Source organism: Leclercia pneumoniae (assembly GCF_017348915.1).
GTDB classification, from domain to species: Bacteria; Pseudomonadota; Gammaproteobacteria; order Enterobacterales; family Enterobacteriaceae; genus Enterobacter; species Enterobacter pneumoniae.
Window position 1 is genome coordinate 631,190 of record NZ_CP071383.1, and the last position, 57,671, is coordinate 688,860.

At 55.4% G+C, this 57,671-nt stretch carries 49 protein-coding genes, 1 pseudogene and 1 riboswitch (2 of these 51 running past the window's edge); of the genes and pseudogenes, 27 read left to right on the top strand and 23 right to left on the bottom strand.

Annotated elements, in window-relative coordinates; translation table 11 throughout:
• Positions 1–191, top strand: the 3' portion of a protein-coding gene (locus JZ655_RS02985; protein ID WP_207292967.1) for a DUF2502 domain-containing protein. 103 nt of this gene lie to the left of the window's left edge; 191 of the gene's 294 nt are visible here — the last part of the coding sequence; its start codon lies off the left edge, out of view; the stop codon is at positions 189–191.
• A gap of 31 nt (positions 192–222) precedes the next feature.
• On the opposite strand, the gene yaaA is transcribed toward JZ655_RS02985, so the two are convergent.
• Complete coding sequence (yaaA, locus tag JZ655_RS02990; RefSeq protein ID WP_046885061.1) at positions 223–996, bottom strand: peroxide stress protein YaaA; 774 nt, start codon at positions 994–996, stop codon at positions 223–225.
• Positions 997–1,062: 66 nt separating this feature from the next.
• Positions 1,063–2,493 carry an alanine/glycine:cation symporter family protein gene (locus JZ655_RS02995; RefSeq protein ID WP_207292968.1) on the bottom strand — a complete coding sequence of 477 codons (1,431 nt, stop codon included), beginning with the start codon at positions 2,491–2,493 and terminating at the stop codon, positions 1,063–1,065.
• A 260-nt stretch (positions 2,494–2,753) separates the two neighbouring features.
• Between JZ655_RS02995 and tal the strand changes: the two genes are divergently transcribed.
• From tal to JZ655_RS03010, 3 genes are all read left to right on the top strand, one after another.
• Complete coding sequence (tal, locus tag JZ655_RS03000; protein WP_040077242.1) at positions 2,754–3,707, top strand: transaldolase; 954 nt, start codon at positions 2,754–2,756, stop codon at positions 3,705–3,707.
• A 110-nt stretch (positions 3,708–3,817) separates the two neighbouring features.
• Positions 3,818–4,405 carry a molybdopterin adenylyltransferase gene (mog, locus tag JZ655_RS03005; protein ID WP_040077241.1) on the top strand — a complete coding sequence of 196 codons (588 nt, stop codon included), beginning with the start codon at positions 3,818–3,820 and terminating at the stop codon, positions 4,403–4,405.
• A gap of 122 nt (positions 4,406–4,527) precedes the next feature.
• Positions 4,528–5,841 carry an MFS transporter gene (locus JZ655_RS03010; RefSeq protein WP_207292969.1) on the top strand — a complete coding sequence of 438 codons (1,314 nt, stop codon included), beginning with the start codon at positions 4,528–4,530 and terminating at the stop codon, positions 5,839–5,841.
• Here the strand turns inward: JZ655_RS03010 and JZ655_RS03015 are convergent.
• From JZ655_RS03015 to satP, 4 genes are all read right to left on the bottom strand, one after another.
• Complete coding sequence (locus JZ655_RS03015) at positions 5,816–6,940, bottom strand: ABC transporter substrate-binding protein (RefSeq protein ID WP_207292970.1); 1,125 nt, start codon at positions 6,938–6,940, stop codon at positions 5,816–5,818. The genes JZ655_RS03010 and JZ655_RS03015 overlap by 26 nt on opposite strands.
• A 25-nt stretch (positions 6,941–6,965) precedes the next feature.
• Entirely contained in the window at positions 6,966–7,739 is a 774-nt protein-coding gene (locus JZ655_RS03020) for an ABC transporter ATP-binding protein (RefSeq protein ID WP_425352462.1), read from the bottom strand.
• Positions 7,736–8,809: a FecCD family ABC transporter permease gene (locus JZ655_RS03025; protein ID WP_207292971.1), complete on the bottom strand. Its 1,074-nt coding sequence runs from the start codon at positions 8,807–8,809 to the stop codon at positions 7,736–7,738. Before JZ655_RS03025 ends, JZ655_RS03020 begins: the two co-directional genes overlap by 4 nt.
• 230 nt (positions 8,810–9,039) lie before the next feature.
• Positions 9,040–9,606, bottom strand: coding sequence for an acetate uptake transporter (gene satP, locus JZ655_RS03030; RefSeq protein WP_207292972.1), 567 nt, complete (start codon positions 9,604–9,606; stop codon positions 9,040–9,042).
• A gap of 295 nt (positions 9,607–9,901) precedes the next feature.
• Between satP and dnaK the strand changes: the two genes are divergently transcribed.
• The 4 genes from dnaK to nhaR all read left to right on the top strand — a co-directional run bounded on the left by dnaK (position 9,902) and on the right by nhaR (position 15,354).
• Complete coding sequence (dnaK, locus tag JZ655_RS03035; RefSeq protein WP_040077235.1) at positions 9,902–11,821, top strand: molecular chaperone DnaK; 1,920 nt, start codon at positions 9,902–9,904, stop codon at positions 11,819–11,821.
• 87 nt (positions 11,822–11,908) lie between these two features.
• Complete coding sequence (gene dnaJ, locus JZ655_RS03040; RefSeq protein ID WP_046885021.1) at positions 11,909–13,048, top strand: molecular chaperone DnaJ; 1,140 nt, start codon at positions 11,909–11,911, stop codon at positions 13,046–13,048.
• 170 nt (positions 13,049–13,218) lie between these two features.
• The gene (gene nhaA, locus JZ655_RS03045) at positions 13,219–14,394 is read left to right on the top strand and encodes a Na+/H+ antiporter NhaA (protein WP_046885020.1); all 1,176 of its coding nucleotides are present in this window, start codon (positions 13,219–13,221) and stop codon (positions 14,392–14,394) included.
• Between the two features lie 60 nt (positions 14,395–14,454).
• Positions 14,455–15,354, top strand: a complete 900-nt coding sequence (gene nhaR, locus JZ655_RS03050) for a transcriptional activator NhaR (protein ID WP_040077230.1) — start codon at positions 14,455–14,457, stop codon at positions 15,352–15,354.
• 59 nt (positions 15,355–15,413) lie between these two features.
• Here nhaR and rpsT read toward each other — a convergent pair whose 3' ends face one another.
• Positions 15,414–15,677, bottom strand: a complete 264-nt coding sequence (gene rpsT, locus JZ655_RS03055) for a 30S ribosomal protein S20 (RefSeq protein ID WP_001518655.1) — start codon at positions 15,675–15,677, stop codon at positions 15,414–15,416.
• Positions 15,678–15,827: 150 nt separating this feature from the next.
• Between rpsT and JZ655_RS21325 the strand changes: the two are divergent.
• The 14 genes and pseudogenes from JZ655_RS21325 to folA all read left to right on the top strand — a co-directional run bounded on the left by JZ655_RS21325 (position 15,828) and on the right by folA (position 31,628).
• Positions 15,828–15,998: pseudogene (locus JZ655_RS21325) on the top strand (DUF2575 domain-containing protein).
• Positions 15,999–16,005: 7 nt separating this feature from the next.
• Complete coding sequence (ribF, locus tag JZ655_RS03060) at positions 16,006–16,944, top strand: bifunctional riboflavin kinase/FAD synthetase (RefSeq protein WP_046885018.1); 939 nt, start codon at positions 16,006–16,008, stop codon at positions 16,942–16,944.
• A 33-nt stretch (positions 16,945–16,977) separates the two neighbouring features.
• Positions 16,978–19,794, top strand: a complete 2,817-nt coding sequence (gene ileS, locus JZ655_RS03065) for an isoleucine--tRNA ligase (protein ID WP_207292973.1) — start codon at positions 16,978–16,980, stop codon at positions 19,792–19,794.
• Positions 19,794–20,294, top strand: coding sequence for a signal peptidase II (gene lspA / locus JZ655_RS03070; protein ID WP_207292974.1), 501 nt, complete (start codon positions 19,794–19,796; stop codon positions 20,292–20,294). Before ileS ends, lspA begins: the two co-directional genes overlap by 1 nt.
• 52 nt (positions 20,295–20,346) lie before the next feature.
• Complete coding sequence (gene fkpB, locus JZ655_RS03075; protein ID WP_040077225.1) at positions 20,347–20,796, top strand: FKBP-type peptidyl-prolyl cis-trans isomerase; 450 nt, start codon at positions 20,347–20,349, stop codon at positions 20,794–20,796.
• A 1-nt stretch (position 20,797) separates the two neighbouring features.
• Complete coding sequence (gene ispH, locus JZ655_RS03080) at positions 20,798–21,748, top strand: 4-hydroxy-3-methylbut-2-enyl diphosphate reductase (protein ID WP_207292975.1); 951 nt, start codon at positions 20,798–20,800, stop codon at positions 21,746–21,748.
• A gap of 189 nt (positions 21,749–21,937) precedes the next feature.
• A complete protein-coding gene (dapB, locus tag JZ655_RS03085) occupies positions 21,938–22,759 on the top strand; it encodes a 4-hydroxy-tetrahydrodipicolinate reductase (protein ID WP_040077223.1) in 822 nt (273 codons plus the stop codon).
• Positions 22,760–23,213: 454 nt separating this feature from the next.
• Complete coding sequence (carA, locus tag JZ655_RS03090; protein WP_046885014.1) at positions 23,214–24,362, top strand: glutamine-hydrolyzing carbamoyl-phosphate synthase small subunit; 1,149 nt, start codon at positions 23,214–23,216, stop codon at positions 24,360–24,362.
• An 18-nt stretch (positions 24,363–24,380) separates the two neighbouring features.
• Positions 24,381–27,605: a carbamoyl-phosphate synthase large subunit gene (carB, locus tag JZ655_RS03095; protein ID WP_040077219.1), complete on the top strand. Its 3,225-nt coding sequence runs from the start codon at positions 24,381–24,383 to the stop codon at positions 27,603–27,605.
• A 124-nt stretch (positions 27,606–27,729) separates the two neighbouring features.
• Entirely contained in the window at positions 27,730–28,218 is a 489-nt protein-coding gene (locus tag JZ655_RS03100) for a toxin-antitoxin system YwqK family antitoxin (protein WP_242637299.1), read from the top strand.
• Positions 28,219–28,306: 88 nt separating this feature from the next.
• Positions 28,307–28,540, top strand: coding sequence for a YgdI/YgdR family lipoprotein (locus tag JZ655_RS03105; RefSeq protein ID WP_046885013.1), 234 nt, complete (start codon positions 28,307–28,309; stop codon positions 28,538–28,540).
• Positions 28,541–28,645: 105 nt separating this feature from the next.
• Positions 28,646–29,176 carry a glutathione-regulated potassium-efflux system oxidoreductase KefF gene (kefF, locus tag JZ655_RS03110; protein ID WP_207292976.1) on the top strand — a complete coding sequence of 177 codons (531 nt, stop codon included), beginning with the start codon at positions 28,646–28,648 and terminating at the stop codon, positions 29,174–29,176.
• On the top strand, positions 29,169–31,034 hold the full coding sequence (gene kefC, locus JZ655_RS03115; RefSeq protein WP_207292977.1) for a glutathione-regulated potassium-efflux system protein KefC: 1,866 nt from the start codon (positions 29,169–29,171) through the stop codon (positions 31,032–31,034). Before kefF ends, kefC begins: the two co-directional genes overlap by 8 nt.
• Positions 31,035–31,148: 114 nt before the next feature.
• Positions 31,149–31,628: a type 3 dihydrofolate reductase gene (folA, locus tag JZ655_RS03120; RefSeq protein WP_006173915.1), complete on the top strand. Its 480-nt coding sequence runs from the start codon at positions 31,149–31,151 to the stop codon at positions 31,626–31,628.
• A 42-nt stretch (positions 31,629–31,670) separates the two neighbouring features.
• Here the strand turns inward: folA and apaH are convergent, their stop codons facing one another.
• Genes apaH through lptD form a run of 6 tightly spaced genes read right to left on the bottom strand, consistent with a single transcriptional unit; the run spans position 31,671 to position 38,409 of the window.
• The gene (apaH, locus tag JZ655_RS03125) at positions 31,671–32,519 is read right to left on the bottom strand and encodes a bis(5'-nucleosyl)-tetraphosphatase (symmetrical) ApaH (RefSeq protein WP_046885010.1); all 849 of its coding nucleotides are present in this window, start codon (positions 32,517–32,519) and stop codon (positions 31,671–31,673) included.
• Between the two features lie 3 nt (positions 32,520–32,522).
• On the bottom strand, positions 32,523–32,900 hold the full coding sequence (apaG, locus tag JZ655_RS03130) for a Co2+/Mg2+ efflux protein ApaG (RefSeq protein ID WP_040077213.1): 378 nt from the start codon (positions 32,898–32,900) through the stop codon (positions 32,523–32,525).
• A gap of 3 nt (positions 32,901–32,903) precedes the next feature.
• A complete protein-coding gene (gene rsmA / locus JZ655_RS03135) occupies positions 32,904–33,725 on the bottom strand; it encodes a 16S rRNA (adenine(1518)-N(6)/adenine(1519)-N(6))-dimethyltransferase RsmA (protein WP_046885009.1) in 822 nt (273 codons plus the stop codon).
• Positions 33,722–34,708, bottom strand: a complete 987-nt coding sequence (gene pdxA / locus JZ655_RS03140; protein ID WP_207292978.1) for a 4-hydroxythreonine-4-phosphate dehydrogenase PdxA — start codon at positions 34,706–34,708, stop codon at positions 33,722–33,724. Before pdxA ends, rsmA begins: the two co-directional genes overlap by 4 nt.
• On the bottom strand, positions 34,708–35,994 hold the full coding sequence (gene surA, locus JZ655_RS03145; protein ID WP_040077208.1) for a peptidylprolyl isomerase SurA: 1,287 nt from the start codon (positions 35,992–35,994) through the stop codon (positions 34,708–34,710). The genes pdxA and surA overlap by 1 nt, the downstream gene beginning before the upstream one ends.
• A 54-nt stretch (positions 35,995–36,048) precedes the next feature.
• Positions 36,049–38,409, bottom strand: a complete 2,361-nt coding sequence (gene lptD / locus JZ655_RS03150; protein WP_207292979.1) for an LPS assembly protein LptD — start codon at positions 38,407–38,409, stop codon at positions 36,049–36,051.
• 240 nt (positions 38,410–38,649) lie between these two features.
• Here lptD and djlA point away from each other — a divergent pair, with 240 nt between their 5' ends.
• Positions 38,650–39,468, top strand: coding sequence for a co-chaperone DjlA (gene djlA, locus JZ655_RS03155; RefSeq protein ID WP_040077205.1), 819 nt, complete (start codon positions 38,650–38,652; stop codon positions 39,466–39,468).
• Positions 39,469–39,496: 28 nt separating this feature from the next.
• Here the strand turns inward: djlA and rluA are convergent, their stop codons facing one another.
• From rluA to araB, 6 genes are all read right to left on the bottom strand, one after another.
• Positions 39,497–40,156 (bottom strand): bifunctional tRNA pseudouridine(32) synthase/23S rRNA pseudouridine(746) synthase RluA, encoded by a 660-nt coding sequence (rluA, locus tag JZ655_RS03160; protein ID WP_040077204.1) that lies wholly within the window; start codon positions 40,154–40,156, stop codon positions 39,497–39,499.
• A gap of 12 nt (positions 40,157–40,168) precedes the next feature.
• On the bottom strand, positions 40,169–43,075 hold the full coding sequence (gene rapA / locus JZ655_RS03165; RefSeq protein WP_040077203.1) for an RNA polymerase-associated protein RapA: 2,907 nt from the start codon (positions 43,073–43,075) through the stop codon (positions 40,169–40,171).
• Between the two features lie 130 nt (positions 43,076–43,205).
• On the bottom strand, positions 43,206–45,563 hold the full coding sequence (gene polB / locus JZ655_RS03170; RefSeq protein ID WP_207292980.1) for a DNA polymerase II: 2,358 nt from the start codon (positions 45,561–45,563) through the stop codon (positions 43,206–43,208).
• A gap of 130 nt (positions 45,564–45,693) precedes the next feature.
• Positions 45,694–46,389, bottom strand: coding sequence for an L-ribulose-5-phosphate 4-epimerase (gene araD / locus JZ655_RS03175; protein ID WP_046885004.1), 696 nt, complete (start codon positions 46,387–46,389; stop codon positions 45,694–45,696).
• A 53-nt stretch (positions 46,390–46,442) separates the two neighbouring features.
• Positions 46,443–47,945 carry an L-arabinose isomerase gene (gene araA / locus JZ655_RS03180; RefSeq protein WP_046885003.1) on the bottom strand — a complete coding sequence of 501 codons (1,503 nt, stop codon included), beginning with the start codon at positions 47,943–47,945 and terminating at the stop codon, positions 46,443–46,445.
• A 10-nt stretch (positions 47,946–47,955) separates the two neighbouring features.
• Entirely contained in the window at positions 47,956–49,665 is a 1,710-nt protein-coding gene (gene araB, locus JZ655_RS03185; protein WP_207292981.1) for a ribulokinase, read from the bottom strand.
• A 335-nt stretch (positions 49,666–50,000) separates the two neighbouring features.
• On the opposite strand from araB, the gene araC reads away from it, so the two are divergent.
• Both araC and JZ655_RS03195 read left to right on the top strand, forming a co-directional pair.
• Entirely contained in the window at positions 50,001–50,846 is an 846-nt protein-coding gene (gene araC, locus JZ655_RS03190; RefSeq protein ID WP_207292982.1) for an arabinose operon transcriptional regulator AraC, read from the top strand.
• A 129-nt stretch (positions 50,847–50,975) separates the two neighbouring features.
• Positions 50,976–51,743, top strand: coding sequence for a DedA family protein (locus JZ655_RS03195; RefSeq protein WP_046885000.1), 768 nt, complete (start codon positions 50,976–50,978; stop codon positions 51,741–51,743).
• On the opposite strand, the gene thiQ is transcribed toward JZ655_RS03195, so the two are convergent.
• From thiQ to sgrR, 4 genes are all read right to left on the bottom strand, one after another.
• Positions 51,740–52,441 (bottom strand): thiamine ABC transporter ATP-binding protein ThiQ, encoded by a 702-nt coding sequence (gene thiQ, locus JZ655_RS03200; protein WP_207292983.1) that lies wholly within the window; start codon positions 52,439–52,441, stop codon positions 51,740–51,742. The genes JZ655_RS03195 and thiQ overlap by 4 nt on opposite strands.
• A complete protein-coding gene (thiP, locus tag JZ655_RS03205) occupies positions 52,425–54,035 on the bottom strand; it encodes a thiamine/thiamine pyrophosphate ABC transporter permease ThiP (protein WP_207292984.1) in 1,611 nt (536 codons plus the stop codon). The genes thiQ and thiP overlap by 17 nt, the downstream gene beginning before the upstream one ends.
• A complete protein-coding gene (gene thiB / locus JZ655_RS03210; RefSeq protein ID WP_207292985.1) occupies positions 54,011–54,994 on the bottom strand; it encodes a thiamine ABC transporter substrate binding subunit in 984 nt (327 codons plus the stop codon). The genes thiP and thiB overlap by 25 nt, the downstream gene beginning before the upstream one ends.
• Positions 54,995–55,025: 31 nt before the next feature.
• A riboswitch (TPP riboswitch) is annotated at positions 55,026–55,125 on the bottom strand.
• A 36-nt stretch (positions 55,126–55,161) separates the two neighbouring features.
• On the bottom strand, positions 55,162–56,817 hold the full coding sequence (sgrR, locus tag JZ655_RS03215; protein WP_207292986.1) for an HTH-type transcriptional regulator SgrR: 1,656 nt from the start codon (positions 56,815–56,817) through the stop codon (positions 55,162–55,164).
• Between the two features lie 87 nt (positions 56,818–56,904).
• Here sgrR and sgrT point away from each other — a divergent pair, with 87 nt between their 5' ends.
• Together sgrT and JZ655_RS03225 are read left to right on the top strand one after the other, a co-directional pair.
• Positions 56,905–57,057: a glucose uptake inhibitor SgrT gene (gene sgrT / locus JZ655_RS03220; protein ID WP_046884995.1), complete on the top strand. Its 153-nt coding sequence runs from the start codon at positions 56,905–56,907 to the stop codon at positions 57,055–57,057.
• A gap of 101 nt (positions 57,058–57,158) precedes the next feature.
• Positions 57,159–57,671, top strand: the start of a protein-coding gene (locus tag JZ655_RS03225) for a sugar efflux transporter (RefSeq protein ID WP_207292987.1). It continues 666 nt past the right edge of the window; 513 of the gene's 1,179 nt are visible here — the first part of the coding sequence; it begins with the start codon at positions 57,159–57,161; its stop codon lies off the right edge, out of view.

Sequence of the window (57,671 nt, forward strand, 5' to 3'; positions counted from 1 at the left end):
AGATTGGCGATCGGGATAATCACGGACACTACTGGGATGGCGGCCACTGGCGCGACCATAGCTGGTGGAAGTCACATTACGAATGGCGTGATAACCGCTGGCGCGCCCATGACTCGCATCGTGGCCATCATGACCACCACCACGATCGCCGGGACGATCGCCGTCCGGGACCGGGCTGGAAGCACCACTAACAAGAACCCCGCCTGATGGCGGGGTTTGTTATTACTGTTCGTGGCGCTTAAAGACTAACTCACCGTTTTCTGAAGCCTCTTCATCGAAGAAGTACCCTTCGCTATTAAACGCGGTCAGCTGTTCCGGTTGTGTCAGACGATTTTCAATGATGTAACGGGTCATCAGCCCACGGGCTTTTTTGGCGTAGAAGCTAATGACTTTAAACTTGCCGTTCTTCTCATCAAGGAAGACCGGTTTGATGATCCCGGCATTCAGTAGTTTTGGCTTCACAGATTTATAGTATTCGTCAGAGGCCAGGTTAATGACGACGTTATCGCCTTGCTCTTTAAGCGCGTCATTCAGCGTCTGGGTAATGGTCTCGCCCCAGAAATGGTAAAGATCTTTGCCTTTCGCATTCTCCAGACGAATACCCATCTCCAGACGGTAGGGCTGCATCAGATCCAACGGGCGCAGCACGCCATACAGACCCGAGAGCATGCGCAGGTGCTTCTGTGCAAAATCGAAGTCAGCTTCGCTAAATGTTTCCGCCTGCAGACCGGTGTAAACGTCACCTTTAAAGGCGAGAATCGCCTGGCGGGCGTTAGCCGGTGTAAAATCGGGATGCCAGTCGTGGAAGCGGGTAGCATTTAAATCTGCCAGTTTATCGCTGATACTCATCAGCTTCGCGATTTGCGGGGCACTGAGTTTGCGCGCTTCGCGAATCAGTTGTTGTGAGTAATCCAACAGCTCAGGCTGGGTATAGCGCTCGGTGGCAAGCGGGCTCTGGTAATCGAGCGTTTTGGCAGGTGAAATCAGAATCAGCATATCCAGTCCTTGCGGGAAATTTGGTGCGATTTTATCAAATAAACCGTTACGGTTGATCAATAGCTGTTATTGACGCGGCAAATCATCCCAGGCACCGGGGGCGATTTGCGCCTCAATGTCCGGGTAGCGGGCTGCATCAAAGACGGGCTGGATGCCAAGCTTTCGCTGGCGCAGATAATCCCGGGCGATGAGCAACACCACCGGCGAGAGCAGGAGGATAGCGGTCAGGTTGGTAATCGCCATCAGCGCCATGATCACGTCAGCCAGCTGCCAGACCAGTGGCAGGCTCAGTAACGATCCCATCACCACCATGGCGACTACACTGCCGCGCAGCAGCCAGCGCGATTTGCCGGCCGTGGGGTGGAGAAAGATTAAGTTATTCTCCGCATAGATATAATTCACCACGATGGAGCTAAAGGCGAAGAGGATGACAATCAGCGCCACGAAACCGGCGCCCCAGCCGCCGGCGAGGTTCATGAGCGCCTGCTGTACCAGCTGGATGCCAGCCACGTTCTGCTCATCATCAACAGGCCCGGCCAACAACACAATCATTGCGCTGGCGGTACAGATAACCAGGGTATCCACAACAACGCCAATCATCTGCACGATCCCTTGCGCAGCCGGATGCGGTGGCCAGGAGGCGGCAGCCGCAGCGGCATTGGGGGTAGATCCCATCCCGGCCTCGTTTGAAAACATGCCGCGCTGGAAACCCGCAGCCAGCGCCTGGCTCAGGGTATAGCCCATTACTCCGGCGCTCGCTTCGCGCCAGCCGAAGGCGCTGTTCATGATAAGCGTGAAGATATCGGGTAGTTGCTCAATATTGAGCGCGCTCACCACCAGGCTGGCCGCTACCCACAGCAGCGCCATGACCGGCACCATCCACTGCATTATGCGGCCAACCCCTTTAATACCGGTGACAATCACCAGCAACGTCGCCATTGCCATCACGCTGCCGGTAAGAATTTCCGGGCAATTAAAGGCAAAACGCAGGGCGTGAGAGACCGAGTTAGCCTGAACGGTGTTAAAAATTAGCCCATAAGCGATGAGAAGCAAGATGGAGAACAGTACGCCCATCCAGCGCATGCCCAGGCCGCGAGCCATATACCAGGCCGGGCCGCCGCGAAACTGTCCCTGCTTGTCCGGCTCTTTATACAACTGAGCCAGCGAGCATTCGGCAAAGGCGGTGGCCATCCCGAAGAGCGCGGTGACCCACATCCAGAAAACGGCGCCAGGGCCACCGATGCTGATGGCCAGCGCCACGCCGGTAAGATTACCGCTGCCGACGCGCGCCGCCAGGCTCGTACAGAGCGCCTGAAATGAGGTTAATCCCCCCGGCTGCGGGGAGAGGCTGTTTTTCAGACTTTTTCCGAGGTAGCGAAAGGCGCGAAATTGAATAAAACCGCATCGAAAGGTGAACCAGATACCTGCCGCAGAAAGCAGGTAGATCATCACCGAACCCCAGAGAATTTCATTAATAAAGGATAAGAAATCAGGCATTAACGTCCCTCTTGTTGATGCCGAAGTGCATAGATAAGGGCTATGACTGATTGAACAACCAGGCCATTGGCGAGCAGATAATCTCTTGAGTTTATCATACTCTCCGTAAGCGCATTGTCTGCGGTTGCGCTGTCATTCCGTCGTGTTATCATCAGGGCAGACCGGTTACATCCCCCTAACAAGTAAACCTGTCATTTTTCCGTTTCTGGCATCCTGCCGGTTACGTGAATTATCCAGGGCAAGTAAAGAGAAACACTATCATGACGGATAAATTGACCTCCCTTCGTCAGTTCACCACTGTCGTAGCTGACACCGGAGATATCGCGGCAATGAAGTTGTATCAGCCGCAGGATGCCACCACCAACCCTTCTCTGATCCTTAACGCCGCCCAGATCCCTGAATACCGCAAGCTGATCGACGACGCTGTTACCTGGGCGAAAGCGCAGAGCAACGACCGTGCGCAGCAGGTTGTGGATGCCACTGATAAACTGGCTGTTAACATCGGTCTGGAAATCCTGAAACTGGTTCCAGGTCGTATCTCTACTGAAGTTGATGCCCGTCTGTCCTACGACACCGAAGCGTCAATTACCAAAGCAAAACGTCTGATCAAACTGTACAACGATGCGGGTATCAGCAATGACCGTATCCTGATCAAACTGGCTTCTACCTGGCAGGGTATCCGTGCTGCCGAGCAGCTGGAAAAAGACGGTATCAACTGTAACCTGACTCTGCTGTTCTCCTTCGCGCAGGCGCGTGCATGTGCGGAAGCAGGCGTGTACCTGATCTCTCCGTTCGTGGGCCGTATTCTGGACTGGTACAAAGCCAACACCGACAAGAAAGAGTATGCCGCTGCTGAAGATCCGGGCGTGGTTTCTGTTTCTGAGATCTACGAATACTACAAACAGCACGGTTACGAGACCGTCGTTATGGGCGCAAGCTTCCGTAACGTTGGTGAGATCATCGAACTGGCTGGCTGTGACCGCCTGACCATCGCCCCTGCGCTGCTGAAAGAGCTGGCAGAGAGCGAAGGTGCCATTGAGCGTAAGCTCTCTTACACCGGCGAAGTGAAAGCGCGTCCAGAGCGCATTACCGAGTCTGAGTTCCTGTGGCAGCACAACCAGGATCCAATGGCTGTAGACAAGCTGGCGGATGGTATCCGTAAGTTTGCTATCGACCAAGAAAAACTGGAAAAAATGATCGGCGATCTGCTGTAATCACTCTGCGTGACCGGGCTCCCGGTCACGCGTCTTCTTTTGTCTCCTGTCTGAATTCCTCCTCTGCGTGTATCATTCACTTCAATCAGTATTGTTTGAATGGAATGAATATGAATACCTTACGCATCGGCTTAGTCTCGATTTCTGACCGCGCCTCCAGCGGTGTTTATCAGGATAAAGGCCTGCCTGCGCTAGAAGCGTGGCTGGGCAGCGCACTGACAACCCCATTTGAAATAGAGACCCGGCTGATCCCCGACGAACAGGCCATCATCGAACAGACACTGTGCGAGCTGGTGGATGAGATGAGCTGCCACCTGGTATTAACCACCGGCGGCACCGGCCCTGCACGGCGCGACGTGACACCGGATGCCACCCTCGCCATCGCCGATCGCGAAATGCCGGGCTTCGGCGAGCAGATGAGACAAATTAGCCTGCACTTTGTGCCGACGGCTATTCTCTCTCGACAGGTTGGAGTGATTCGTAAGCAAGCACTGATCCTTAACCTGCCAGGCCAGCCAAAGTCGATTAAAGAGACGCTGGAAGGGGTAAAAGAGGAAGATGGAAAAGTGGTCGTCGCCGGTATTTTTGCAAGTGTACCGTATTGTATACAGCTGCTGGATGGTCCTTACGTCGAAACCGATCCGCAGGTGATAGCAGCTTTTCGTCCTAAAAGCGCGCGACGCGAAACAATCTCCTGAAATTAGTACTTTTGTGACATAAGCTGCAGCGCTGATAGCGTGCGGTTGGTTTTTCGGTATAGTAATTTTTTCTTTACGATCGCTGTAAAAATAAATCAACAACACAGATAAACAGGTTCGCTATGTCACATTACACCCGGCCTCTGAATCGTCAGGATTATAAAACGCTTACGCTCGCTGCGTTAGGTGGCGCGCTGGAGTTTTACGACTTCATCATCTTCGTCTTTTTTGCGGCCGTGGTAGGAGAGCTCTTCTTCCCGGCTGATATCCCGGAATGGCTGCGTCAGGTTCAGACCTTCGGCATTTTTGCTGCAGGCTATCTGGCGCGTCCGTTGGGCGGCATTATCATGGCGCATTTTGGCGATCTGGTGGGGCGTAAGAAGATGTTTACGCTCAGTATTCTGTTGATGGCAGTACCGACGCTGGCGATCGGTCTGCTGCCAACCTATGCCTCAATGGGTATCGTTGCTCCGCTGTTGCTGCTGCTGATGCGCCTGCTGCAGGGTGCAGCCATCGGTGGCGAAGTCCCCGGCGCCTGGGTGTTTGTGGCGGAACACGTTCCGGCACGCCGCATTGGTATCGCCTGCGGAACCTTAACCGCCGGGTTAACCATAGGGATCCTGCTCGGCTCAGTGGTCGCTACCCTTATCAATACCAGCATGACGCAACAGGCTGTGCATGACTGGGGCTGGCGTATCCCGTTCCTGCTGGGCGGCGCATTTGGCCTGGTGGCGATGTATCTTCGCCGCTGGCTGCAAGAAACCCCCATCTTCCTGGAGATGCAGCAGCGTAAAGCGCTGGCGCAAGAGTTGCCGGTGAAGGCGGTAGTGGTACGTCATAAACGAGCCGTCGTGGTCTCCATGCTGCTGACCTGGCTGCTCTCCGCCGGTATCGTGGTCGTGATCCTGATGTCGCCCGTCTGGCTGCAAAAACAGTATGGCTTCGCGCCGGCGGTAACCCTGCAGGCCAACAGCATCGCCACCATTATGCTCTGCTTCGGTTGCCTGATTGCCGGCCTGGTGGTGGATCGTTTTGGCTCCAGCGTGACCTTTATTATCGGAAGCCTTTTGCTGGCCGGCGCCAGTTGGACTTTCTATCATCTGGCGGGAGCTCATCCTGAACAGCTGTTCCTGTTGTATGGCACGGTGGGGCTTTGCGTGGGTGTCGTGGGGGCAGTGCCCTACGTAATGGTTCGCGCCTTCCCGGCAGAGGTACGTTTCACCGGCATCTCATTCTCTTATAACGTCTCGTACGCTATCTTCGGTGGGTTAACCCCCATCGCCGTTACGCTGCTAATGGGCGTATCGCCGATGGCACCCGCCTGGTACGTGCTGGCGCTCTCATTGATGGGATTGGGAATCGGTCTCTGGTTACGCGGTGAGCGCCATCAGTTGATGGCGCCTGCGCCGGTTAATGAGGGGTATAGCTCAAAATAATGCTGTCATCCGGAATCTGAGTGAAGCGCGTGATAAGCAGATGATAATCCGCCAGCGGATCCACGTCGGCAAACAGCGTTGGGTAGAAAATTTTACTCAACGCTTCGATGGCAATGATGTTGTAGGGGTTGTTGTAGAAGTGATGATACAGCGCCCCGGTATGGCCTTTTTCTACCGCCGGGATACTGCTAACGCCCTGTCGCGCCAGTAACGCCGTGAAGGCCGATTGCACCGCATTCGCCTGTACGTTGTAGCCAAACGGAATGATGGCGGTGCCTTTGCCCGGGCGTTTGGAGCCGGTCATCAGGTAATAGTCAGGGTTCATTGAAATGATCTTTTCTACCGAGACTGTCCCCGTCGCGCCCGGCAGCAGGGCAGAACCGATATTTTCCCCACCCGCAGCCTCTACCAGACCGCCCCAGCCGTTTCGCGCATGGGTAAAGCAGCAGCCGTTGTCGAGCCCCGCAACACCGGCTATGGGCTCAATAAATACCTGCGGTTTTTTCCCGGCTTTGGCCAGGCGTTGATGGATCTGGTCCAGGCGCTGTTGATAGAAGTCGACATAAGCCTGCGCCCGCTCGGGCTGGCCCAGCACCTTGCCTAACAGAGAAATGCTGGCGCGGGTGTTTTCAACGGGATGTAACTCGTAATCCACAAACACCACGGGCACATGCAGAGCCTCAAGCTGTGTTAAGACTCCACTCTGGGTCAGAGCGGGTTTGGCCCGCAGTTGAGCAATCATCAGATCCGGCTTACGCGATATGACAGTTTCCAGATCCACATTGCCCTGGTCGGAGAATTTCATGTCGAGGATGCGCTCAGCTTCCGGCCATTTGCGCTTCAAAACGTTCCAGGTTTCGGTGTCCTGTTTTTTGGGCAGATTGTTCCAGGCCACAACTTTGGCGAAGGGGTCTTTAGGTTCCAGCATTGCCAGGGTGAGGATATCCCGACCATCCTGCAATATGATGCGCTGCGGCTCCTGTGGAATGGTCACCGTGCGGTTATCAATATCTTTTACGGTAACGGGCCAGGTTTGTGCCAGCGCCAGTAGTGGCGAGAGCAGTAGCGCTACGCCAAGAAGTGCTTTCTTTATTGCCATGATTTCCCCTGTCTGCAGATTCTAGTTATATCGTTAAACCATCCACTACCACGTGTGGCAGCCCTTGCGAACAATTTTCCACCCGGCCTTCTACGCCATATACCGTCGCCAGATTGGCGGGCGTAACGACCTCGTCGGGCCTGCCGCTGGCAATGAGCGCGCCGTTTTTTAACATCGTGGCGTACTCGGCGTGGCGCAGCGCGATGTTGATGTCATGGATAACCACCAGGGTGACGATATTTCGCAGGCGCGTTTCCCGTGCGACGATATCCATGACGTGGAACTGATAATTGAGATCGAGAGCGCTTAAGGGTTCATCCAGCAGCAGATCGGGCTGGCGGATCAGCGACTGCGCCAGACCAATCAGCTGTTTCTGTCCGCCGGAGAGTTGGTCGAGGAAGCTCATGGCCAGGTGAGCAACCCCCAGCTTGTCGAGGATCGCAAAGGCCTCTTGCTCGGCATTACCCTGCTGCTGATATCCGCTGGCGCGGCGCGCCACCATCACCGACTCCAGCGCGTGCAGATGCACTCCTGCAGGCAGCGACTGGGGCAGATAAACGACTTTTTGCGCGCGCTCAGCGCCCGACAAGTGCATCAGGTTTTCGCCGTTGAGTTCAATGCTGCCTTCGGCCGGATTAAGATCGGCCAGCGCGCGCAACAACGTGGATTTGCCTGAGCCATTGGGCCCCAGCAGGGCAGTGATTTTGCCGCGCGGCAGAAGTGGGGTAGTGAGCCCCTCGATAATGTTCTTTTTACGGTAGCCCGTATGAAGATCGCGAATCAGCAGGCCGTCCATCACAGCGTACCCCGGTGGCGAATGATAATGCTCAGGAAGAAGGGTACGCCGACCAGCGAGGTGACAATGCCCACAGGAATGATGACGCCAGGGACGATATTTTTAGACATCACCGACGCCAGCGACAACACCAGCGCGCCAATAAACATGCTGCCCGGCAGATAGAAACGGTGATCCTCGCCAAACATCATGCGTGAAATATGAGGGGCCACCAGGCCGATAAAGCCCACCGGACCGACGAAGGCCACGGTCAACGCTGAAATGATGCTGATGCGCAGCAAGGTTGCCAGGCGTAGCTGACGAACATTAATGCCAAAGCTCACGGCACGATCTTCACCAAGGCGCAGGGCGGTGAGCTTCCAGGCGTTTTTCAATGACAGCGGCGCGACGACAAGCAGGACCAGTGTCATGATGCCAAGCTTATCCCATGAAGCGCGGGCGAGGCTGCCCATGGTCCAGAAAACCAGCCCTTGTAACGTGTCTTCGCTGGCAACAAATTGCAAAATTGAGATCAGCGCATTAAAGGTAAAGACGAGGGCGATGCCGAAGAGCACCACCCCGGAGGTCGCCACGCGCGTCCAACGGCTAATACCATCGAGAATAAAACAGGCCATCAGGGCAAAGACGAAGGCGTTGACTGAGATAAACCATTGATCCGGTACGCCGGGGATGCCAAGACCAAGCACGATTGCCAGCGCGGCGCCAAACGAGGCGGCCGACGAAACGCCCAGCGTAAAGGGGCTGGCAAGGGGGTTATTCAGGATGGTTTGCATCTCTGCGCCCGCCAGTCCCAGCGCCATCCCGACGACGATCGCCATCAGGGCGAAAGGAAGACGGATATCCCAGACGATAACGCGCGTACCTGCATCGGCGGCCTCGGCATGGAATAGCGTATGCCAGAGCGTTGATACCGACATGCCCGAAGGGCCAAGGGTGAAATCAAGCAGCAGCGAGCAGAGTATAAATAGCAGAAGCACGCCCGCGAGTGCGTAGCGGCGTAGTACCACCCGGCGATAGTGGGCGGCAACGGTCGTTTCGTCAGGCTTTACGGCGGCGGCAAGGCTGGAATTCATTGGATAACCTTAAGCAACACAACAAAATCGTCTGTCTCCCACCTTCCTGTTGGTCGTGCTGCCTGATATCCATTATCCGGGAGATACCGGGGGAGGGTATGCAAAGTGATAATGCTTATCAATTCAATGATGGAGTTATTGCTCTTTCATTGATTAATTGTTTGGGTTTTGCTGGAAAAGTAAGCGGGAGAGGAGACGTGCCTGCGAGGGCAGGCACGTTAAAGAGCGGATTAGTGTTTTTCACCAATAGGCAGCACGGTACGACCAAACTGCTCATTCAGCACTTCACCCATTGCCAGGTAGATAGCGCTTGCGCCGCAAACCAGGCCAATCCAGCCCGCGAAATGAACGATGCCTTCGTTACCCACGAGATGGCCGATTGCCAGCAGGGCAAACAGGACGGTCAGGCTCAGGAACACAAATTGCAACGCGCGGTTGCCGGTCAGCGTACCGAAGAACATGAACAGGGTGAAGACGCCCCACAGGCCCAGGTAGACACCCAGGAAGTGGCCGTTCGCCGCTTCTGTCAGACCCATTTTAGGCATCAGCAGAATTGCGACCAGCGTCAGCCAGAACGAACCGTAGGAGGTAAATGCCGTTAAACCGAAGGTATTGCCTTTCTTATATTCCAGCAGGCCCGCGAAGATTTGCGCGATACCGCCGTAAAAAATGCCCATCGCCAGGATAATGCCATCCATCGGGAAGAGCCCGATGTTATGCAGGTTCAGCAGGATGGTGGTCATGCCAAAACCCATCAGGCCCAGCGGAGCCGGATTAGCCAACTTAGTGTTGCCCATAAGTCCTCAAAAAATCATCATTAATATGGTGAAATGGTGAATCCCGCGTCAATTCTCCCTGACGGGGCGCGGCATCATAATGGGCGCTATCGATGCCGTCTATGATCTGATCAGGGTGAAATTAAAATATTTTTTATCCTTCCCCCTTGATGGATGCCGTGGCGACCCCATCTTGTAGTCAACCGCAGTGAGTGGACCTGAAAAAAAACAGATCTGGGCAGTTGAAAAAGCACCTTCTGCCCTTATTACAGGTACACAACCACATGTTGATCGAATTTTTAGTGGAGACGTTTAGATGGGTAAAATTATTGGTATCGACCTGGGTACTACCAACTCTTGTGTAGCGATTATGGACGGCACTACTGCACGTGTGCTGGAGAACGCCGAGGGCGATCGCACCACGCCTTCTATCATTGCTTATACCCAGGATGGTGAAACTCTGGTTGGTCAGCCGGCTAAACGTCAGGCAGTGACAAACCCGCAAAACACCCTGTTTGCGATCAAACGCCTGATTGGCCGCCGCTTCCAGGACGAAGAAGTGCAGCGTGACGTTTCCATCATGCCGTACAAAATCATTGCTGCCGATAACGGCGACGCATGGCTTGATGTGAAAGGCACCAAAACCGCACCACCGCAGATCTCTGCAGAAGTGCTGAAGAAAATGAAGAAAACGGCGGAAGATTACCTGGGCGAACCGGTAACTGAAGCAGTTATTACCGTTCCTGCATACTTCAACGATGCTCAGCGTCAGGCAACCAAAGATGCTGGCCGTATCGCAGGTCTGGAAGTTAAGCGTATCATCAACGAACCAACCGCGGCCGCACTGGCTTACGGTCTGGATAAAGAAGTTGGCAACCGTACTATCGCGGTTTACGACCTGGGTGGTGGTACCTTCGATATCTCTGTTATCGAAATCGACGAAGTTGATGGCGAAAAAACCTTCGAAGTTCTGGCAACCAACGGTGATACCCACCTGGGTGGTGAAGACTTCGATACCCGTCTGATCAACTACCTCGTTGACGAATTCAAGAAAGATCAGGGCATTGACCTGCGTAACGATCCGCTGGCGATGCAGCGCCTGAAAGAAGCCGCTGAGAAAGCGAAGATTGAACTCTCTTCCGCTCAGCAGACCGACGTGAACCTGCCGTACATCACTGCAGACGCGACCGGTCCTAAACACATGAACATCAAAGTGACCCGTGCGAAACTGGAAAGCCTGGTAGAAGACCTGGTTAACCGTTCTATCGAGCCGCTGAAAGTTGCACTGCAGGACGCTGGCCTGTCCGTGTCTGACATCCAGGACGTTATCCTGGTCGGTGGTCAGACTCGTATGCCAATGGTTCAGAAGAAAGTCGCTGAATTCTTTGGTAAAGAGCCGCGTAAAGACGTTAACCCGGACGAAGCCGTTGCTATCGGTGCTGCCGTTCAGGGTGGTGTATTGACTGGTGAAGTGAAAGACGTACTGCTGCTGGACGTTACCCCGCTCTCTCTGGGTATCGAAACCATGGGCGGCGTGATGACTGCGCTGATCAACAAAAACACCACCATCCCGACCAAGCACAGCCAGGTGTTCTCTACCGCTGAAGACAACCAGTCTGCGGTAACCATCCATGTGCTGCAGGGTGAGCGTAAACGTGCCGGCGATAACAAATCTCTGGGTCAGTTTAACCTCGATGGTATCAACCCAGCACCGCGCGGCATGCCGCAGATCGAAGTGACCTTCGATATCGATGCTGATGGTATCCTGCACGTTTCCGCGAAAGACAAAAACAGCGGTAAAGAGCAGAAGATCACCATCAAGGCCTCTTCAGGTCTGAATGAAGAAGAGATCCAGAAAATGGTTCAGGAAGCGGAAGCAAACGCCGAATCCGACCGTAAGTTTGAAGAGCTGGTACAGACCCGTAACCAGGGCGACCATCTGCTGCACAGCACCCGTAAGCAGGTTGAAGAAGCAGGCGAACAGCTGCCAGCTGACGACAAAACTGCAATCGAAGCGGCGCTGACTGCACTGCAAACGTCTCTGAAAGGCGAAGATAAAGCAGATATCGAAGCGAAGATGCAGGAGCTGGCGCAGGTTTCCCAGAAACTGATGGAAATCGCTCAGCAGCAACACGCTCAGCAGCAGGCTGGCGCGGGTGCTGACGCTTCCCAGAACAACGCAAAAGACGACGACGTTGTCGACGCTGAGTTCGAAGAAGTTAAAGACAAAAAATAATCGCCCTGATGCAGGGTAACTAACCGGCACGGGCGAAGAGGTTTCCTCTCCGCCCGTGCTTGCATGTTAAGGGGCTTAAAAAAAACAATGGCAAAGCAAGACTATTACGAGATTTTAGGCGTTCCGAAAAGTGCGGAAGAGCGTGAAATCAAAAAGGCCTACAAGCGCCTGGCCATGAAGTTTCACCCGGACCGTAACCAGGGTGACAAAGAGGCCGAAGCGAAATTTAAAGAGATTAAAGAAGCGTATGAGATCCTGACCGACGCCCAAAAACGTGCTGCCTACGATCAGTATGGCCACGCCGCGTTTGAACAAGGCGGTGGGGGCGGATACGGCGGTGGCTTCGGCGGCGGCGGTGCGGACTTCAGCGATATCTTTGGCGACGTGTTTGGCGATATCTTTGGCGGCGGCCGTGGTCGTCAGCGCGCGGCGCGCGGTGCCGATCTGCGCTACAACATGGAGCTGTCTCTTGAAGAAGCCGTTCGCGGTGTGACTAAAGAGATCCGCATTCCGACTCTGGAAGAGTGCGACATCTGCCACGGTAGCGGTGCCAAAGCGGGTACGCAGCCGCAAACCTGTCCGACCTGTCACGGTTCCGGCCAGGTACAGATGCGTCAGGGCTTCTTCGCGGTACAGCAGGCGTGTCCACACTGTCATGGTCGCGGTACGCTGATTAAAGACCCTTGCAACAAGTGTCATGGCCACGGTCGCGTCGAGAAAACCAAAACGCTGTCGGTTAAAATCCCGGCAGGTGTGGATACGGGCGATCGTATCCGTCTGGCTGGCGAAGGCGAAGCGGGCGAGCACGGTGCACCGGCAGGCGATCTGTACGTTCAGGTTCAGGTGAAGCAGCACGCTATCTTTGAGCGTGAAGGCAATAACCTTTACTGCGAAGTGCCGATCAACTTCGCCATGGCTGCGCTGGGTGGTGAAATCGAAGTGCCGACGCTGGATGGGCGCGTGAACCTGAAAGTGCCAGGTGAAACTCAGACCGGCAAGCTGTTCCGTATGCGCGGTAAAGGCGTGAAATCTGTCCGCGGTGGTGCGCAGGGTGACCTGCTGTGCCGCGTGGTGGTAGAGACCCCGGTCGGCCTTAATGATAAGCAGAAACAGCTGCTGAAAGAGTTGCAGGAGAGCTTCGGCGGTCCGACGGGTGAAAAGAATAGCCCGCGTTCTAAAAGCTTCTTCGATGGCGTCAAAAAATTCTTTGATGACCTGACTCGCTAATCACTTAGCAGAAGCCTGTCTCTGAAAGCCCGGAAGCGATTCCGGGCTTTTTGTTTTTGTAGGGATTGCTCGGTAAAACTGAATGTATTGGCAATATATATCTGTTTTTACCGATATGTGTGGCTTGGTATTATGGTTTTATCGAGGTATTGTGGTAAGAGAGAACTTAAATGAAATTATTACAGCGTTTCTTTAATAGCGAAGCGTCCAGCGGCATCATTCTGATTATTGCCGCGGCGCTGGCAATGATGCTGGCGAACCTGAATGTCACTCAGAGCATGTATCACGCTTTTCTGGAAACCCCCGTCGAGTTAAAAGTCGGGGTTCTGGAGATCAATAAAAACATGCTGCTGTGGATTAACGACGCATTGATGGCGGTGTTCTTCCTGCTGGTGGGCCTGGAGGTGAAGCGCGAACTGGTACTGGGATCGTTGGCCAGCCGGCAGCGTGCAGCCTTTCCGGTGATTGCCGCCCTTGGCGGTATGGTGGTGCCAGCGTTGATTTACCTGGCGTTTAACTACCAGGATCCTGTTGCGCGTCACGGCTGGGCGATACCGGCTGCGACCGATATTGCGTTTGCCCTTGGGGTGCTGGCACTGCTCGGCAATCGCGTGCCCATGGCGCTTAAAATCTTCCTGATGGCGCTGGCGATCATCGATGATCTGGGCGCGATTATAATCATCGCACTGTTCTACACCAGCGATCTGTCGATGCTCTCTCTGGGCGTCGCGGCGGCCGCGATTGCGGTACTGGCACTATTGAATATCTGTAACGTGCGCCGGGTGGGCATCTATGTGCTGGTGGGCATGGTCTTATGGACGGCGGTACTGAAATCGGGGGTCCATGCGACCCTGGCCGGGGTCATCGTCGGTTTCTTCGTCCCCCTGAAGCAGCAGGAGGGTAAATCTCCGGCGAAACAGCTCGAGCATGTTTTACACCCGTGGGTCGCCTTTTTGATCCTGCCGCTGTTTGCTTTTGCGAACGCGGGGGTATCGCTGGACGGTGTGACGCTGGCGGGCCTGACCTCCATGCTGCCGCTTGGGATTATCGCCGGGCTGTTTATTGGTAAGCCGCTGGGGATTAGCCTGTTCTGCTGGCTGGCGCTGAAACTGAAGCTGGCATCGCTGCCGCACGGCACCACCGGTCGACAAATTATGGCGGTCGGCGTGCTATGTGGTATCGGCTTTACGATGTCGATTTTCATTTCGACGCTGGCGTTTGGCTCGCATGCCCCGGAGCTTATCGTCTGGGCTAAGCTGGGCATTTTAACAGGCTCGTTGTTGGCCGCGTTTGTGGGCTACACCTTACTGAAGATGAAACTACCGGAGCAGCAGCATCCGGCCTAAAGAGAATCGGGGGAGGGCAAGGGTGCCCTCCCGTCAAAATTAGCAGGGAGAGAAGCACGCATGTCTCATATTAATTACAACCATCTGTACTACTTCTGGCACGTCTATAAAGAGGGCTCGGTGGTAGGGGCTGCTGAGGCGCTCTATCTCACGCCCCAGACCATTACCGGGCAAATAAAAGCGCTTGAAGAACGCCTGCAGGGCAAACTCTTTAAGCGTAAAGGGCGGGGCATTGAACCAAGCGAACTGGGCGAGCTGGTGTTCCGCTACGCCGATAAAATGTTCACCCTGAGCCAGGAGATGCTGGATATCGTTAACTACCGCAAAGAGTCGAACTTGCTCTTCGATGTGGGGGTGGCGGATGCGCTCTCAAAACGGTTAGTGAGCGGCGTGCTGGATGCGGCGGTGGTGGCAGACGAGCAAATTCACTTGCGCTGTTTTGAATCGACACACGAGATGCTGCTGGAGCAACTGAGCCAGCATAAGCTGGATATTATTATCTCTGACTGCCCCATTGATTCCACGCAGCAGGAGGGGCTGTTCTCGGTAAAAATCGGCGAATGCGGTGTCAGTTTCTGGTGCATCAACCCTCCGCCGGAAAAACCCTTCCCCGCCTGTCTTGAAGAGCGTCGCCTGCTGGTGCCAGGCCGCCGTTCTATGTTAGGACGCAAGCTGCTGAACTGGTTTACCTCACAGGGACTTAACGTTGAGATTCTGGGTGAGTTTGATGATGCCGCACTAATGAAAGCCTTCGGCGAGGCGCACAACGCTATCTTCGTGGCACCGACGCTTTATGCGCACGATCTCTATACCGACGACAGAGTGACCGAGATTGGCAGAGTGGATAATGTGATGGAAGAGTATCACGCCATTTTTGCTGAACGGATGATCCAGCACCCGGCGGTGCAGCGCATCTGTAATCAGAACTACGCGTCGCTGTTTACGCCACCCGTGCGCTAAGGGCATAAAAAAACCCGCATTAAGCGGGTTCTTTTAAAACAAGCAACAACAAGCGGCGATTAAGCCAGTTTGTTGATCTGCGCGGTCAGGTTTGCTTTATGACGCGCTGCTTTGTTTTTGTGGATCAGACCTTTAGCAGCCTGACGATCCACGATTGGTTGCATTTCGTTAAATGCTTTCAGTGCAGCAGCTTTGTCGCCTGCTTCGATAGCTGCGTATACTTTCTTGATGAAAGTACGCATCATAGAGCGACGGCTTGCATTGTGCTTACGAGCCTTTTCAGACTGAACGGCACGTTTCTTAGCTGATTTGATATTAGCCAAGGTCCAACTCCCAAATATGATCTATGTGGACAATTCAAAGGCCGAGGAATATGACCTCTTAGCCTTCTTTTGTCAATGGATTTGTGCAAATAAGCGCCGTTAGTGTGACAACGCTCGTTACGTAGTGATGGCGCAGGATTCTACCAGCTTGTGAGGGCTGAATACAGCTTTTCGGCACAAAAAACGTCTAACGCAGGCAGATTTTTTCGCTTTGAAAGGCAAGCGTGATGAAATCATTACGGCTTTCTCTTTTACGGCGACAATCGCCGGTTAACCTTAATCGCTGTACAAGGTATACTCGGGCGATTTTCACTGTTTTGAGCCAGTCATGAAGCTGATACGCGGCATACATAATCTCAGTCAGGCCCCGCACGGGTGTGTGCTGACTATTGGTAATTTCGACGGCGTGCATCGTGGGCATCAGGCGCTGTTGCAAGGATTACGCGAAGAGGGGCGGGCGCGTGGCCTGCCGGTAGTGGTCATGATATTTGAACCACAACCGCTGGAGCTGTTTGCCAGCGAAAAAGCCCCTGCGCGTCTGACTCGCCTGCGCGAGAAATTGCGCTATCTGGCGCAATGCGGCGTCGACTACGTGCTGTGCGTGCGTTTTGACAGACGTTTTGCCGCACTGACGGCGCAAAATTTTGTTGGCGACCTGTTGGTGAAGCGACTTGGCGTACAGTTTCTCGCCGTGGGTGATGATTTCCGCTTTGGCGCTGGTCGTCAGGGGGATTTCTTGCTATTACAGAAGGCTGGCCTCGAGTACGGCTTTGACGTGACCAGCACGCAAACTTTCTGTGAAGGCGGAGTGCGCGTCAGCAGCACGGCTGTGCGGCAAGCGCTGGCGGAAGATAAACTCGACGCGGCAGAGAATCTGCTAGGGCGTCCGTTTACTATTTCCGGACGCGTCGTGCATGGTGATGAGCTGGGCCGCACCATTGGTTTTCCGACGGCGAACTTACCGCTGCGTCGTCAGGTCTCCCCGGTAAAAGGGGTCTATGCGGTAGAAGTGACAGGACTGGGCGATAAGCCCTTGCCGGGCGTGGCCAATATTGGCACCCGTCCGACAGTTGCTGGCGTACGTCAGCAACTGGAAGTGCATCTGCTGGACGTTGTAATGGACCTCTACGGTCGCCATATAGATGTAATCCTGCGTAAAAAAATACGCAATGAGCAGCGATTTGCTTCGCTTGATGAGTTGAAAGCGCAAATCGCGAGAGATGAGTTAACGGCCCGGGAATTTTTTGGGCTTTCAAACCCGGCGTAACGCCTGAGTGATAAATACGGAACCGAGAATCTGATGAGTGACTATAAATCAACCCTGAATTTGCCGGAAACAGGGTTCCCAATGCGCGGCGATCTCGCCAAGCGCGAACCGGGAATGCTGGCGCGTTGGACCGATGATGACCTGTACGGCATCATCCGTGCAGCCAAGAAAGGCAAAAAAACCTTCATTCTGCATGATGGCCCTCCATATGCGAATGGCAGCATTCATATTGGTCACTCTGTAAACAAGATTCTGAAAGACATTATCGTGAAGTCCAAAGGACTTGCGGGATATGACTCGCCTTATGTTCCGGGCTGGGACTGCCATGGTCTGCCAATCGAGCTGAAAGTAGAGCAGGAATACGGCAAACCGGGTGAGAAGTTCACCGCAGCCGAGTTCCGTGCAAAATGCCGCGAATACGCAGCACAGCAGGTTGATGGTCAGCGTAAAGACTTTATCCGTCTGGGCGTGCTGGGCGACTGGTCGCACCCGTATCTGACCATGGATTTCAAAACCGAAGCCAACATCATTCGTGCGCTGGGCAAAATCATCGGTAACGGCCACCTGCATAAAGGCGCGAAGCCGGTGCACTGGTGCGTGGATTGTCGTTCTGCGCTGGCAGAAGCGGAAGTTGAGTATTACGACAAAACCTCGCCATCTATCGACGTTGCTTTCGAAGCGGTCGATCAGGATGCAGTCAAAGGTAAATTTGGTCTGCCTGGCGTAAATGGCCCGATCTCTCTGGTGATCTGGACCACCACCCCGTGGACCCTGCCAGCCAACCGTGCAATCTCCCTCTCCAGCGAGTTTGAATACGCGCTGGTGCAGATTGAAGGCCGCGCGGTTATCCTGGCGAAAGATCTGGTCGAGAGCGTACTGAAACGCGCGAACATCACCGACTACAGCATTCTGGGCACCGTCAAAGGTGACGCCCTGGAGCTGATGCGCTTTAAACACCCGTTCCTGGACTTCGACGTTCCGGCCATCCTGGGTGACCACGTGACGCTGGACGCGGGTACCGGTGCGGTTCACACCGCCGGTGGCCACGGTCCTGACGACTACAACATCAGCCTGAAATACGGTCTGGAAATCGCGAACCCAGTGGGTCCGGACGGCTCTTACCTGCCAGGCACTTACCCGGCGCTGGACGGTATCAACGTCTTTAAAGCGAATGACATTATCGTCAACATGCTGCGCGACAGCGGCGCGCTGCTGCACGTTGAGAAAATGCAGCACAGCTATCCGTGCTGCTGGCGTCACAAATCACCGATCATTTTCCGTGCGACCCCGCAGTGGTTCATCAGCATGGATCAGAAAGGTCTGCGCGCGCAGTCGCTGAAAGAGATCAAAGGCGTGCAGTGGATCCCGGACTGGGGCCAGGCGCGTATCGAATCCATGGTGGCTAACCGTCCTGACTGGTGTATCTCCCGTCAGCGTACCTGGGGCGTGCCGATGTCTCTGTTCGTCCATAAAGAGACGCAAGAGCTGCATCCGAACTCGCTGGAGCTGATGGAAGAAGTGGCGAAGCGCGTGGAAGTTGATGGCATTCAGGCGTGGTGGGATCTCGACGCCCGCGACATCCTGGGCGCGGACGCAGACAACTACGAGAAAGTGCCCGACACCCTGGACGTGTGGTTTGACTCCGGTTCTACCCACTCTTCCGTCGTGGATGTGCGCCCTGAGTTTGCCGGTCACGCCGCCGATATGTATCTGGAAGGGTCTGACCAACACCGCGGCTGGTTCATGTCATCGCTGATGATCTCCACCGCCATGAAAGGTAAAGCGCCATACCGCCAGGTACTGACCCACGGTTTCACCGTCGATGGTCAGGGCCGTAAGATGTCCAAATCTATCGGCAACACCGTCTCTCCGCAGGACGTGATGAACAAACTGGGCGCGGACATTCTGCGTCTGTGGGTTGCCTCTACCGACTACACCGGCGAAATGGCCGTTTCTGATGAAATCCTGAAGCGTGCCGCCGACAGCTATCGTCGTATCCGTAACACCGCGCGCTTCCTGCTGGCGAACCTTAACGGGTTTGATCCGGCAAAAGACATGGTGAAACCGGAAGAGATGGTTGTGCTAGACCGCTGGGCGGTAGGCTGCGCCAAAGCGGCGCAGGAAGACATCGTAAAAGCTTACGAGTCTTACGACTTCCACGAAGTGGTGCAGCGCCTGATGCGCTTCTGCTCCATCGAAATGGGCTCGTTCTACCTCGACATCATCAAAGACCGTCAGTACACCGCGAAAGCGGACAGCGTGGCGCGTCGTAGCTGCCAGACCGCGCTTTATCACATTGCAGAAGCGCTGGTACGCTGGATGGCACCGATCATGTCCTTCACCGCAGATGAAATCTGGGGCTACCTGCCGGGCGATCGCGAGAAGTATGTCTTCACCGGTGAGTGGTATGAAGGTCTGTTTGATCTCTCCAGCACTGAAGCGATGAACCATACTTACTGGGACGCGCTGCTGAAAGTCCGTGGCGAAGTGAACAAGGTGATTGAGCAGGCGCGTGCTGATAAGAAAGTCGGCGGTTCACTGGAAGCGGCAGTCACCCTGTACGCGGAACCTGAGCTGTCGGCAAAACTGACGGCGCTGGGCGATGAATTGCGATTTGTCCTGTTGACCTCCGGTGCGGAAGTTGCGGATTATGCTGACGCTTCTGCTGATGCTCAGCAGAGTGAACTGCTCAAAGGACTGAAAGTCGCGCTGAGCAAAGCCGACGGTGAGAAGTGCCCGCGCTGCTGGCACTACACCACCGATGTTGGCCAGGTGGCGGAACACGCAGATATCTGCGGACGCTGTGTCAGCAACGTCGCCGGTGATGGCGAAAAACGTAAGTTTGCCTGATGAGTAAATCTCTGAGTTCAACGGGACTGCGCTGGCTGTGGCTGGTCGTGGTTGTGCTGATTATCGATTTGGGTAGCAAGTTCCTGATCCTCCAGAATTTCGCTCTGGGGGATACGGTCCCGCTGTTCCCGTCGCTTAATCTGCATTATGCGCGCAACTACGGTGCGGCTTTTAGCTTCCTCGCCGACAGCGGCGGCTGGCAGCGCTGGTTCTTTGCGGGTATCGCTTTCGGTATCTGTGTGATGCTGGCAGTGCTGATGTACCGCGCTAAAGCGACGCAGAAGCTTAACAATATCGCTTACGCACTGATCATTGGCGGCGCGCTGGGCAACCTGTTTGATCGTCTTTGGCACGGCTTTGTGGTCGATATGATCGACTTCTATGTCGGCAACTGGCACTTCGCCACCTTTAACCTGGCCGATAGCGCAATTTGCGTAGGCGCGGTGTTAATCGTGCTGGAAGGCTTCTTGCCGAAACCGGCCGCAAAAGAGCAGGCGTAACATACTCGCCCGGTGGCGTAGCGTCACCGGGCAAAATCAGCGAGCAACTTGCATGTCTAAATCCGTACAGAGCAACAGCGCGATCCTCGTTCACTTCACCCTGAAACTTGATGACGGTTCCACGGCTGAGTCTACCCGCAATAATGGTAAGCCTGCGCTGTTTCGTCTTGGTGATACCTCGCTTTCTGAAGGCCTGGAGCAGCAGCTTCTGGGGTTGAAAGAGGGTGAGACAAAAGCCTTTTCTCTGGAGCCGGACGCGGCATTTGGCGTGCCGACCCCGGACCTGATCCAGTATTTCTCGCGCCGTGAATTTATGGATGCGGGTGAACCTGAGATTGGGGCAATTATGCTCTTTACCGCAATGGATGGCAGCGAAATGCCTGGCGTGATCCGCGAAATTAACGGTGACTCTATTACCGTCGATTTCAACCATCCCCTTGCCGGGCGTACGGTCCATTTTGATATCGAAGTGCTGGAGATCGATCCGGCACTGGAGGCCTGAAATGCAGATCCTGTTGGCTAACCCGCGCGGCTTCTGCGCCGGTGTAGACCGCGCTATCAGCATTGTTGAAAATGCGCTGGAAATTTACGGCGCCCCCATTTACGTGCGTCATGAAGTGGTGCATAACCGCTACGTGGTCGACAGCCTGCGCGAGCGCGGCGCCATTTTCATTGAACAGCTCAGTGAAGTGCCGGACGGGGCGATCCTCATCTTCTCCGCCCACGGCGTCTCCCAGGCGGTACGTAACGAGGCGAAAAGCCGCGATCTGACTGTGTTTGATGCCACCTGTCCGCTGGTGACAAAAGTACATATGGAAGTCGCGCGTGCCAGCCGTCGTGGTGAAGAATCTATTCTGATTGGTCACGCAGGCCACCCGGAAGTCGAAGGCACGATGGGCCAGTACAGTAACCCGGAAGGGGGGATGTATCTGGTTGAGTCGCCGGAAGATGTAATAACGCTGAACGTGAAAAACGAAGCGAAGCTGTCGTTTATGACCCAGACCACGCTCTCCGTTGATGACACCTCTGATGTAATCGACGCATTGCGCCAGCGCTTCCCGAAAATCGTCGGGCCGCGTAAAGACGACATCTGCTACGCCACCACCAACCGTCAGGAAGCCGTGCGTGCGCTGGCTGAACAGGCGGATGTGGTGCTGGTGGTCGGATCGAAAAACTCCTCAAACTCCAATCGCCTGGCCGAGCTGGCCCAGCGTATGGGGAAAGCGGCGTTTCTGATCGACGACGCTACGGATATTCAGGAAGCATGGGTGAAAAACGCAGCCTACGTTGGCGTAACGGCCGGAGCTTCCGCGCCGGATATCCTGGTGCAGAACGTTATTTCCCGTCTGCAGGAACTGGGCGGCGGCGAGGCGGTACCGCTGGAAGGGCGCGAAGAGAATATTGTCTTCGAAGTCCCTAAAGAGCTGCGAATCGACGCACGAGAAGTGGAGTAATCCTTCCAAAGCCAGCAATTCATTGCTGGCTTTTTTGTTTTACCGCCCAGTGCGGTAAATCATGTCTTTTACTGATAGTTCCTGCTGTTTATCATTAAATTCTAATTATCGACGTTTTCAGATGGCGGCTTCGGCGGAGGCTGGTTAATCTGAAAACGATTTACATCATTTTAACGTAAGAGAATAACTATGCATGATGCACAGGTCCGTGTCGCAATCGCGGGCGCAGGCGGCCGTATGGGCCGTCAGTTGATTCAGGCTACGCTCCAGATGGATGGCGTTGCGCTGGGTGCCGCACTGGAGCGCGAAGGCTCTTCTCTGCTGGGGGTTGATGCCGGTGAACTGGCAGGAACCGCGAAAACTGGCGTCACCGTTCAGAGCAGCCTTGAGGCGGTAAAAGAGGATTTCGATGTCTTCATCGACTTCACGCGTCCAGAGGGCACCCTGCATCACCTGGCGTTTTGCCGTCAGCACGGCAAGGGAATGGTCATTGGGACTACCGGGTTTGATGACGCGGGTAAGCAGGCCATTCAGGACGCGTCTGGGGAGATCGCTATCGTTTTTGCGGCCAACTTCAGCGTCGGCGTCAATGTGATGCTCAAGCTGCTGGAAAAGGCGGCAAAAGTCATGGGTGATTACACCGATATCGAAATTATCGAAGCGCATCACCGTTACAAAGTGGATGCCCCATCCGGGACAGCGCTGGCAATGGGCGAAGCCATTGCTCAGGCCATGGATAAAGATCTGAAGTCCTGCGCGGTGTACTCCCGTGAAGGACATACCGGCGAACGTGTGCCGGGCACTATCGGTTTTGCTACCGTTCGCGCAGGCGACATCGTAGGCGAGCATACTGCTATGTTTGCCGATATCGGCGAGCGCGTAGAGATCACCCATAAGGCTTCGAGTCGTATGACATTCGCCAACGGGGCGATTCGTTCGGGTTTGTGGTTAAAAGGTAAGGATAAAGGTCTTTTTGATATGCGAGATGTACTTGATCTCAACAATTTATGATGATTATTACCCTTCGTGATGTGGTTATGGCAGTCATAAGCACTTGATTGCACGGGGCAATATTTTATTGCCCCTTTATTTTAGGTATAATATCCAGCTATTGCTTTGAAACTGTATTTATTAACAATAATCTGCGTTTTTATCGTTGCGTTTTTGTAAAATTTGACCATCTGGTCCACTTTTAGACCCTCCTCATTGAGAATTGTTGGTTAAACCGCTCCGCAAGCGATTTCCTGTGTGATTTATTTGATCTTTTCAGCGCTTAAAACCTCTCTTTGTCACCAGTGACGCAAAATAACAAATAAAATACGCGTTTTAAGTTGACTTTCCCCCCCGAAATCTCCAGAATGCCGCCGTTTGCCGAAAATCCACAGGCAACAAATTTGCATTGATCCGCAACATAGTTGTGCATTAATATGCAGATAAAGTGAGTGAATATTCTCTGGAGGGTGTTTTGATTAAGTCAGCGCTATTGGTTCTGGAAGACGGAACCCAGTTTATCGGTCGGGCCATAGGGGCAACAGGTTCGGCGGTTGGGGAAGTCGTTTTCAATACTTCAATGACCGGTTATCAAGAAATCCTCACTGATCCTTCCTATTCCCGCCAAATCGTCACCCTTACTTATCCCCATATCGGCAATGTCGGCACCAATGCCGCCGATGAAGAATCTTCCCAGGTACATGCACAAGGCCTCGTCATTCGTGACCTGCCGCTGATTGCCAGCAACTACCGCAATACTGAAGACCTCTCTTCATACCTGAAGCGCCATAACATTGTGGCAATCGCCGATATCGATACCCGTAAGCTGACCCGGATTCTGCGCGAAAAAGGCGCACAGAACGGCTGCATTATCGCAGGGGACAACCTCGATGCGGCGCTGGCGCTGGAAAAAGCAAAAGCCTTCCCCGGCCTCAATGGCATGGACCTGGCGAAAGAAGTCACTACCGCAGAAGCTTATAGCTGGACGCAGGGTAGCTGGACGCTGGCTGGCGACCTGCCAGAAGCCAAAAAAGAGAGTGAACTGCCTTTTCACGTAGTGGCCTACGATTACGGCGCCAAGCGCAATATCCTGCGCATGCTGGTGGATCGCGGCTGTCGCCTGACGGTTGTTCCGGCGAAAACCCCGGCTGATGAAGTCTTGAAAATGAACCCGGACGGCATCTTCCTCTCCAATGGTCCCGGTGACCCGGCGCCGTGCGATTACGCTATCGACGCGATCAAAGCTTTTCTCGAAACCGATATCCCGGTCTTTGGCATCTGCCTGGGCCATCAGCTCCTGGCGCTGGCGAGCGGTGCCAAAACCGTGAAGATGAAGTTCGGGCACCACGGTGGTAACCACCCGGTAAAAGATATCGACAACAACACGGTGATGATTACCGCGCAGAACCACGGCTTTGCTGTAGATGAAGCCTCCATGCCGGCTAACCTGCGCGTGACGCACAAGTCGCTGTTTGACCATACCCTGCAGGGGATTCATCGCACCGATAAGCCCGCGTTCAGCTTCCAGGGTCACCCGGAAGCCAGTCCTGGCCCGCACGATGCCGCACCGCTGTTCGATCACTTTATCGAACTCATCGAGCAATACCGTAAGACCGCTAAATAATCAGGAGCCGAGAAGACCATGCCAAAACGTACAGACATAAAAAGCATCCTGATCCTTGGCGCTGGCCCGATTGTTATCGGTCAGGCCTGTGAATTCGACTACTCCGGTGCGCAGGCGTGTAAAGCCCTGCGTGAAGAGGGTTACCGCGTTATCCTGGTGAACTCCAACCCGGCCACCATCATGACCGACCCGGAAATGGCCGATGCGACTTACATCGAGCCGATTCACTGGGAAGTCGTACGCAAAATTATTGAGAAAGAGCGCCCGGACGCGGTTCTGCCAACCATGGGCGGCCAGACCGCGCTGAACTGTGCGCTGGAGCTGGAGCGTCAGGGCGTACTGGAAGAGTTCGGCGTAACCATGATTGGCGCCACCGCCGATGCGATTGATAAAGCGGAAGATCGCCGTCGCTTCGACGTTGCCATGAAGAAAATCGGCCTCGATACTGCGCGTTCCGGTATTGCGCACAATATGGAAGAGGCGCTGGCCGTCGCGGCTGATGTGGGTTATCCGTGCATTATCCGTCCTTCCTTTACCATGGGCGGCACCGGCGGCGGTATCGCTTACAACCGGGAAGAGTTTGAAGAGATTTGTGCGCGTGGCCTGGATCTCTCTCCAACCAACGAACTGCTGATTGACGAATCGTTGATTGGCTGGAAAGAGTACGAGATGGAGGTGGTGCGTGATAAAAACGACAACTGCATCATCGTCTGCTCTATCGAAAACTTCGATGCGATGGGCATCCACACCGGTGACTCCATCACCGTGGCCCCGGCCCAGACCCTGACCGACAAAGAGTACCAAATCATGCGTAACGCCTCGATGGCGGTACTGCGTGAGATTGGCGTAGAAACCGGCGGCTCTAATGTCCAGTTCTCGGTCAACCCGAAAAACGGTCGTCTGATTGTTATTGAAATGAACCCGCGTGTTTCCCGTTCCTCTGCGCTGGCCTCCAAGGCCACCGGCTTCCCGATTGCGAAAGTGGCGGCGAAGCTGGCGGTAGGTTACACCCTCGACGAGCTGATGAACGACATCACCGGCGGCCGCACGCCAGCGTCTTTCGAACCCTCTATCGACTACGTTGTGACCAAAATTCCACGCTTCAACTTCGAGAAATTTGCCGGCGCGAACGACCGTCTGACTACCCAGATGAAATCTGTCGGTGAAGTGATGGCTATTGGCCGCACCCAGCAGGAATCCCTGCAGAAAGCGCTGCGTGGCCTCGAAGTGGGCGCCACCGGCTTTGACCCGAAAGTGAGCCTGGATGATCCGGAAGCGCTGACCAAAATTCGCCGCGAGCTGAAAGACGCGGGCGCTGAGCGTATCTGGTACATCGCCGATGCCTTCCGTGCTGGCCTCTCCGTTGACGGCGTGTTCAACCTGACCAACATTGACCGCTGGTTCCTGGTGCAGATTGAAGAGCTGGTGCGTCTGGAAGAGAAAGTGGCAGAGCTGGGCATTAACGGCCTGGACGCTGACTTCCTGCGCGTCCTGAAGCGTAAAGGCTTCGCCGATGCGCGTCTGGCTAAGCTGGCTGGCGTGCGCGAAGCGGAAATCCGCAAGCTGCGCGACCAGTATGACCTGCACCCGGTCTACAAGCGCGTGGATACCTGCGCGGCGGAATTCTCCACCGACACCGCCTACATGTACTCCACCTATGAAGACGAGTGCGAAGCGAATCCGTCCGTCGACCGCGACAAAATCATGGTACTGGGCGGCGGTCCTAACCGTATCGGCCAGGGCATTGAGTTTGACTACTGCTGCGTCCACGCCTCGCTGGCGCTGCGCGAAGACGGTTACGAGACCATCATGGTCAACTGTAACCCGGAAACTGTCTCGACCGACTACGACACCTCTGACCGCCTCTACTTCGAGCCGGTTACCCTGGAAGACGTGCTGGAAATCGTGCGCATCGAGAAGCCGAAGGGCGTCATCGTGCAGTACGGCGGCCAGACCCCGCTGAAGCTGGCGCGCGCGCTGGAAGCAGCAGGCGTACCGGTTATCGGCACCAGCCCGGATGCGATTGACCGCGCCGAAGACCGCGAGCGTTTCCAGCAGGCGGTTGACCGTCTGAAGCTGAAGCAGCCGGCGAACGCCACCGTGACCGCGATTGAAATGGCGGTGGAGAAGGCGAAAGAGATTGGTTACCCACTGGTGGTGCGTCCATCCTACGTACTGGGCGGCCGCGCGATGGAGATCGTCTACGACGAAGCCGACCTGCGCCGCTACTTCCAGACGGCGGTGAGCGTCTCTAACGATGCGCCGGTTCTGCTCGACCGCTTCCTGGATGACGCGGTAGAGGTCGATGTAGATGCTATCTGCGATGGCGAAATGGTGCTGATTGGCGGCATCATGGAGCACATCGAGCAGGCGGGCGTGCACTCCGGTGACTCCGCCTGTTCTCTGCCAGCCTACACCCTGAGTCAGGAAATTCAGGACGTGATGCGTCAGCAGGTGCAGAAGCTGGCCTTTGAGCTGCAGGTTCGCGGCCTGATGAACGTCCAGTTCGCGGTGAAAGACAACGAAGTTTACCTGATTGAGGTGAACCCTCGTGCGGCACGTACAGTACCGTTCGTCTCTAAAGCCACCGGTGTACCGCTGGCGAAAGTAGCGGCGCGCGTGATGGCTGGTCAGACGCTGGCGCAGCAGGGCGTGACCAAAGAGATCATCCCGCCGTACTACTCGGTGAAGGAAGTGGTGCTGCCGTTCAACAAATTCCCGGGCGTTGACCCGCTGTTAGGGCCTGAAATGCGCTCTACCGGGGAAGTGATGGGCGTGGGCCGCACCTTCGCGGAAGCGTTCGCCAAAGCACAGCTGGGCAGCAATTCCACCATGAAGAAACAGGGTCGTGCGTTGCTCTCCGTTCGCGAAGGCGATAAAGAGCGGGTGGTCGACCTGGCCGCTAAGCTGCTGAAGTACGGCTTCGAGCTGGATGCAACTCACGGTACGGCGATTGTACTGGGTGAAGCGGGCATCAACCCACGTCTGGTGAACAAGGTGCATGAAGGTCGTCCGCACATTCAGGACCGTATCAAGAATGGCGAATACACCTACATCATCAACACCACCGCGGGCCGTCAGGCGATTGAAGACTCCAAGCTGATCCGCCGCAGTGCGCTGCAGTATAAAGTGCATTATGACACCACGCTGAATGGCGGTTTCGCCACCGCGATGGCGCTGAATGCAGACGCTACAGAGAAGGTGATTTCAGTGCAGGAAATGCACGCGCAAATCGCGAAGTAAGCATCAGAATGCTCTTAAAACCCGCTTCGGCGGGTTTTTTATTGCCTTTACGACCAATATTGGCGGTTGCGCTTACAGAATAGTGGCCGCATGGTTAGCGCACTCATCTTAAAAGGAGTTTCTTGTGAATCGTACAATTGCGCTGATCTCGCTGGTGGCGTTGCTCTCTGGATGCGCGGATTTCGCCTCCTCTGTTACCAATACTATCGATAGCATGGGTATGACACCCGACTATGCTAAAGGATTGAAAGAGGATCTGGAGGGACAGAAAAAGCTCACGACACCTGAGGTGAAGGTGGCGGACAACGTGCCGGAAGGCAAGCTGGTGGAGAAGTACGACAATGGCAGCAAAAAGTTTGAAACCGTGGTCAAAAACCGCTGCTTTGATGAGTATATCGATGTCTACTATCCCAATGGCGTGTTAAGAAGCCATACGCCGCTGGTCCATTGCAAAGCCAACGGGGTTTCTCAGGGCTACACCCAGGACGGCAAACTGCATTCGACCATCACCTTTAAAGAGAGTGAGGCTAACGGAGAGGCGAAGACCTACGATGCCAACGGCAAAGTGGTGAAGACGGTGATCTATAAAGAGGGCCTGTCGGTAAAAAGCTAAGAGTGTTCTGTATTTACCCCTGCAGGCGGAATATTCCACTATAGTATTACGCTAAACGACATGTCTTGACTGACCCAGGGAGAATACAATGAACAACAAACTGCTGATGACCTCCATTTTTGCTGCCGCTGCTCTGTTTACCGTTGCCGGCTGCTCTTCTAACCAGTCAGTAAAAACGACTGACGGTAAAACTATTGTCACCGACGGCAAACCGCAGGTGGATGATGATACGGGTCTGGTTTCTTACAAAAATGCTGAAACCGGGCAGACAGAGCAGATTAACCGCGATCAGGTAAAATCAATGGGCGAACTGGATAACTAGTTCAGATTTACCCATTTAGCTCGTCAATATTATTCACTATTAGCCTGTTAGATTACTGACTACACTCTTTCCTTAAAAGAGAGCAGTAAATCAACAGGCTAATACATGATCTTAATTATTTATGCTCACCCTTATCCGCAGCACTCGCATGCGAATAAGCGGATGCTGGAGCAGGTAAGGAATCTCGACGGCGTAGAAGTACGCTCGCTCTATCAACTCTATCCCGATTTCAATATCGATATCGCCGCCGAACAGGAAGCGCTATCTCGTGCCGATCTCATCGTCTGGCAACATCCTATGCAGTGGTACAGCACGCCACCTCTGTTAAAACTCTGGATCGATAAAGTCTTCTCGCACGGCTGGGCGTATGGCCACAACGGTCAAGCGCTGCAGGGCAAAAGTCTGCTCTGGGCGGTGACCACCGGCGGGGGGGAGAGCCACTTCGATATCGGCGATTTCCCGGGCTTTGATGTGCTGGCGCAGCCACTTCAGGCGACCGCGCTCTATTGTGGATTACATTGGCTCCCGCCTTTCGCGATGCACTGCACCTTCGTTTGCGACGATGAAACGCTGCAAGCGCAGGCGCGTCACTATAAACAACGTTTACTCGACTGGCAGGAGAAGCACCATGGATAGCCATACGCTGATTCAGGCGCTGATCTATTTAGGCGCGGCGGCACTGATCGTGCCGGTTGCTGTACGGCTGGGGCTGGGATCGGTTCTCGGTTATCTCATCGCTGGCTGTGTCATTGGCCCCTGGGGATTGCGCTTAGTAACAGATGCCGAGTCGATCCTGCATTTTGCGGAAATCGGCGTGGTGCTGATGCTGTTTGTTATCGGTCTGGAGCTGGATCCGCGTCGTTTATGGACGCTACGGGCATCGGTATTTGGCGGCGGGGCGCTACAGATGATTGCCTGCGGCCTGCTGCTGGGTGGGTTCTGTATGCTGCTGGGTATGGAGTGGAAAGTGGCAGAGTTGATCGGCATGACGCTGGCGCTCTCCTCTACCGCCATTGCTATGCAGGCGATGAACGAACGTAATCTGACTGTTTCGCAAATGGGGCGCAGCACGTTCTCGGTGCTGCTGTTCCAGGATATTGCCGCCATTCCTTTGGTTGCAATGATCCCCCTCCTGGCAGCCTCTGGTGCCTCGACAACGCTGGGGGCGTTTGCGCTCTCGGCACTGAAAGTTGCGGGCGCACTGGCGCTGGTGATCCTGCTGGGACGCTATGTTACCCGGCCGCTGCTGCGCTTTGTCGCGCGCTCTGGCCTGCGTGAAGTCTTCAGCGCCGTGGCATTGTTCCTGGTCTTTGGCTTCGGTTTGCTGCTGGAAGAGGCCGGATTATCGATGGCGATGGGGGCATTCCTGGCCGGGGTACTGCTGGCCAGCTCGGAATATCGTCATGCGCTGGAAAGCGATATTGAGCCATTTAAAGGCTTGTTGCTTGGGCTGTTCTTTATTGGCGTTGGGATGTCGGTCGACTTTGGTACGCTGGTGACGCATCCGCTGCGGATCCTGGTGCTACTGGTCGGTTTCCTGGTCATTAAGATGGCGGTGTTATGGCTGATTGCCCGTCCGCTGAACGTGCCTAATCAACAGCGTCGCTGGTTTGCCGTATTGCTGGGGCAGGGGAGTGAATTTGCCTTCGTGGTTTTTGGCGCGGCGCAGATGGCGAACGTACTGGATCCTGAATGGGCAAAAGCCTTAACCCTGGCGGTGGCGCTCTCGATGGCGGTTACGCCACTCTTGCTAGTACTGTTAACTCGCCTGGAAAATGCGGGCAGCGGCCACGAGCGTGAGGCTGATGAGATTGATGAAGAACAACCTCGCGTGATTATCGCCGGGTTTGGCCGCTTTGGTCAGATTACTGGCCGCTTACTGCTGTCGAGCGGCGTAAAGATGGTCATACTTGATCACGATCCGGACCATATCGAAACGCTGCGTAAATTTGATATGAAGGTATTCTATGGCGATGCCACGCGGGTCGATCTGCTTGAATCGGCGGGTGCCAGTAAGGCCGAAGTGCTGATCAACGCCATCGACGATCCTGAAACCAGCCTGCAGCTGGCGAAGCTGGCTCAGGAACATTTCCCACACCTGAAGATCATCTCTCGTGCGCGCGATGTGGACCATTACATCCAGCTACGGCAGGCCGGTGTTGAAGCTCCCGAGCGTGAAACCTTCGAAGGGGCGCTTAAATCAGGGCGTCTGGCGCTGGAAAAGCTGGGGCTGGGTGCCTACGAGGCGCGAGAGCGTGCCGATCTGTTCCGCCGCTTTAACATTGAGATGGTGGAAGAGATGGCCGCAATGACCGAAAGTGACGCGTCGTCGCGTGCCGCGGTCGTCAAACGTACCAGCGCGATGCTGACCGAAATCATCAGCGAAGATCGTAATCATCTCTCACTGATTCAGCGTCATGGATGGCAAGGGACCGAAGAGGGTAAGCATACGGGCAACCCTGCGGATGAGCCAGAGAGTAAACCTATGACCTGAAGAGGCCTCGACAGCAATATTTAAATATTTCCGCTTCTTTACTCTGCCGCCCGTCGACGAAAGATTAAGCTTTACGTATAGTGGCGGCAATTTTTATATCCGGGAAATTTTTCAATGATCAGTCTGATTGCAGCGCTGGCGGTAGATCGCGTTATCGGTATGGAAAACGCCATGCCATGGAACCTGCCTGCCGATCTCGCATGGTTTAAACGTACGACGCTGAACAAGCCAGTAGTGATGGGCCGCCTGACCTGGGAGTCAATTGGTCGCCCTTTACCTGGCCGTAAGAACATTGTCATCAGTAGCCAGCCAGGCACCGATGATCGCGTTGAGTGGGTTAAATCTGTCGATGAAGCTATCGCCGCCTGTGGCGACGCGGAAGAAATTATGGTGATTGGCGGCGGCCGTGTTTACGAGCAGTTCCTGCCAAAAGCCCAGAAACTCTACCTGACCCATATCGATGCGGAAGTGGAAGGCGATACCCATTTCCCGGATTACGATCCGGATGAATGGGAGTCGGTCTTCAGTGAGTTTCACGATGCGGACGCACAAAACTCGCACAGCTACTGCTTTGAGATCCTTGAGCGTCGCTAACTGCGTTACGCACCTCTTTTTGACGAGAGGTGCGTACTTTCCTTAAGAGGCAACCGCCTCGTCGTCGCCTAAATCCGGCTGACGATTCGATGGTTGAATAAACCAGGCTTTATCTTCCCAGCGCAGGCAGGTGAGGTCACCTCCCCAACAACAGCCGGTATCCAGAGCATAGATGCCCTCTGGCGTGCCTTTCCCCTCCAGTGATGCCCAGTGACCAAAGGCCACGCTATAGCTTTCCGTCACCGGCCCGGGGATAGCAAACCAGGGTTTCAGCGGCGCAGGCGCACTCTCGGGCACATCCTTGCAGTACATATCCAGCTGACCGTTCGGGAAGCAGTAACGCATGCGGGTAAAGGCGTTGGAGATAAATCGCAGGCGTGCCAGACCGCTCAGCTCAAGGCTCCAGTTATTCGGCATGTCGCCGTACATGGCATCGAGGAAGAAGGGGTAAGAGTCGCTGGTCAGCACCGCTTCTACATCACGCGCGCACTCTTTAGCGGTTTGCAGATCCCACTGCGGCGTAATCCCCGCGTGGGCCATCACCAGCTTCTTCTCTTCATCGATTTGCAGCAGCGGCTGACGGCGTAACCAGTTGATGAGTTCATCGGCATCCGGCGCATCCAGCAGCGGAGTGATACGATCTTTTGGCTTGTTACGGCTGATGCCGGCATAGACCGCCAGCAGATGGAGATCGTGGTTGCCCAGTACGACGCGAACGCTATCGCCGAGTGATTTAACGTAGCGTAACACTTCCAGCGAGCCTGGGCCGCGCGCGACCAGATCGCCCGTCAGCCACAGCGTGTCTTTGCCCGGTGTAAACTCCACCTGCTTTAACAACGCGATCAGTTCATCGTAGCAACCGTGAACGTCGCCAATAAGGTATGTAGACATGTTTTAGTGAATGAGTGTTGGGACAGCCAGACGGAAAACAGGAATGGCAATACGGAAGGTATTGCCGTCGGCATCGACCATTTCGTAATGGCCCTGCATGGTGCCCAGCGGCGTTTCGATGACCGCACCGCTGGTGTATTGATACTCTTCGCCAGGAGCGATATGCGGTTGTTCACCAACGACGCCTTCCCCCTGGACTTCGATTTCACGGCCGTTGCCATTGGTGATCAGCCAGTAGCGCCCAAGCAGTTGCACAGGCGTTCGCCCCAGGTTACGGATGGTGACGGTATAGGCAAAGACATAACGCTCTTCATCCGGCGTGGATTGCGATTCGATATAGAGACTTTGCACCTGAACACATACGCGGGGCGAATCAATCATGGCTTAGCTCTCCTTCGGCGGCGTATTTTCGCTGATGTAATTAGCCAGCTTGCAGTACTGCTCGACAGAAATATTTTCCGCACGCATTGCCGGATCGATGCCCAGCTCAGATAACACCTCAACGGTAAACGAGTTACTCAGGCTGTTGCGGATCGTTTTCCGGCGCTGGTTAAAGGCTTCCGTCGTAATGCGGCTCAGTACGCGCAGATCTTTTACTGGATAAGGCATCGTGGTATGAGGAACCAGACGCACCACCGCAGAGTCCACCTTTGGCGGTGGCGTAAAGGCCGTCGGCGGCACTTCAAGTACCGGGATGACGTTGCAATAATATTGCGCCATTACACTCAGTCGACCATACGCTTTACTGTTCGGCCCTGCAACCAGTCGATTCACCACCTCTTTCTGCAACATAAAGTGCATGTCGGCGATGGCATCAGTATAGCTAAACAGGTGGAACATCAGCGGCGTCGAGATGTTGTACGGCAGGTTACCAAACACGCGCAGCGGCTGGCCCATTTTCTCTGACAATTCGCCAAAGTTCATGGTCATCGCATCCTGCTGATAGATAGTCAGCTTCGGCCCGAGGAAGGGGTGTGTTTGCAGGCGCGCCGCCAGATCGCGGTCCAGCTCGATAACCGTCAGCGCGTCGAGACGCTCACCGACCGGTTCAGTCAACGCAGCAAGACCTGGGCCGATCTCGACCATCGCCTGGCCTTTCTGTGGATTGATAGCCGAAACAATACTTTCGATCACAAACTGATCGTTGAGGAAGTTTTGCCCGAAACGTTTACGGGCTAAGTGGCCCTGATGGACGCGATTATTCATTGAGTATTAACAATCATTTTGATGGCGAGATTAAGCGCCGTAATAAAACTGCCGACATCTGCCTGGCCCAGGCCTGCTAAATCAAGTGCAGTACCGTGGTCAACGGACGTTCGAATAAAGGGTAAACCGAGGGTGATGTTCACGCCGCGGCCAAATCCCTGGTATTTTAGCACGGGAAGGCCCTGATCGTGGTACATCGCCAGCACGGCATCGGCATTCTCAAGATATTTGGGCTGGAAAAGGGTATCGGCAGGCAGTGGCCCGCTGAGATTCATCCCTTTCGCACGCATCTCGTTGAGGACCGGGATAATGGTGTCGATCTCTTCTGTACCCATGTGCCCGCCTTCCCCGGCATGGGGATTCAGGCCGCAGACCAGTATGTGCGGCTGCTCAATACCGAATTTAGTCTGCAAATCGTGATGCAGAATCCCGATAATTTCCCGCAAAAGTGCCGGGGTAATGGCATCAGGAATCGCCTTAATGGGCAGGTGGGTGGTGACCAGCGCCACGCGCATCTCTTCAGTGGCCAACATCATCACCACTTTCGGGCTTTGCGAGCGCTCTTCAAAGAATTCGGTATGCCCTGTAAAGGTAATACCTGCGTCGTTGATCACCCCCTTGTGCACCGGACCGGTAATCAGCGCCGCAAATTCGCCGTTCAGACAGCCATCGCAGGCACGCGCCAGGGTCTCTACCACGTAGTGACCATTTTCGGTGCTGAGCTGGCCGGGAATCACGGGTGCGCGCAGCGGGACATTGAGCAGGGTTAAGGTCCCCGCTTGCTGTGGAACCGGCTGCAGGGCGGCATCATAGGGGAGGAGAGATAAAGGCAGACCGAGCAGTGCCGCCCGGTCTTGTAACAGTGTGGCGTCAGCACATATGACCAGCTCTACCGGCCAACTGCGTTGCGCGAGCTGGACAACGAGGTCCGGACCAATCCCGGCGGGTTCGCCGGGAGTGATGACAACACGGTGGTGTTTCATTAGTTGCTCAATACTTTCACGTAAGCGCTGGCGCGTTGCTCCTGCATCCAGGTCGCCGCTTCTTCCGAGAATTTACGATTGAACAGCATGCGATACGCGCGATCTTTCTGCGCCGCATCGGTCTTATCTACGCTGCGGGTATCCATCAGTTCGATCAGGTGCCAGCCAAAGGTGGAGTGAACCGGCGCGCTCATCTGGCCCTTGTTCAGCTTCATCAGCGCATCACGGAAGGCCGGATCGTAGATATCGGCTGCCGCCCAGCCCAGATCGCCGCCCTGGTTAGCAGAGCCTGGATCCTGAGAAAACTCTTTTGCCGCATTGGCGAAAGAGGTTTTTCCGCTACGAATATCTGCAGCAATCTGCTCCAGCTTCACGCGTGCCTGATCGTCGTTCATGATCGGTGATGGCTTCAGCAAGATATGACGGGCATGCACTTCCGTGACCGAGATGCTCTGGCTCTGGCCGCGCAGGTCGTTCACTTTCAGGATGTGGAAGCCAACGCCCGAGCGGATCGGACCAATGACGTCACCTTTCTTCGCGGTGCTCAAAGCCTGAGCGAAGATAGACGGCAGCTCCTGGATACGGCCCCAACCCATCTGGCCGCCTTTCAGCGCCTGCTGGTCGGCAGAGTAAGTGATTGCCAGTTTGCCAAAATCACCGCCGTTTTTCGCCTGATCGACGATGGAACGCGCCTGGTTTTCCGCATCAGCAACCTGATCGGAGGAAGGATTTTCCGGCAGTGGGATCAAGATGTGGCTCAGGTTCAGCTCTGTACTGGCATCGTTCTGGTTACCCACCTGTTTCGCCAACTGATCCACTTCCTGAGGCAGGATGGTGACACGACGACGGACTTCGTTGTTACGCACCTCAGAAATCAGCATCTCTTTGCGAATCTGATTACGATAGGTTGAGTAGCTAATACCGTCATAGGCCAGACGACTGCGCATCTGATCTGCAGACATGTTGTTCTGTTTAGCGATGTTCGCGATCGCCTGATCGAGCTGTTCGTCAGAGATCTTCACACCCATTTTTTGACCCATCTGCAGAACGATCTGATCCATGATCAGACGTTCAAGGATCTGATGACGCAGCGTGGCATCATCCGGAAGTTGCTGACCTGCCTGACCCGCGTTGAGCTTCACAGACTGCATTAAACCATCAACGTCGCTCTCAAGTACTACACCGTTGTTCACAACGGCTGCGACTTTATCGACAACCTGTGGGGCCGCGAAGCTGGTATTCGCAACCATGGCGATACCGAGCAGCAGCGTTTTCCAGTTCTTCATACTTTTTCCATTTCAATTAACCGCAAATGCGGATTACGTTGTCATTCAAGTGCATCACAGAGAATTTTGGTACGGCAGAATGTTAGAACGCAGCATCTGCTGAGTACCCAGGCCGTAATTCGAACTCAGGCCGCGCAGTTCGATGTTAAAGCCAATAACTTTATCGTATTCGCTATGCTGGCGAGTGCTATCCCAACCGTTCAGCTTACGTTCGTAGCCGACGGTTATAGCGTAGCAGCAGGAGTTATACTGCAGCCCCACCATCTGATCGGCCGGCTTGCTGGTGTTGGTGTCAAAGTAGTACGCACCCACAACGGACCAGCGATCGGCGATCGGCCAGCTTGCTGTGCCACCCACCTGCGAAATGCCCTCTTTATACTGCTGGGAGGTCGAATATCTCTTAGGAAGCGTTGCCTGGATATATTGTGGGCTAGCATAGCGGTAGCTCAGTTGCACCAGACGGTCTTCATCACGACGATACTCAATGGTACCGCTGCCAGTGGCAATGTTGTTTAAACGGGTATCGTACTGGACACCGCCGCGCAGGCCCCAACGATCGGTCATGCGCCAGTAAGTGTCTCCGGCCCAGACCAGGGAGCCCGTTTTGTTGTCTTCTTCCCAGTTGATATCGTCATCACCGGTACGAGACTCGGTGAAATAGTAGATTTGACCAGCAGAAACGTTAAAACGTTCAACCTGAGCATCATCAAAAATGCGTGTTGTGACGCCTGTCGTCAGCTGATTGGCAGAGGCAATACGGTCCAGACCGCCGTAAGTACGGTCGCGGAACAGGCCACTGTAGTCGGGTTGTAAGAAAGAGGAGTCGTAGTTCTGGATGTTACTCTGATCGCGATAAGGGACGTAAAGATACTGCATACGTGGCTCAAGCGTCTGGGTATAGCCGCTCGCCATATTCATGTCGCGTTCTAAAATCAGCTTTCCGTCCATCTTAAATTGCGGAAGGGTACGATTAACAGAATCTTTAAGATTAACGCCGTTACTGGCGTTGTATTGATCGGTGTTTTTCTGCTGATAGTGGGTTGCCATCAGCTTGGCTTCGGTATCCAGGCTCGCCCAGTTATTCGACCACGGCAGGTTAATCGTTGGTTCAAGATGCACACGTGTAGATTCTGGCATATCGTCATTGGTGTTAACAAAGTGCACCGCCTGTGCATAAACGCGAGTATCAAACGGACCGACATCATTTTGATACCAGTTAACATCAAGCTGTGGCTCGGCGGCATAGGTGCTGCGCGTCTGGTTGCTGAAGACCTGGAACTGTTTGGTGGATACCGTCGCGTTAAAATTCTGCACCGCATAACCGGCGCTAAATTTTTGCGTAGCATAGCCGTCGGTACTGGAACCGTATTTCGAATCGAAGTCGTTAAAGTAGCTTGAATCGCTGACTTTGGTGTAGTTGACGTTAAAACGCCACACCTGATCCATCACACCCGCATGCTGCCAGTAGAATAACCAGCGATGACGATCGTCTCCGGATGGATTATTTTTGGCATCATCTCGGTAGACATCATCGGAAGGCAGATAATCCAGCTCCATGACACCCGCGCCCGCCTGCGACAGATAGCGGAACTCATTCTCCCACATGATATTGCCGCGCTTATGGATATAGTGCGGCGTAATTGTGGCATCCATGTTCGGCGCGATGTTCCAGTAGTACGGCAGGTAAAACTCGAAGTAGTTACTGGTGCTGTATTTCGCATTCGGGATCAGGAAACCTGAGCGGCGCTTATCGCCAACCGGCAGCTGCAGGTAAGGGCTGTAGAAGATCGGCACCGGGCCGAGCTTAAAGCGGGCGTTCCAGATCTCTGCAACTTGCTCTTCGCGGTCATGGATCACTTCGCTTCCCACGACGCTCCAGGTATTAGAGCCGGGCAGACAGGAGGTGAAGGTGCCGTTTTCCAGAATGGTATAGCGGTTTTCACCGCGCTGTTTCATCAGATCGGCGTTACCGCGACCCTGACGACCCACCATCTGGTAATCGCCTTCCCAGACGTTGGTATCTTTGGTATTAAGATTTGCCCAACCTTTCGGACCTTTCAGAATGACCTGATTATCGTCATAGTGCACATTACCCAGCGCATCAACAGTTCGCACCGGTTCGGCGGCACCGTCAGGCTGCTTTTGATGAAGCTGAACCTCATCGGCCTGCAGACGGCTATTACCCTGTGCAATATCGACATTGCCGTGGAAAACGGCATTGTCAGGGTAATTACCTTTTGCGTTATCCGCAGTGATGGTGACCGGTAAGTCGTTCGTATCACCCTGAACCAACGGGCGATTATAGCTGGGAACACCCAGCATACATTGCGAGGCGAGATCGGCTGCCAGTCCCTGTTGAGTATAGAGGGCAGTGCCAATCATTGTGGCCAGAAGGGTGGGGATACGTTTTTTCATACGTTTTATTTGTTGTTCCGTCATCAGTGGCTATACGCTGGCAAACGGTCAGAGACTATCTTACTCATCATCGCAGTGCCAGCGTTAATCCTGCCCGTTTGCGAGCCGTGGTGATAGGCTCGCTATTGAATGACGAGTATGATAATGCAAATTATAGGCGATGTCCTTCAATTGACCGTGGCGAGACCACAGGAATGATGGCATTGCACAGGATCAGATCCATCACCATTTGGGGAGTATATGCAGTATTGGGGAAAAATTATCGGCGTGGCGTTCGCATTAATGATGGGCGCAGGCTTCTGGGGCATCATTCTGGGGCTGATTATCGGCCATATGTTTGATAAAGCTCGCAGTCGTAAGATGGCCTGGTTCGCCAATCAGCAACAGCGTCAGGCCCTCTTTTTTGCGACGACCTTCGAAGTGATGGGGCATCTGACTAAATCAAAAGGGCGCGTGACGGAGGCGGACATTCATGTCGCCAGCCAGTTTATGGACCGAATGAACCTGCACGGGGATTCGCGTGCGGCGGCGCAACATGCATTTCGCGTAGGTAAGGCGGATAACTATCCCCTGCGTGAAAAGATGCGTCAGTTCCGTAGCGTCTGTTTCGGTCGTTTTGATTTGATTCGTATGTTCCTTGAGATCCAGATTCAGGCAGCCTTTGCCGATGGTTCGCTTCATCCGAACGAACGCGACGTGTTGTATGTCATTGCGGAAGAGCTCGGTATCTCACGAATGCAGTTTGACCAGTTCCTGCGCATGATGCAGGGCGGAGCGCAGTTCGGTGGCGGTTACCAACAGCAGCAATCTTCTGGCGGCGGCTGGCAGCAGGCGCAACGTGGCCCGACGCTGGAAGATGCCTGTAACGTGCTGGGCGTGAAGCCAACGGACGATGGCCCAACCATTAAGCGCGCCTATCGTCGACTGATGAGCGAACATCATCCGGATAAGCTGGTGGCGAAAGGGTTACCGCCAGAAATGATGGAGATGGCGAAGCAGAAAGCGCAGGAGATTCAGAAAGCGTATGAGCTCATAAAAGAGCAGAAAGGCTTTAAATAAGATACGCCCGGTATAGCCGGGCGTTATTTTAGAAGTCGACCGGGGCTTTAAAGGTCATCGCATTCCCGAAAGCGGGATGGGTGATGGTCAGCATCCGGGCATGCAGCTGCAGGCGAGGCGCCAGCGCGCGCGCCTCCGGTGGCGCATAGAAGCGATCCCCAAGAATCGGATGCCCCAATGCCAGCATATGCACGCGCAGCTGGTGTGAACGGCCGGTAATCGGTTTTAGCAGGACCCGCGCCGTATTATCCGGCGCGTACTCCAGCACTTCATACTCAGTCTGCGCCGGTTTGCCTGTCTCATAGCAGACCATCTGCTTCGGACGGTTAGGCCAGTCGCAAATCAGGGGCAGATCCACCAGCCCTTCGGCTTTCTCCGGGTGCCCCCAGACGCGGGCAACATACTCTTTTTTGGGCTCACGCTCGCGGAACTGGCGTTTAAGCTCCCGCTCCGCCGCTTTGGTCAGCGCCACCACAATCACGCCGCTGGTGGCCATATCCAGACGATGAACCGACTCTGCCAGCGGATAATCGCGCTGAATGCGCGTCATCACGCTGTCTTTGTGTTCATCCAGACGGCCCGGTACGGATAACAGACCGCTCGGCTTGTTGACCACCATGATATGTTCATCCTGATACAGGATAACCAGCCAGGGATCCTGCGGCGGATTGTAGGGCTCCATTTGCATGCTGCGCTCCGGTTACTGATGCGTCACGACGATAAGGCGCAGCGCATCCAGACGCCAGCCAGCCTGCTGCAAGCTTTCCAGCACCTGCTGACGGTTGCTCTCAATCGCCGCCAGCTCATCATCACGGATGTTCGGGTTCACTGCACGCAAGGCTTCGAGGCGAGAGAGCTCGGCAGAGAGTTTTTCATCCGCTTCGCTGCGCGCCGCGTCAATCAATGCCTGAGCCGCTTTCTCAATCTGCGTTTCACCCAGTTGCAGGATGGCATGAACGTCCTGTTGTACCGCATTCACCAGTTTGCTGCCGGTATGGCGGTTTACCGCGCTGAGCTGACGGTTAAAGCTTTCGAACTCGACCTGCGCGGCAAGATTGGTGCCGTTTTTATCCAGCAGCAGGCGTACCGGCGTCGCGGGCAGGAAGCGGTTAAGCTGCAGCTGTTTTGGCGCCTGGGCCTCAACCACGTAGATAAGTTCCACCAGCAGGGTACCCACCGGCAGGGCCTTGTTTTTCAGCAGCGAGATGGTACTGCTGCCGGTATCGCCGGAGAGAATGAGATCCAGACCGTTGCGGATCAGCGGATGTTCCCAGGTGATAAACTGCGCATCCTCGCGTGAGAGGGCCACATCACGTTCAAAGGTGATGGTGCACCCGTCTTCCGGCAGGCCCGGGAAATCCGGCACCAGCATATGATCGGAAGGCGTCAGCACAATCAGGTTTTCGCCACGATCGTCCTGGTTAATGCCCACGATATCGAACAGATTCATAGAGAAGCTGATCAGACTGGTATCGTCATCCTGCTCTTCAATGCTTTCGGCCAGGCGCTGTGCTTTTTCGCCGCCATTGGAGTGGATCTCCAGCAGGCGATCGCGGCCCTGTTCCAGCTGCGCTTTAAGCGCATCATGTTTTTCACGGCAAGATTTAATCAGCTCGTCAAAGCCTTCGGTCTCTTCCGGCGCGGCCAGGTAACCAATCAGATCGCCATGCACCTGATCGTAAATAGTGCGACCGGTCGGGCAGGTATGTTCAAACGCGTCCAGACCCTCGTGGAACCAGCGCACCAGCACGCTCTGAGCCGTTTTTTCTAGGTAAGGCACATGGATCTGAATATCGTGCGCCTGTCCAATACGATCCAGACGGCCAATACGCTGCTCCAGCAGGTCCGGGTTAAACGGCAGGTCAAACATCACCAGGTTGCTGGCGAACTGGAAGTTACGCCCTTCAGAACCGATTTCGGAACAGAGCAGTACCTGAGCGCCGCTATCCTCTTCGCCAAACCAGGCGGCAGCGCGGTCGCGCTCGATAATGGACATCCCTTCGTGGAACACGGCGGCGCGGATACCTTCGCGCTCGCGCAGCACTTGCTCCAGCTGCAGCGCAGTGGCGGCTTTGGCGCAAATCACCAGCACCTTCTGGGAGCGATGCGCGGTCAGGTAGCCCATCAGCCACTCAACGCGCGGGTCGAAGTTCCACCAGGTACCGGTATCTCCTTCGAATTCCTGATAGATCTGCTCGGGATAGAGCATGTCACGGGCGCGATCTTCAGCGCTTTTACGCGCGCCCATAATGCCGGAGACCTTAATGGCCGTCTGATACTGGGTCGGCAGCGGCAGCTTGATGGTGTGCAGTTCGCGTTTCGGGAAGCCTTTCACACCATGGCGAGTATTACGGAACAGCACGCGGCTGGTGCCGTGGCGGTCCATTAGCATAGAGACCAGCTCCTGGCGGGCAGCTTCTGCACCGTCATGCCCGCTGTTGGCCGTCTGCAGCAGCGGCTCGATATCCTGCTCGCCAATCAGATCGCTCAGAGTATTAAGCTCATCATTAGAAAGATGTTTGCCTGCCAGCAGTAGCGCTACCGCATCGGCAACCGGACGATAATTTTTTTGCTCTTCGACGAACTGCTCGAAATCGTGGAAACGGCTCGGATCGAGCAGGCGCAGGCGGGCAAAGTGGCTTTCCAGCCCCAGCTGTTCTGGCGTAGCGGTCAGCAGCAATACGCCCGGCACGCGCTCGGCCAGCTGTTCGATAGCCATATATTCGCGGCTTGGCGCATCGACGCTCCAGACCAGATGGTGCGCTTCATCCACCACCATCAGATCCCATTCCGCGTCGCAGAGGTGTTCGAGGCGCTGTTTGCTCCGGCGGACGAAGTCCAGCGAGCAGATCACCAGCTGTTCGGTTTCGAAGGGGTTATCTGCATCGTGCTGGGCTTCAGCGTAACGCTCGTCGTCAAACAGCGCAAAACGCAGATTGAAGCGACGCAACATCTCTACCAGCCACTGGTGTTGCAGGGTTTCCGGGACGATAATCAGCACACGCTCGGCGGCGCCGGAGAGCAGCTGTTGATGCAGGATCATGCCCGCTTCGATGGTTTTACCCAGGCCAACCTCATCTGCCAGCAGTACGCGCGGTGCGTGGCGACGGCCTACGTCATGGGCAATGTTGAGCTGATGCGGAATCAGGCTGGTGCGCTGGCCACGCAGGCCGCTCCAGGGCATGCGGTACTGTTCGCTCTGGAATTTACGCGCGCGATAACGCAGGGCGAAACGGTCCATACGGTCAATCTGACCGGCGAACAGACGATCCTGAGGTTTGCTGAAGACCAGTTTGCTATCAAGTAGCACCTCGCGCAGCATCACATCGCTCTCGTCCGTGTCGAGGCGCGTGCCAATATAGGCAAGCAGTCCATTCTCTTCTTTTACGTCTTCAATCTTCAGCTGCCAGCCTTCATGGCTGGTCACGGTGTCGCCCGGGTTGAACATGACGCGGGTAACAGGGGAGTCATTGCGAGCGTACAGACGGTTTTCACCGGTAGCGGGGAAGAGGAGAGTCACCATTCGCGCATCCAGCGCCACAACCGTTCCTAATCCAAGTTCGCTTTCTGTATCGCTGATCCAGCGTTGACCAAGTGTAAAAGGCATATATGTTCGGCTCTACTCTTTAAATTGCAGGCAATAGTTCAACCACCGTCGAAGATCGACAGTCATTAAAATATGGGTCCGGGAATGGAAAGGGCGCTATGGTACTGGATGGCAGCGATTTCGTCACCTGTCAAAATAGCCCCATCTGCCCAGTCATCAGTGTAGCAAAATCGTCGTCCAGGAAGGGTAAAATTCCGTCCGCCACGGGCTGAAGTTGTTTTGTGAGGTAGTGATCATAGTCAAGCGGCGAGCGCTGATAGTCCACCGGCTCAGGCCCGCTGGTGGTCCAGACGTATTTGATTGTGCCGCGGTTCTGATACTGCTGCGCACGCCCCAGACGGACATTCTCTTCATCGGCAAGCCTGGCAGCACGCACGTGCGGCGGCACATTGCGCTGGTATTCCGCCAGCGGCCGACGCAGCCGCTTACGGTAGACCAGCTGTGTATCCAGCTCGCCCGCCATCAGGCTGGCAATGGTCTCCCGGACATAGTCCTGGTAGGGCTCATTGCGGAAAATTTTCAGGTAGAGCTCTTGCTGGAAACACTGGGCCAGCGGCGTCCAGTCGGTACGCACCGTCTCCAGCCCTTTAAACACCATGCGCTGGTCATCGCCCTGCTGAATCAGCCCGGCGTAGCGCTTTTTGCTGCCCTGATCGGTACCCCGAATAGTGGGCATTAAGAAACGGCAGAAATGGGTTTCATACTCCAGCTCCAGCGCGCTGGTTAACCGCTCTTTTTGCAAATGGTTTTGCCACCAGTCATTGACGTAGGCGACCAGCCGTTTGCCAATGGCCATGGCCTGGTCTTCGCTCTGCTGGCCTTTTAGCCAGACAAAGGTCGAGTCCGTATCGCCGTAAATCACCTCATAGCCCTGGGATTCGATTAACGCCTTCGTCTGGCGCATGATCTCATGTCCACGCATGGTGATCGACGAGGCAAGTCTGGGATCGAAAAAGCGGCAGGCGCTGGTGCCGAGCACGCCATAGAAGGCGTTCATGATGATCTTCAGTGCCTGAGAGAGAGGTGAATTGCCGTGACGCTTTGCTTCGTCGCGGCCATGCCAGATCTGGCTGACGATCTCGGGCAGGCAGTGTTTCTGACGGGAAAAATGGGCCCCGAGAAAGCCTTCGGTGCTGTGGGTGTCATCTGGCTGCGCCATCCCCTCTACCAGACCCACAGGATCAATCAAAAAGGTGCGAATGATAGAGGGATAAAGGCTTTTATAATCCAGCACCAGCACCGAGTCATACAGCCCTGGCCTGGAGTCCATCACGTAGCCTCCAGGGCTTGCCTGCGGCGGCACATCGCCGAGATTCGGGGCCACATAGCCCGCCCGGTGCATGCGAGGAAAATAGAGATGGCTAAAGGCCGCTACCGAGCCCCCGTGACGATCCACCGCCAGGCCGTTGACCGTGGCGCGCTCCAGCAAAAAGGGCATGATTTCCGTTTTATGGAAAATCTGGGTCACCAGCTCGCAATCTTTCAGGTTATAGGTAGCGAGGGCAGGTTTGTTTTCGGCGAAACGGTGGTCAATTTCGTCCATCCTGTCCCAGGGGTTATCGATCGCTTTTCCTTCGCCGAGCAGCTCCTGGGCCACCGCTTCGAGGGAAAATGACGAGAAATTCCAGAAGGCGGATTTCAGCGCTTCGATGCCGTCTATAATCAGGCGTCCATTGGCCTGCGCAAAGAAGACCCCATTCTTGAAGCCGTGCTCGCGCCACTCCAGCTCGCTGTTGTCGCGCCCCAGAAGCAGGGGGATACGATAGCGTTCCGCATGCTTTTGCAAAACGCGCAGATCGAACTGCACCACATTCCAGCCGATGAGCACATCGGGATCGTGCTGCGCAAACCAGGCGTTGAGTTTCTCGAGAAGCTGGGGGCGGCTTGAAACATATTCCAGCTGGAAATCGAGGCCAGAAGCCTCGCCATTCGGCGGCCCCAGCATATAGACAACCCGCTGGCCACAACCCTCAATGCCAATGCAATAGAGCTCACCGTGACGAGTGGTTTCGATATCCAGCGAGGCCCATTTTAGCGACGGGCGATAGTGGGGGTTTGGTTTAAGACGGGCATTAACCAGCCGGTTGCCCTGTGGGGTGCCATCGACCCAGACGGGGGCGGTGATAAAGCGCTCCATTAAAAAACGCTCAGGCGGCCGGATATCGGCCTCATAGAGGGTAACGCCCGCCTCGCGCAGCACTTTTTCAAAGCGCATAAGCTGGCGGTGACCGCGACAGTAAAGGCCATACACCGTGCGGCGCTGGAAATCTTTTAATGCAAGCGGCGTAAGGCGCCAGCCGTTTTCGTCGCGCAGCAACGTTCGGGTCTTTTCAACATGAGGTTCGGGAATAAAGGCCACCGATTCCTGCGGCGGTAGCGTAACATGCAGCGGACCCTCGTCCGTAGCCAGCCAGAACGCCACCTCGGTACCTTGCGGCGTGTCTCGCCAGTGTCGGGTCAGTAAAAAGCCTTCTCGCGCCTGCGTCACGCCATTATCCCATCAAACAAAACCAGGCGTGATTATAGCCTGGTTGAAGGGCTTTTGCTGGGGTTTTATACAGGTGTGTTTGGCCGGAAGGCCCCGGCTTACCCCTCCCCCGACAGGGGAGAGGCGGTGCTCACTGCCCGTAATAGGCTTTTGCGCCGTGCTTACGCAGGTAGTGCTTATCCAGCAATGTTTGCTGCATATCGGGTAGTTGCGGCGCCAGCTGGCGGCAGAAGATGCCCATATAAGCCACCTCTTCCAGCACGATGGCGTTATGAACCGCATCCTCGGCGTTTTTACCCCAGGCAAACGGGCCGTGGGAGTGAACCAACACCCCCGGCATCTGCGCCGCGTCGATCCCCTGTTTCTCGAAGGTTTCGACAATGACGTTACCTGTTTCCCATTCGTATTCGCCGTTAATTTCGGCATCGGTCATCAGACGGGTGCAGGGGATGGTGCCGTAAAAGTAGTCCGCATGGGTGGTTCCGGTGGCGGGAATAGACTGACCGGCCTGAGCCCAGATGGTGGCATGACGCGAGTGAGTATGCACAATGCCGCCAATCGACGGGAATGATTGATAAAGCAGGCGGTGGGTTGGCGTATCGGAAGAGGGCTTTTTGGTCCCCTCGACCACTTCGCCGGTGGCAATGCTGACCACCACCATGTCTTCAGCGGTCATGACGCTGTAATCCACCCCTGAGGGTTTGATGATAAAGACACCTTGCTCACGGTCTACAGCGCTGACGTTACCCCATGTGAGGGTAACGAGGTTGTGCTTCGGCAGCGCCAGATTCGCTTCCAGCACCTGACGTTTCAGATCTTCTAACATGCATTCCTCCAGGAAAAAGAGGCCCGCCCTGCGGCAGGCCAAAGGTTCCCCTGTTAACGTTTTGAGCCGTAGTAGACTTCGTTCCAGCGCAGCGCGTCTTTAAAGGCTGGCAGGCGGGTGTCGTTATCAATGACGGCAATTTCAATGTCGTGCAGTTCAGCGAACTGACGCATGTCGCTCAGATCCAGCGCATGGCTAAAGACGGTATGGTGGGCTCCGCCCGCCACGATCCAGGCTTCGGAGGCGGTCGCCAGGTCTGGCTGTGCTTTCCACAGGGCGTTGGCTACCGGCAGCTTCGGCAGGGCGTGCGGGGTTTCGACCGCATCCACGCAGTTCACCAGCAGACGGAAACGATCGCCCAGGTCGATCAGGCTGGCGTTGATAGCTGGGCCGGTACGGGTATTGAAGATCAGGCGTGCCGGATCCGCTTTACCGCCAATGCCCAGATACTGCACGTCGAGGGTCGGTTTCTCCTCCACGGCGATGGTTGGGCATACTTCCAGCATGTGTGAGCCCAGCACCAGATCGTTGCCGTTTTCGAAGTGGTAGGTGTAATCCTCCATGAAGGAGGTGCCGCCCTGCAGACCGGTTGACATCACTTTCATAATGCGAAGCAGAGCGGCAGTTTTCCAGTCGCCTTCGCCCGCAAAGCCGTAGCCCTGCTGCATCAGACGTTGAACCGCCAGGCCTGGTAACTGTTTCAGACCGTGAAGATCTTCGAAGGTGGTGGTAAAGGCATGGAAGCCGCCTTGTTCAAGGAAGCGTTTCATCCCCAGTTCAATTCGCGCGGCATCCAGCACGTTCTGACGTTTGTCGCCGTTAATCTGCGCGGCAGCCGTCAGGCGGTAGCTGCTCTCATACTCGTCCACCAGCGCGCTAACGTCGCCGTCGGCAACTTCATTCACCACCTGTACCAGGTCGCCCACGGCCCAGGTGTTCACGGAGAAACCAAATTTAATCTGCGCAGCCACTTTGTCGCCGTCGGTAACGGCCACTTCGCGCATGTTGTCGCCGAAGCGCACTACTTTGAGCTGACGGGTATCTTGTTTAGAGACCGCCTGACGCATCCAGGCGCCAATGCGTTTGTGTGCCTGAGCATCCTGCCAGTGGCCCGTGACCACGGCATGCTGCTGACGCATACGCGCGCCAATGAAGCCGAACTCGCGGCCGCCGTGAGCGGTCTGGTTCAGGTTCATAAAGTCCATGTCGATGCTGTCCCACGGCAGGGCCGCGTTGAACTGGGTATGGAACTGAAGCAGCGGCTTATTGAGAATGGACAGGCCGTTGATCCACATTTTTGCCGGGGAGAAGGTGTGCAGCCACACCACCATGCCTGCGCATTTATCGTCGTAGTTTGCGTCGCGGCAGATATGGGTGATCTCGTCCGGGGAGGTGCCCAGCGGTTTCAACACCAGTTTGCACGGCAGTTTGGCCTCGGCATTCAGGGCATTGACCACATGTTCAGCGTGTTGCGTCACCTGGCGCAGGGCTTCCGGCCCGTAGAGGTGTTGGCTACCAATCACAAACCACACTTCATAATTATTAAAAATCGTCATTATCGTGTCCTTAATGTGTCAGGGTTGCCGTGGATTCCGGGCTGTTTTTTGCCGGTGCGGCGACAGGGAGATAGTGAAGCTCAGCGCTTTTCGCCCACTGCTGGTAGCGCTGATAAAGTTGTTCAAAGCGTTGCGCCTGGGCGGTACGCGGCTGAAGGGTGTTTTCCACGGCGCTGGCCATATGCTGCTGCGCAGCAGGAATATCGGCATGGACCCCAGCGGCCACGGCGGCAAAGATGGCGGCACCGAGCGCGCAGCACTGATCGGAGGCGACAATTTGCAGCGGTCGATTCAGAACGTCGCAGCAGGCCTGCATGATCACCGGGTTCTTACGGGCGATACCGCCCAGCGCCATCACGTTGTTGACGGCAATTCCTTGCTCCGTGAAACACTCCATAATGGCGCGTGCGCCAAAGGCGGTAGCGGCAATCAGACCGCCAAACAGCGCCGGCGCATCTGTCGCCAGGTTGAGATCGGTAATCACCCCTTTCAGGCGTTGGTTAGCGAAGGGGGTACGGCGGCCGTTAAACCAGTCGAGCACCACCGGCAGATGCTCCAGGGAGGGATTTTTCGCCCAGGCATCGGTGAGCTGCACCAGCAGCTGTTTTTTACTCTCGGCAATCTGCGTTTTCAGTTCCGGATGGGTCGCTGCCAGTTGATCAAGCGGCCAGCCCAGCACGCGGCCAAACCAGGCATAGATATCGCCAAACGCCGACTGACCTGCTTCCAGGCCGATAAAATCGGGGACGACGCTGCCATCAACCTGGCCGCAAATACCTTTTACCGCACGCTCGCCGACGCTGGCTTTATCGGCGGTCAGGATGTCGCAGGTCGAAGTGCCGATGACTTTCACCAGGGTGTTTGGCTGCGCACCTGCGCCCACGGCACCCATATGGCAGTCAAACGCGCCGCCGGCGATCGCTACGGTTTCTGGCAGACCAAGACGTTCAGCCCACTCGGCGCAGAGGTTGCCTACTGGCACGTCTGCGGTCCAGGTATCGGTAAACAGCGGGTAGTCGAGATGCTGATTGATGAGGGGATCGAGCTCGTCAAAGAAGGTCGCGGGTGGCAGACCGCCCCAGCTTTCGTGCCACAAGGATTTGTGCCCGGCGCTACAGCGGCCGCGGCGAATATCCTGCGGGCGGGTGGTGCCAGACAGCAGGGCCGGAACCCAGTCGCATAACTCGATCCACGACACTGCTGTCTGGGCAACGCGGGGATCCTGGCGGGTCACGTGCAGGATTTTGGCCCAGAACCACTCGCTGGAATAAATACCGCCGATATAACGTGAGTAATCGCTCTTACCCGGCTGATGGCACAAACGGGTGATGGCCTCGGCTTCTTCAACTGCGGTATGGTCTTTCCAGAGTACGAACATAGCATTCGGGTTATCGGCAAATTCAGGGCGCAGCGCCAGAACGTGGCCGTCGGCATCAATGGGGGCGGGGGTCGAGCCGGTGCTGTCCACGCCAATGCCCACAATCTGGCTACGCTGGCCCGCACTCAGCCCGGCGAGTACGGTTTTGATCGCCGCTTCCATCGACTCGATGTAGTCACGGGGGTGATGACGAAACTGGTTGTTCGGCGCATCGCAATAACGCCCCTCTTGCCAGCGCGGATACCACTCCACGCTTGTCGCTATCTCCTGACCGGTTGTGCACTCCACTGCCAGGGCGCGTACCGAGTCACTGCCAAAATCGAGGCCAATTGCAATTGCCATGGTGCTGCTCCATCAAAATACAGGTATGGAAGAACATTAGAGAGTGGGGGGAAAAATCGTCAGGCAGGATTCGCTAATCTTATGGATAATTTTGCTATGCCTGTGGAAAGTGTGACGCTGTGCAAATATTCAATGTGGACATTTCTGCCGTAGTTATAGACACTTTTGTTACTGATTATCGGCCTCTGATAGGGCGAAAATGTGACGCAGTACGCTAAAGCGCCGTACCTTAACGAGAAGTCATCCCGTTCACGGCTTTCAGACGCCTTTTTTCAGGTCGGCTCTGTAGATATGGACAATTGGTTTCCTTACCCTCTGCCAGGAGTATTGAATTTATGGCTGAAACGCAAAACGATCCCTTACTGCCAGGCTATTCGTTTAACGCGCATTTGGTGGCGGGGCTGACCCCTATTGAGGCCGAGGGATATCTCGATTTTTATATCGATCGCCCGCTGGGTATGAAGGGCTATATCCTGAACCTGACGGTGCGTGGTGAAGGCGTGATTAAAAATCAGGATCAGACCTTTATCTGCCGTCCGGGCGACATCCTCCTCTTTCCTCCCGGGGAGGTTCACCACTATGGTCGTCATCCGGATGCCAGCGAGTGGTATCACCAGTGGGTCTACTTCCGTCCGCGCGCTTACTGGCAGGAGTGGCTGAGCTGGCCATCCATGTTCGCCCACACCGGTTTCTATCGCCCGGACGAGGTGCATCAACCGCTGTTTCGTGAACTGTTTGCGCAGATCATCGAGGCAGGGCAGGCGGGGGGGCGCTATGCCGAGCTGCTGGCAATTAACCTGCTGGAGCAACTGCTGCTCAGACGTATGGAAGCCATCAATGAATCCCTTAACCCGCCGCTGGATCACCGGGTGCGCGATGCCTGCCAGTACATTAGCGATCATCTGGCGGACAGCCAGTTTGATATTGCCAGCGTAGCCCAGCATGTCTGCCTGTCGCCGTCACGCCTCTCGCATCTGTTCCGCCAGCAGTTGGGGGTGAGCGTGTTGAGCTGGCGCGAAGATCAGCGTATCAGCCAGGCCAAGCTGCTGCTCAGTACCACCCGCATGCCGATCGCCAGCGTCGGGCGCAATGTCGGGTTTGAGGATCAGCTCTATTTTTCTCGCGTCTTTAAGAAATGCACCGGCGCCAGCCCCAGCGAATTCCGGGCAGGTTGTGAATAAAGCGTAAAAAAAGATAAACGACATGGCGCAAGTCTGTTCACACCCGGTAAACTATTCAGACAATTGATGTCTTGACGCAGCAGGCGGCTCTTCGCAGAATCCCTGCTTCGTTATCTGACCGGAAAAGTTATGCAGGCATTGCTGGAACACTTCATCACCCAGTCCGTTACTTACTCCCTCATTGCCGTTGCGCTGGTGGCTTTTCTGGAATCGCTGGCGCTGGTCGGGCTGATCCTCCCCGGTACGGTGATGATGGCTGGTCTTGGCGCGCTGATAGGTAGCGGCGAGGTTAATTTCTGGCAGGCCTGGCTGGCGGGCATTATCGGTTGTCTGCTGGGCGACTGGATCTCGTTCTGGCTGGGCTGGCGTTTCAAAAAGCCGTTGCATCGCTGGTCTTTCATGAAAAAGAACAAAGCGCTGCTGGATAAAACCGAGCATGCCCTGCATCAACACAGCATGTTTACGATTCTGGTGGGACGTTTTGTTGGCCCGACGCGTCCGCTGGTGCCCATGGTGGCTGGCATGCTCGATCTGCCGATCAAAAAATTCATTGTGCCAAATATCATTGGCTGCCTCTTCTGGCCGCCATTCTACTTCTTGCCTGGCATTCTGGCCGGAGCGGCTATCGATATTCCTGCAGGTCAGGATAGCGGCGGCTTTAAGTGGTTACTGCTGGCAACGGCATTGCTGCTTTGGCTGGCGGCCTGGCTCTGCTGGCGTCTTTGGCGCAGCACCAGGGCTAACGTCGATAAGCTGAGCGCCTGGCTGCCGCGATCGCGATTACTGTGGCTGGCACCCCTGCTGCTGGGCGTGGCGGTGGTGGCGCTGGTGGCGCTTATTCGCCACCCGCTGATGCCCGTCTATGGTGAGATTCTGTTGAAGGTCGTGAGCCGTTAACCGCGCGCAATGCCCAGCAGATGCGAGGCGCTGGCGTCGCCGCTAAGCAGCACGCGGGTCTCACCGTCCCAGGCGATACGCCCGTCAGCCACGACTATCGAACGTCTGGCGATGCGGGCCGCATCTTCCACGCTATGCGACACCATCAACATGGTGAGCTGCTGACGCTCGCAGACCTCTTTGACCAGCAATAGCATCTCCTGACGCAGAGCAGGATCGAGGGCGGAAAAGGGTTCGTCCAGCAGTAATATCGGCTGTTCTCGCACCAGGCAGCGCGCCAGAGCAACGCGCTGGCGCTGCCCCCCGGAAAGCTCTCCTGGCAACCTGTCTAACAGATCGCTAATGCCCATCTGGCCGGCGATGGCCGCAAGTTTGCGCTGTTGATCGACATTGAGCTTCAGGCCAGGGTGCATCCCCAGCCCGATGTTCTGCCGAACGCTCAGGTGGGTAAATAGGTTGTTTTCCTGGAACAGCATCGACACCGGGCGCCGGGAAGGGGGCGTCCAGGTGTGATCGCGGTTTTCTATCAAGATTGTCCCGCTGGCGGGCTGCAGAAAACCGGCGATCAGATTGAGCAGGGTGCTTTTCCCCGCACCGCTTGGGCCGAGAATGGCAACCGACTCTCCCTGCGGCACAGAGAGAGTAAAACGCATCGGCAGGTGCTGGTAAAGCCAGGTCACATCAGTCAGTTTTAGCATCACGCCCCGGAAGTTTTTCAATAACGGTAAACAAGGCAAAGCAGAGCATCAGGAGCAGAAGCGCCGTAACGGCTCCGTCCTGGCTGCGATAGGAGCCAATCTGCTGATAGAGCCAGAACGGCAGGGTGCGGAAATCGTCATTGCCAAACAGTGCCACCACCCCAAAATCACCAATCGAGAGTACGCAGGCAAAGGCCAGCGCCTGCGCCAGTGGGCGTTTCAGGGCGCGCAGTTCCACCACCTTTAGCCGTTGCCACCCCTGCATCCCTAATGATCCGCAAAGCAGCGTATAGCGGGCGCTGAGGTCGCGCATCGGGTTTTCCAGAACCTTGAGGGCATAAGGGATGGCCATCAGCGCATTGGTAAAGATGACAATGCCGTCCGCCGAGGCGGGTAGCCCGACGGTGCGGGTAAACAGCAGGAAAAAGCCGGTCGCCAGTACGATGCCGGGCATCGCCAGAATCAGCATGCCGCTCAAATCCAGCAGCTGTCCTGCGGCGGTGGCCTGCCGGGCATAGAGCTCACGGCTGCTCCAGAGGAGCATCATGGTCAGGATCACGCAGAGCAGGCCGGCGCCTGCGGCAATGCGTAGCGAGGTCGTTAACGCCTGCCAGAGCACCGGCTGTTGCAGCACGCTGAAAAGATTCCCGTTAAGGCCATCCACCACGACCGCCAGTAGCGGCGGCAGCAGCAGCAGCAGTGCCAGCGTAATCAGCAGCGCGTCTGTCAGACGGCTACGCAGGCTGTCCTGGGGATCGCGCCAGCCGCTGAGCTGACTTGTGCCTACGGCGAGGGCTTTGCCCAGACGCTGGCTCAGTAAGACCAGAGCCAGACAACAGACCATCTGAATGATCGCCAGCAGCGCCGCCCGGCCAGGATCATAGTCATAGCTCAGGGCCTGGTAGATAGCCAGCTCAATGGTAGTAGCCTGCGGCCCGCCGCCGAGTGAGAGCACAGTGGCAAAACTGGCGAAGCAGAGCATAAAGATTAGCGCGGCAGTAGGGAGGATCTGGCGGCGTAGCCATGGCCATTCAACAAAACGGAAGAAGGACCAGCCGCGCATATTGAGCTGGGCGGCAAGCTGGCGTTGCTCGCCGGGAATGTTCTCCAGCGCCTGTAAGAGCAGGCGGGTGGCCATGGGCAAATTAAAGAAGACGTGGGCCAGTAAGATCCCCTGCAAGCCATAGGGAGAGAAGCGCCAGTTCAGCCCGATCGCTGCACAAATTTGGGCCAGCCAGCCCTGACGGCCATAGACGCTGAGTATGCCAAACACGGCGACCAGCACGGGCAGTATCAGCGTCATGGCGCACAGGCGCAGCAGGGCTTGCCTGCCGGGAAAACGACGGCGATACAGCGCACGCGCCAGCAAAATGGCGGGCGCGACGGAGAGCAGGGCTGACAAAAAGGCCTGCCAGAATGAGAAGCGTACGACGTGCCATAAATAACTGTCGTGCCACAGCGCAGAGACGTCGGCGTCGGGCGCACTGAACCATAGCGACAGAAAGGCGCCCAGAGCGACAGCCACCAACAGCGTGGCGGCCGTCAGCCCCGGTATGAGCCAGCCCGCGATTAACGGCTGACGGCGCGTTGCCATTCACTTACCCAGCCAGCACGCTTATCCGCAACCTGTTGCGGGGTGAACTCCAGCGTATTTTTCGGTTTGACCAGGCTATTAAAGCCCTCAGGCAGCGCAACATCGGTCACCGGGTACATCCAGTTACCGGTCGGGATTGCCTTCTGGAAGGCCGGCGAGACCATAAACTTCAGGAACTGCTCTGCCAGTTCTGGCTGTTTGCTGGCTGCGGTGCGGGCAGCCACTTCCACCTGCAGGTAGTGTCCTTCTGCAAAGTCAGCGGCAGCATAGTTCTCTTTTTTCTCTTCGATGATGTGATAGGCCGGGGAGGTGGTATAGCTCAGCACCAGGTCCCCTTCTCCTTTCAGGAAGAGCCCGTACGCTTCGCTCCAGCCTTTAGTGACGGTCACCGTTTTGGCAGCCAGTTTTTGCCAGGCTTCCGGGGTTTTATCGCCATAGACTTTCTGCATCCACAGCAGCAGACCGAGACCCGGCGTGCTGGTGCGGGGATCTTCATAGATCACGCGCCATTTTTGATCGCTTTCAACCAGCTCTTTCAGGCTCTTCGGTGGGTTTTGCAGTTTGGTTTTGTCGTAAACGAAGGCGAAGTAACCATAATCGAAAGGCACAAAGGTGTCATTTTTCCAGCCACCCGGCACAGTCACTGCATCGTTTGGGACATTACTTTTGGCAAACAATCCGGTCTGGGTGGCCGCATTGAGCAGGTTGTTATCCAGCCCCAGCACGACGTCGGCTTTGCTGTTTTTACCTTCCATGCGCAGCCGGTTGAGCAGGGAAACCCCGTCTTCCAGCGCCACGAACTTCAGTTCACAATTGCAGTCGGCTTCAAAGGCTTTTTTGACCACCGGGCCAGGGCCCCAGTCAGCGGCGAAGGAGTCGTAGGTATAGACCGTCAGCACGGGTTTAGCGAAAGCAGGCAGCGCCAGCAGGGCCAGCAGGGGAAGAGCTTTTTTTAACACTTTGCACCTCAATGTTGAGTGGCAAAGGATTTTGAGTGACAGCCTCAAATCCCTTCGCCGGCGTTATCCGGATCAGGTTCGACGGGTATTTTCTCAGCACACGCTTTCGCGCAGCACCCCGTTGAGAACGGCAGTATTGTAATGATTTGGTGAATATTACGAAAGTGTTATGGCTCCGGCGGCGCAAACCACGCCGATTTAAAGTCAAACCAGCCAAGCGTGTTCATCCGCAGACCACGCATACTGCGCTGACCCTGAATCATCAGCCAGTGGTGAATAAGCGGTACCATCGCTTGCTGTGCCAATAGATGCTGGCACCACACCGCGAGGTTCATCTCACCCGCCCGCCACTTGGCGGCGTCTTGCTGCCAGTCGCGGGGAATGCAGTTTTGCAGCAGCGGCACCTCATACAGGTGCGAGAAGAGCGAGAAATCGAGCGGCAGAGTAAAGTTCACGCTATTTAGCCAGATATCGCTAACGATATCGCCGCGATGCCACTCGTCATAATCCACTTCCACTATTTCCAGTTTTACCCCTTCGGCGGCCAGCATAGCGCTCATCATTCTGCCGATGACCCGGTGTTCAACGTGTTCACGGTAGTAGGTCAGGGTAATGCTCTCAAGACCTGCAGGTTTTTCGCCACATCCCGGCCGGGCATGGTGCCAGCGAGGCAGCAAGCCCCAGGCGGGGAACCAGTAAGTCTGGTACTGCGCTTCCGCCTGATAGATCAATTTAGCGGGAGAGAGGATCTGGTTGATCCACTGACGGACCTCCTGGCTGGCACCGCGTCGGGATCGCGCGTCGAAGAGCAGGTAATAGCACCCCTCTTCCAGACGGCTCTCTACCGCTTTCTCCCCTTCGGTCGGCCCCTCAAGCGTCAGCCCTGGACTCAGCTCTTCACTGATATCGGGTAATACCCAGACGTTTACTTCATCGATCAGCGCGCGATAGCCAAAGTAATCGTCAAAGGCCTGAATCTTTAACTGATTATTGTTATTGCGCACCACCGCATAGGGGCCTGTCCCCACGGGTTGGCTGGCAAACTTAGGCATCGATTCCCATTCACGCGGCAGAATCATTGAGGGGACGTAACCCAGCAGCCACGGCAGCCAGCGGTCTGGTTCAGAGAGGTGAATATCCAGCGTCCACGCGGTAGGAGACTGAACGCTAACGATGTGGGAATAGAGCGGCAACATTCTGGCGCGCTCGAGCGAGGCAATCACGTCGCTCATCTCCAGTTCACGGCCATGATGAAAATGGATGCCGGGCCGTAAAAAAAAGCGCCAGTGAAGGGGGGCAATCTGCTGCCAGTGATGCGCGATATCGGCTTCCAGTTCCCCGTTTTCCTCATTTATGCGGGTTAGCCCGCTGAAGATTTGCCGCGCCATGTGGGTCTCGGATCGACGTAATGCGCTACCCGGCAACAGGTTTTTCATTGGCCGATAGTAGAGGACGCGCAGGATATGCTTCCCCTGGCGGAAACTGCGGCCCAGATGAGAAACCAGCATCTGCCGTACCGCAGCTTTATCGCCGACTAACTGCACCAGTTGATCGATCCGATCCTGCTCCAGTAGGTCTTCGGCCCGCTGTTGCTGTAGCGCTAGGCCGGTATACAAAAACGTGAGGCGCGAGCGTTTACCGCGTCCGGCTTCGGCCTCCCAGTTCAGCCAGCCCTGCTGCTGCATCGTATTGAGCAGGGTACGCATATGGCGGCGCGAACAGTTAAGCAGCGCGGCCAGTTCACTGAGGGTAGTATCCTGGGTCTGGCCTTCACAGCATTGCCACAGGCGGATGAATTGTTGTTGCAGGCGACCAGAGGCCATAAAAGAGGAACTCCTGACAAAAAATCAGCAATTTATTAATCCCTATATTAAGCCAATAATTCTCTTCGATGAAGCGAGGAGGTGAATATGAGGAAGTCGACCGCACGTCAGTTTTTCCAACAGTACTTTGCCGCGACAAAGGGAGTGTCCTGGCTGGCCCGCCAGTGTGAAGCACAACGGTTCAAAATACTGGAAGAGTTGATGCAGTGGGACGTTACAACGCCGACTTCTGAACGCTGACTCGCCTCGATCATGTGTGACTGAGTATTGGTGCTAATCACCACGCCAGCAGTTATTATCTGCTGGCTTTTTTCATTTCTTTTGCGCTTAAGGATAGGGTCATGCTCTGGTTAATGACGATGGGTCGCCGCCTCAACGGTGTCTATGCCGCGTTTATGATAGTGGCGTTTATGATGGGCGTCGCCGGCGCGCTGCAGGCTCCGACCTTAAGCCTGTTCCTGAGTCGTGAAGTCGGGGCGCAACCTTTCTGGGTAGGGTTGTTCTACACGGTCAATGCCATCGCCGGGATTCTGGTCAGCCTGTGGCTGGCGAAGCGCTCCGACAGTCAGGGCGACCGGCGTAAATTGATCCTCTTCTGCTGCGCCATGGCCATTGCTAACGCACTGCTGTTTGCATTTAACCGCCATTACATGACTTTGCTTACCTGCGGGGTTCTGCTGGCGGCGCTGGCGAACACCGCCATGCCACAGCTCTTTGCCCTGGCCCGTGAATACGCCGACAACTCCGCGCGGGAAGTGGTAATGTTCAGTTCGGTGATGCGTGCTCAGCTCTCGCTGGCGTGGGTAATCGGCCCGCCGCTGGCCTTTATGCTGGCCCTCAATTACGGCTTTACC

Coding starts and splice junctions, on each gene's coding strand:
- surA (WP_040077208.1), bottom strand. CDS start 35,994: ATGAAGAACTGGAAAACGCTGCTGCTCGGTATCGCCATGGTTGCGAAT.
- dnaJ (WP_046885021.1), top strand. CDS start 11,909: ATGGCAAAGCAAGACTATTACGAGATTTTAGGCGTTCCGAAAAGTGCG.
- yaaA (WP_046885061.1), bottom strand. CDS start 996: ATGCTGATTCTGATTTCACCTGCCAAAACGCTCGATTACCAGAGCCCG.
- carB (WP_040077219.1), top strand. CDS start 24,381: ATGCCAAAACGTACAGACATAAAAAGCATCCTGATCCTTGGCGCTGGC.
- rsmA (WP_046885009.1), bottom strand. CDS start 33,725: ATGAATAATCGCGTCCATCAGGGCCACTTAGCCCGTAAACGTTTCGGG.
- thiQ (WP_207292983.1), bottom strand. CDS start 52,441: ATGCTAAAACTGACTGATGTGACCTGGCTTTACCAGCACCTGCCGATG.
- dnaK (WP_040077235.1), top strand. CDS start 9,902: ATGGGTAAAATTATTGGTATCGACCTGGGTACTACCAACTCTTGTGTA.
- JZ655_RS03015 (WP_207292970.1), bottom strand. CDS start 6,940: ATGGCAATAAAGAAAGCACTTCTTGGCGTAGCGCTACTGCTCTCGCCA.
- sgrR (WP_207292986.1), bottom strand. CDS start 56,817: ATGGCCTCTGGTCGCCTGCAACAACAATTCATCCGCCTGTGGCAATGC.
- JZ655_RS02995 (WP_207292968.1), bottom strand. CDS start 2,493: ATGCCTGATTTCTTATCCTTTATTAATGAAATTCTCTGGGGTTCGGTG.
- satP (WP_207292972.1), bottom strand. CDS start 9,606: ATGGGCAACACTAAGTTGGCTAATCCGGCTCCGCTGGGCCTGATGGGT.
- JZ655_RS03010 (WP_207292969.1), top strand. CDS start 4,528: ATGTCACATTACACCCGGCCTCTGAATCGTCAGGATTATAAAACGCTT.
- kefF (WP_207292976.1), top strand. CDS start 28,646: ATGATCTTAATTATTTATGCTCACCCTTATCCGCAGCACTCGCATGCG.
- apaH (WP_046885010.1), bottom strand. CDS start 32,519: ATGTCTACATACCTTATTGGCGACGTTCACGGTTGCTACGATGAACTG.
- mog (WP_040077241.1), top strand. CDS start 3,818: ATGAATACCTTACGCATCGGCTTAGTCTCGATTTCTGACCGCGCCTCC.
- araA (WP_046885003.1), bottom strand. CDS start 47,945: ATGACGATTTTTAATAATTATGAAGTGTGGTTTGTGATTGGTAGCCAA.
- fkpB (WP_040077225.1), top strand. CDS start 20,347: ATGTCTAAATCCGTACAGAGCAACAGCGCGATCCTCGTTCACTTCACC.
- nhaR (WP_040077230.1), top strand. CDS start 14,455: ATGTCTCATATTAATTACAACCATCTGTACTACTTCTGGCACGTCTAT.
- rluA (WP_040077204.1), bottom strand. CDS start 40,156: ATGCAAATGGAGCCCTACAATCCGCCGCAGGATCCCTGGCTGGTTATC.
- sgrT (WP_046884995.1), top strand. CDS start 56,905: ATGAGGAAGTCGACCGCACGTCAGTTTTTCCAACAGTACTTTGCCGCG.
- JZ655_RS03025 (WP_207292971.1), bottom strand. CDS start 8,809: ATGAATTCCAGCCTTGCCGCCGCCGTAAAGCCTGACGAAACGACCGTT.
- araB (WP_207292981.1), bottom strand. CDS start 49,665: ATGGCAATTGCAATTGGCCTCGATTTTGGCAGTGACTCGGTACGCGCC.
- ribF (WP_046885018.1), top strand. CDS start 16,006: ATGAAGCTGATACGCGGCATACATAATCTCAGTCAGGCCCCGCACGGG.
- JZ655_RS03195 (WP_046885000.1), top strand. CDS start 50,976: ATGCAGGCATTGCTGGAACACTTCATCACCCAGTCCGTTACTTACTCC.
- pdxA (WP_207292978.1), bottom strand. CDS start 34,708: ATGAAACACCACCGTGTTGTCATCACTCCCGGCGAACCCGCCGGGATT.
- kefC (WP_207292977.1), top strand. CDS start 29,169: ATGGATAGCCATACGCTGATTCAGGCGCTGATCTATTTAGGCGCGGCG.
- thiP (WP_207292984.1), bottom strand. CDS start 54,035: ATGGCAACGCGCCGTCAGCCGTTAATCGCGGGCTGGCTCATACCGGGG.
- araD (WP_046885004.1), bottom strand. CDS start 46,389: ATGTTAGAAGATCTGAAACGTCAGGTGCTGGAAGCGAATCTGGCGCTG.
- apaG (WP_040077213.1), bottom strand. CDS start 32,900: ATGATTGATTCGCCCCGCGTATGTGTTCAGGTGCAAAGTCTCTATATC.
- ileS (WP_207292973.1), top strand. CDS start 16,978: ATGAGTGACTATAAATCAACCCTGAATTTGCCGGAAACAGGGTTCCCA.
- dapB (WP_040077223.1), top strand. CDS start 21,938: ATGCATGATGCACAGGTCCGTGTCGCAATCGCGGGCGCAGGCGGCCGT.
- lspA (WP_207292974.1), top strand. CDS start 19,794: ATGAGTAAATCTCTGAGTTCAACGGGACTGCGCTGGCTGTGGCTGGTC.
- ispH (WP_207292975.1), top strand. CDS start 20,798: ATGCAGATCCTGTTGGCTAACCCGCGCGGCTTCTGCGCCGGTGTAGAC.
- folA (WP_006173915.1), top strand. CDS start 31,149: ATGATCAGTCTGATTGCAGCGCTGGCGGTAGATCGCGTTATCGGTATG.
- JZ655_RS03105 (WP_046885013.1), top strand. CDS start 28,307: ATGAACAACAAACTGCTGATGACCTCCATTTTTGCTGCCGCTGCTCTG.
- rapA (WP_040077203.1), bottom strand. CDS start 43,075: ATGCCTTTTACACTTGGTCAACGCTGGATCAGCGATACAGAAAGCGAA.
- djlA (WP_040077205.1), top strand. CDS start 38,650: ATGCAGTATTGGGGAAAAATTATCGGCGTGGCGTTCGCATTAATGATG.
- nhaA (WP_046885020.1), top strand. CDS start 13,219: ATGAAATTATTACAGCGTTTCTTTAATAGCGAAGCGTCCAGCGGCATC.
- tal (WP_040077242.1), top strand. CDS start 2,754: ATGACGGATAAATTGACCTCCCTTCGTCAGTTCACCACTGTCGTAGCT.
- lptD (WP_207292979.1), bottom strand. CDS start 38,409: ATGAAAAAACGTATCCCCACCCTTCTGGCCACAATGATTGGCACTGCC.
- araC (WP_207292982.1), top strand. CDS start 50,001: ATGGCTGAAACGCAAAACGATCCCTTACTGCCAGGCTATTCGTTTAAC.